Origin of the sequence: Dulcicalothrix desertica PCC 7102 (genome assembly GCF_003991905.1) — a bacterium.
Taxonomy (GTDB): domain Bacteria; phylum Cyanobacteriota; class Cyanobacteriia; order Cyanobacteriales; family Nostocaceae; genus Dulcicalothrix; species Dulcicalothrix desertica.
This window is the reverse complement of the sequence record NZ_RSCL01000002.1, coordinates 396,813-454,483: the sequence shown is the minus strand read 5'-3', so window position 1 is coordinate 454,483 and position 57,671 is coordinate 396,813. Positions and strand designations below refer to the sequence as shown.

The following is a 57,671-nucleotide window of genomic DNA, read 5'->3' as shown; positions in this document are numbered from 1 at the left end:
TCCACTTAACTCCACCGATAAGTGCATTACCTGGTGCAAACGCAAAACTATAGCCCCATAAAATCCAGGTAACTCCCACTATCGCCATGAGTACAAAACTCATCATCAGCGTATTTAGCACGTTGCGCGACCGCACGAAGCCACCGTAGAAGAAAGCCAACCCAGGTGTCATTAACAGCACCAACGCAGATGATAAAAGCATAAATGCTGTATCTCCTGCTGTTTGAGCAGCTGCGGCTGCATCTGCCACCTTTTTTAAATCTTCAGCGGTTACTGTCTGAGCAAAGGCATTGCCCGTCAGCGGCCCACCAAGGAGCAGTAGGGCAATCGCCCCTATCATTATTACTTTCTTCAACACTTTTTAAAGTTCCCAAGGTCGAACGAGTTGTGTCACTTGCATAATTATGAGTAATTTTTGATACTTGTATCTGTATGAAAAGTTACTCAAACAAAAGATTAACAGAAGATTAATAAAAAATATACGCCCTATTGCAGTTGCAGCTTGTTAAGAAAATGTGTAATTATATTTGATTTTGCGTAGATAAATAGATAACACCCGGCGCCTGCACATAACAACCGCTTAGGTGCTGATTCTGCGTACTTTAAATGATTAGACTCAACATTTTTTCTGAATTGACGAGCAGAATTTGCTACGGTAGATAGCTAAATCATCCGTAAAATCTATTGAAATCTATATTAAGTTCAGTGAATTATTGTCTACGTATTTGAATAATTTACTATTATATCTTTAGTAAAAATTAATACTCTTGATCAAGCCGAGTTCTAGGATTTTGCTATTGATTTCGGCGCTGGTTAGAAACTCGTTCATTTAAATCGAGCGTATAGTTGAGTCTTAGAACATTTACACCAGGTTCGCCAAAAATACCTAGAAATCGATTGTCAGTGGAGCGATTTATTAGTGGTATGACTTCTTCTGGTCGTATACCACGCGCTTTTGCGACTCGTTCGATTTGTGCCTGCGCTGCTCGTAAAGAAATATGAGGGTCTAAACCAGAACCTGAAGTGTAGATAAAGTCTCCTACTATGGGTGATACGTTTTCATCACGTAATTGATTTGCTGTATCGACGACACGCTTGAGTAAATCAGGATTGCTTGTAGCTAAGTTACTGGCGCCTGATACTCCTGTTGGTCTACCTTGTCTGCCTTGGCTATAGCGAACTGCGCTAGGACGAGTATAAAAGTAACGCTCGGATGTAAATACTTGACCAATTAAAGATGAACCATATGGTTTGTTCTCTAAATTGTAAACAATACTACCGTTCGCTTTTTCACGCAGCGCTGGTAATTGTCCAACGCCAAAAATTAGTAAGGGATATACAACTCCTGTTATTAGCCATAAAATTACGCTAATGCGAATGGCTTTAAGAATATTTTGTAACATAATTATTTAATATTTATCTAATATTCAATATCTATCGGGATGAAATACTACGTCAAATAAATAAATTACTAACCCAAGGGTAATAATGCCAAGTCCAGCAAGTGCATACGTATGACGTGGTTCTAACTTACCTGTTGCGGCATAAACTACAGGCATAATCACTATATTGAAGCACGTTATTAAAAAAAATATAATTGGTAATTTTTTTCGACTAAAGTAGCTCATGCTAATCCTATGATAGTAATAATAACGTCAAGAAACTTAATGACAATAAATGGTGCAATTACTCCTCCTAACCCATAAATCAATATATTTTGTTGTAATAATTGATTTGCTATTAATGGTTGAAATTTCACTCCTTTTAATGCTAAAGGGATTAATGCCGGAATAATTAACGCATTATAAATCAATGCTGATAGTACCGCCGAATTTGTACTGCTTAAACGCATTATATTTAAACTCTGTAAATTTGTACTAGCAAATAATACAGGTATAATTGCAAAATACTTGGCGATGTCATTCGCAATTGAAAAGGTTGTTAAGGCGCCACGTGTTATCAATAACTGTTTCCCAATTCCGACTATATCAATAAGCTTGGTAGGGTCTGAGTCTAAGTCAACCATATTAGCTGCTTCTTTAGCTGCTTGAGTCCCGGTATTCATCGCAACACCAACGTTTGCCTGTGCAAGTGCTGGTGCGTCATTTGTTCCGTCTCCTGTCATCGCAACAAGCTTACCTTGCGCTTGTTCTTGTTGAATAACTTCGATTTTGTCTTCGGGTGTTGCTTCCGCAATAAAATCATCAACTCCAGCTTCACGTGCAATTACAGAAGCAGTAATTCTGTTATCTCCAGTTAACATTACAGTACGCACACCCATACGTCGCAATTGTTCAAAACGCTCGCGAATACCTGGTTTAACAATATCTTTGAGATAAATTACTCCATATATTTCCCCATCAACAGCAACAGCAAGTGGAGTTCCACCTTGAGAAGAAACTCGCGTGTAAGCTGTGTCTAATTCCGGTGAGTCATAACCTCCACGAGAGCGCACAAATCCTTTTATTGCTCCTACTGCTCCTTTTCGTATTTGACTACCATCAGGTAAATTTGTACCGCTCATGCGAGTTTTGGCAGAAAATTCTACTCCTTGGGAATAACTACTGTCAAAATCAATGATGGCGCCTAAACGTTCGGCTAATCGAACTATTGATTTCCCTTCCGGCGTATCATCAAATATACTTGCCCATAATGCAACTTGGGCTATTTCTTGAATAGTATGATTGTTAATAGGGATAAATTCTTCTGCCAGTCGGTTGCCAAGTGTAATAGTACCTGTTTTATCTAATACTAATGTATTAACATCGCCACAAGCTTCGACTGCACGTCCAGAAGTAGCAATAACATTGAACTGAGCCACTCTATCCATACCAGCGATACCAATAGCACTGAGTAATCCACCAATGGTAGTAGGAATTAAAGCTACAAGTAAGGCTATCAATACAGGAACGCTAACAGGACTATTAACGTAGTAAGCGAGCGCAGGTAGTGTTACGATTACAAAAAGAAACACTAATGTTAGAACAGCAAGTAGTACTGTTAATGCAATTTCGTTGGGTGTTTTGCTACGCTCGGCGCCTTCTACTAAAGCAATCATTCTGTCTATAAAACCTTTACCAGGTTCGGCAGTAATACGAATAATTAACTCGTCAGAAATAATTCGCGTTCCTCCAGTTACAGAACTGGCAATATCAGAGCCAGATTCTTTTAAAACAGGCGCCGATTCACCAGTAATTGCCGACTCATCAACGCTCGCAACCCCCATCGTCACTTCTCCGTCAGCAGGAATGATATCACCTGCTGTGACATAAACGGTATCACCACGTTTCAAAGTTGTAGAAGAAACTTCTGTGATACTGCCATCAGGTGCAAGTTGTTTTGCAATTGTTTCAGATTTAGTAGAACGCAGCGCTGAAGCTTGTGCTTTACCACGTCCTTCTGCAAAAGCTTCGGCAAAGTTCGCAAATAACACCGTTAAAAATAGAATTACAGTAACTAGCCCATTGAAAAGCTCCACATTTTTTCCTGTGACTGGCCCGAATAAATTTGGGTCAATAGTTACAGCTAAAGTAATTAATGTTCCAATCCATACCAGAAACATTACTGGGTTACGGATAGCTACTTTAGGATTCAGCTTAACAAAAGCATCTTTAACCGCGCGCGCGTAAAGTCCTTTATCATTGACTTTCGATTGCTTACGCGGGTTTTTACGGTCACTCGAACGATTACGTTGACGCATCATAATTAAGTGCTGAGTTGAAAGTGCTGAGAAGAAGTGCTGAGAAGAATTGCTGAGTGCTGAGTATAGTTATGAGTTAGGAGTTACCACTTACTACTCAGCACTCAGCACTCATTTTGCAATTTTAAAGCCTTCGGCGATTGGACCTAGGGCGAGAACGGGGAAAAAGGTTAAAACTCCGAGTATGAGAATAACACCTGCGGTTACAGTTACAAACAGTGAAGTATCAGTTCGCAAGGTTCCTGGAGTTTCGGGAACGGGTTGTTTTTTGCCCATACTTTCGGCGAGTAATAAAATTGCAATAATTGGAATATACCGTCCAATTATCATGCTTACTGCTGCGCTTAAATTCCACCACAACGTATTATCGTTCAAGCCTTCCAGCCCTGAACCATTATTAGCACTTGCTGATGCGTATTCGTATACTACTTGTGAAATACCGTGAAATCCTGGGTTGCTAATTCCTGCCAATGTCTTGGGAAAAGCAAGGGTAATAGCACTGGGGATCAAGACGGCAATTGGATGAATCAATAGTATGAGACTTGCGAGTACAATTTCACGCTGTTCGATTTTACGTCCCAAAAATTCTGGAGTACGTCCTACCATCAACCCTGTAACGAATACCGTCAAAATTACAAATATAAATAAATATGCTGTTCCTGTACCTTGTCCACCCCAGACAATTTGTAGAAACATATTTAGTAAAGTTGAAAATCCACCTGCTGGCATAAGTGAGTCATGCATTCCATTTACGGCACCGCACATTGTGGCAGTCGTCAGCACCGCCCATAATGCCGTTTGTGCCCAACCAAAACGTATTTCTTTACCTTCTAAATTTGGCTGTTCTATTCCAACACTACTATTTATAAGTGGATTTCCTTGATATTCGCCAATTGCTGTTACTCCTACTAACACAACAAAGATGATAAGTACCATCCAGTACAGTAGCCAAGCTTGTTTTATATTATTGGCAAACACACCATAGGTATATATCAACGCACTGGGGATGCATACCATTGCGATGATTTCGATTAAGTTTGATATATTATTGGGATTTTCAAATGGATGTGCAGAGTTGGTGCCAAAAAAACCACCGCCGTTCTCACCTAATTGCTTTATCATCTCGAACGATGCGACTGGCCCCCTGGCAATATACTGTCTGGCGCCTTCAAGAGTTACTACTTCTTGAGTTGGTGCGAATGTTTGTGGTACACCTTGATTTAGCAGTACTATTGCTCCAACCAGCGAAAGTGGCAGTAATAACCGTGTAATTGCACGAGTTATATCTATATAAAAATTTCCCAACTTTTTTCCAGTTAAACCACGAATAAAAGCAATGCCAACAGCTAAACCTGTTGCAGCAGAAGTAAACATCAAAAATGTTAAAGCTGCTGTTTGACTGAAATAACTTAAAGTTGTTTCACCCGCATAATGCTGCTGGTCAGTATTGGTGAGAAATGAAATCGTTGTATGCAGTGCAGTATCCCACCGCATGGCGCCAAATTTATTTGGGTTTAGCGGTAGCGCCCGCTGACTCATTAATAATATATATACAAACCCACCCATAAATACATTGGTGTAAATCACAGCGCGTGCATACTGCCAACCTGTCATATCGTCACGACGCGCAATACCTCCTAGGACATATATAATTCGTTCTAACGAATTCATAATTGGGTCGAGAAGTGTTCGCTCACCCATAAACACCTTTGCTATGTATTTGCCAAGTAACGGGGTTATCGCAATAACAATACACAGCGTTAAAACAATTTGCAAAAATCCTTGTAACAGCATTATATGTATCTACAATTTAATAAGATTTTTCGCAAGCACTTATGCCCGTGCATCAAATAATAACGGCAATCGATTAATTTATATTGATATCATCTCAAAAATCTTCTTTTCTTGCTCTGTGTACTCTGTGTTTATGGGGTAAATATTTTTACCCCATAAACACAGAGACGTAGAGAGTAGAATTACATAATATTCAATGGGTCAACATCAATCGTTAGACTTACCGAGTCAGGACATATTTCACGCACTTCATCCCAGTTGGGTAACTGTGGCAAAGCATTAGGTGGAAATTTTACCATAATTTGCCAGCGATACCGATTTGCTACCCGCATAATACTAGCAGGCGCCGGACCAAGTATCTCATAACCTTCGCCACCACGTAAAAATGCCGCGATAATTTCGGAAGCATTCGCAACTTGTACCGCATCCACACTACTCAAACGTAACAAAATTAACCGTCCAAACGGAGGATAATTAAGTGCTTGCCGTTGCTCTAATTCAATGGCGGTAAAGGTTTTATAATCATGTCCACGTACTGCTTCAATTACCGGATGTTCTGGTGTATACGTTTGTAAAATTACACGCCCAGGTTCTTCACCCCGTCCTGCACGTCCTGCTACTTGTGTTAAAGTTTGAAACGCGCGTTCGCTAGCACGGTAATCAGATAAATGTAACAGTCCATCAGCAGCGACAACTCCTACTAAAGTTACCTGTGGCAAGTCTAGACCTTTAGTAAGCATTTGTGTGCCTAACAAAATATCTGCTTCACCATTTATAAATTGTGTCAACAAATTACGATGGGCGCCTTTATTACTTGTAGTATCACTATCAAACCGAATTACACGTAGCTCTGGAAACTCTCTTGCTAACTCCTGTGCGACTTTTTGTGTACCACTACCAAAAAATTTAAACTTCGGTGAATCACATTGTGGACAACTTCGCGCATGTGGGGTTACATAATTACAATAATGACACCTTAATAATTGCGGCGCCCCATACTCTGTTTGATGGTACGACAACGATACATCACAATGCGGACACTCCACTACATACCCACAACTACGACACGAAACAAAAGTACTATGCCCACGTCGATGGATGAATAAAATACCTTGTTGTTTTTTTTCTTGAAGTTGTATTAATGCGTCTCTGAGCGTTCTACTAAACATTGATTTATTGCCCTGCTGTAACTCAGAGCGCATATCAATAATTTCTACAGGTGGAAGTGGACGTGAGTTTACACGTTCGGGCAAAGATAAATAAAGAGTTTTTTGCTGTTGCGAAGCTATTAATGTTTCTAACGCAGGAGTTGCAGAACCTAGAACCAAAACACAATTTTCCAGTTCTGCACGCCAAGTCGCAACTGTACGCGCGTGATATGTAGGAATGGGAGAGTCTTGTTTAAATGATGAATCGTGTTCTTCATCAAGGATAATTAAACCCAAGTTAGATAATGGAGCAAATATAGCACTACGAGTACCAATTACTACTTGTGGTTCTTTGTTCAACATTTGGCGCCATGTATCGTAGCGTTCACCATCACTGAGTCCACTATGATAAACGCTAACTTTGCTACCAAAACGGGCGCGAAATCTATCAGTAAGTTGAGGTGTTAGTCCAATTTCGGGAACTAATACAAGAGCAGATTTTCCACTTTCTAATAAAGGTGCTATTGCTTGGAGGTAAACTTCAGTTTTTCCTGAACCTGTTACCCCATGTAGCAAAATAGTTCCTGTTTGGCTTTCTCTAATTTTTGACAGCGCTTGAGTTTGGTCGTATGTGAGGGTTTTTGCTGTGTCTGTTCCTGTTAAGCTGCCTGCATTTTCATCGCTTTCGCTTCGTAATAGTTCCCTTTCTTCAATAACTATATAGCCTTTATTAGATAAAGATTTTATGGTCGTTGCAGCAGCACCGGTTATTTGTAATAATTCAGCCAACCACATTTCACCACCACGTCGTCGTAATACTTCCAAAACTTCGCGCTGACGAGTGGTAATATCACCCGCAAAGGAGTAAGCAGTTAAAATGACAGCTTTTTGTAATTTAGGACGAACGCTTCTTGCTTGTTCTATATATTTTTCGACTAAACCTAACTTGGCAAGTTCGCGGACAGCACGAGTTGCTCCCTGAACTTGTCGTTGCAAGAAAACTAAGCTATAATCTCCTTCCGTTTGAAGAAGCAGAATTCTTAAAATTTTATTGAATGTGACATTATGTATTTGCTTCGTTGAGTTCCGGAATATCAATAAGCAAAAAATCGATATTAAATATTCACTGTCAATTAAGTTTTGTAAATAAAATAAGAGTAATACGATACAAGATTCTAAAGAAAAACCCTTTTTTTTAGCTTGACTAAATTTCTGAAATAGTGGTTGAGATTGTTCTTCGACGGAATTTGTTAAAGTTGAAACTGCGGCGCCTGCAACGGTTAAACGGACGCGACGCTGTGACTTCGCGAGCAGTTTAGGTGGCAGTGCAGCGCGAATCACCTGAATTAAGGGTGTGTAATAATATTGTGATACCCGCTCCATCAGCTTCCAATAACTTTCTTGGAAGAAATGCTTATGAACAACATCTTCAACTTGCTTGATTTTGTTCGTTTCTATACCTAATGGAGGGTTATTAATCAAACGTATTGCGATGCCACCTACAACAGAGGCGCCGAATGGAACGCTTAAAATATCACCGGGTTGAATATCCAACTCGGTTGGTATGAAATATGGGTAGAGTTTGTGTCCGTCCTTCGTTGCAAATTCAACCAACTCCGGTGGAATATCTACCAAAACTTCTACCAAACGTTGCGTAACGCTATGGTACCTTCCCCCGACTTCGGCAACCTTCAACTTGGTTGGACTAGCAATGCTTGTGGTGTACATATATATTATCTATTTATCAATGAATTATAATCCCAAATCTCATATCCTTCTAGATGATTCCCCTTTCCCCTTTCCCCCTTCCCCTTTTCCCGTTTTTGACCTGACCGTTAACCATTAACTAAATCATTAGAAATTGTAGTTATCAATACTTTCGCTTGTCATATTACTTGATAAGTTTCCTATACAAGTGAATTGCTTAAGCTTTCCGTTATTAATTGCATCGCCGCCATTACTTATTCATACTTATTTAGACGCAGATAAAATAACACGATAATGCTCGTAATTGCTTAGATTATTTTTTCTTCATATACTAAATAAGTAAGAGCATCTTTTCCCTCCATCGGTAGATATTCAACCTTATTACGATATGAGAAGCTTTTATCTAGTCACTCTGAATGCCAAAGTTTAAACTGTCACATGGCAGCAAGTTAAAGATCATCAGAGAAGCACAGAATACAATACTGTGTATCTTTGGAGCCACAAAGCATAAACTCATAGTTATTCAAATAATTATAGAAAAATTTAAGCATTGAGGAGTGGCAAAGGTATTTTTCTGTGAAGTGTATGCAATTTTGATTGAGGAGGATTTTACGTATTTGATGAATTTGAAGCAAAATTGAAAAAAAAACTACAAATTAATTTGGATTACAGTACAACGTTTACAACCTGCAAGCGTTGATTTAAAAAAAATTAACAGTTCGCGTTAAAATTACCCAAAGCGTAAGCTATCAATACAATTTGACCTCAGTCAAAACAACTTACGTAGTAAATTTTACTAGTTATAGTGTAAAATCTAGAACTAGTGCCTAAAAGGACGCTAATAATTAACTTTTAGCCAAAGCATCTGTTTGAGAAAATAAACCAGGCGCACTTACTACTAAGTTTTCGCGCGCGAGAAAGCGATACCTGGATACTCTAATCTACGTATTGCATAAATGCAGTAAAGCGCAAAAGTTATGTACCAATCGGAAGCAACCATTCCTCACATAAACCTATGAATATTGCAGAATTGGAAACAATCGAGATTATCGAAAGTGCTACTGATATTGAAGAACCATCGCTCGATATTTTAGAACAAGTAGCCGACGAAGCTTTGATTGCCGACAATGATGAACGTGACGGTGACCAGATGGGAGCAGCTCGTCCTTCTGGATATAACAAAACCGAACATGATGATGCAGTCGGAGCTTTCTTTAAAGAAATGGCACGTTACCCGCTACTTAAACCCGATGAAGAGGTTGAGTTAGCAAGACGAGTTAGATTTTTAGAAGAAGTTCGAGAAATACAAGCATCATTACAAGAGAAGTCAGAGCAACCTGTAACCAAGGCACAAGTTGCAGCGCAGTTAGATTTGACAGAAAGACAATTAGAAAGTCGGTTGTATCAAGGTCGAGTTGCTAAACGCAAAATGATTCGCTCGAATTTGCGTTTAGTAGTATCAATAGCAAAACGATATTTAAATCGTGGAGTTCCTTTTCTGGATTTGATACAGGAAGGAGCAATGGGTTTGAACCGCGCGACAGAAAAGTTTGACCCAGATAAAGGATATAAGTTTTCAACTTACGCATATTGGTGGATACGTCAAGCTATTACTCGTGCTATAGCAAATGACGCGCGCACAATTCGTTTGCCAATTCACATTGTCGAAAAGCTGAACAAGTTGAAAAAAGCGCAACGCGAACTCAAACAGCAGCTTGGACGTAACCCAAACGAAGTCGAGCTTGCTGCCATATTAGAAATACCTCCATCTCAACTGCGTCAGCTTCAACAATTACGTCGTCAAGCGCTTTCACTCAACCATCGTGTCGGTAAAGAAGAAGATACCGAATTGATGGATTTATTAGAAGATGAAGATAATCAGTCTCCTGAAGCAAAAATGAACGAAAGCATGATGCGTCAGGAAATATGGGAAGTTTTGGCTGATGTATTGACACCGCGTGAAAAAGATGTAATCTCATTGCGGTATGGTTTAACAACGAGTGAGCCATGTACTTTAGAAGAAGTTGGCAATATGTTCAATCTTTCTCGCGAACGTGTTCGTCAAATTCAAAGTAAAGCAATGCGAAAGCTCCGGCGCCCACATATCGCAAAACGCCTGAAAGGTTGGTTGATATAGAGGTATATAATATGTCATGCTGAACGGAGTGAAGCATCTGAAAAGCTTCTAAACAGAAATCTAAAAAGCAAGAATACAATTAAAGATTCTACCCTGCGGGAAAACTCTGTTTACGCTGCGCTCAGAATGACAAATTATACAATCTAAAATCCTATGTCCAGCAATGTAACTATACGTTCTGCACAACCAGAAGATTGCGATACCATTTTTTCTCTTATCCAAGCTTTAGCGGAGTACGAAAAACTAGCACACGCTGTAACTGGAGATGCTCTTGCACTAAAAGAGCATCTTTTTGGTATGCATAAATTTGCTGAAGCCATTTTAGCGGAATGTGATGGCAAAGCTGTCGGCTATGCTTTATTTTTTTATAACTATTCAACGTTTCTTACCAAACCCGGTATTTATCTCGAAGACCTTTTTGTTCTTCCCAAATATCGGCGCCAAGGTATTGGTAAATTACTTATAAGTAAACTCGCACAAATCGCTTTAGAACGTAATTATGGGCGCCTCGAATGGAGTGTTTTAGATTGGAACGAACCTGCAATTGAATTTTACCGTCGCATCGGCGCCGAAATTTTGGGAGAATGGCGAATTTGTCGAGTCACAGGCGCCGCTATTAACCACCTTGCCACCCTATCAAACGAAGGCGCCTCAACTCCTTAACCTATGTAATTTATTTTACACTTCTTAATCTTTCTTGTTGAATCTTTATTCTGCATGTCAAGATATTAACAAACAAAGTAATAAAATTTTACTCAAAATCAAGAATTGTAAAGGTTTTTGCGAAGTATGACAGCCTGTCGTTTGACTATAAAAGCCGTGAACAAGAAAATATTATGAGGATATAGCATTTACCCATCATTGTTACAGAGGGAACACTTAATGAAAAGAATTGTATCAGTATTGCTGTTAGGTGTAGCACTTTTCACCTTTGCTTTCAGTCGTCCTGCATTAGCTGATGGAGATGCTGTGGCTGGAGGAAAAATCTTCAGTGCGAACTGCGCTTCTTGTCACGCAGGTGGTAAAAACTTGGTTAACGCACAAAAAACTCTACAAAAAGATGCTTTAGAAAAGTACAATATGTACTCAGAAGAAGCAATTATTACCCAAGTTACAAAGGGTAAAAATGCTATGCCTGCCTTTGGTGGTCGCTTGAAACCAGAGCAAATTGCTAACGTCGCAAGTTATGTGTTGTCGCAAGCAGATAAAGGCTGGAAGTAGTTAATAGTGCTGAGTGTTGAGTGCTGAGTGCTGAGTGTTAACTACGAATATTAATACTTGCTTATAAATCAGGCTCGTAACGATTCAGTTCTAATAAAACATTAATAGGGGTACGGCAATGCTGTATCCCTATTGCAGTATTATAAACACTACATGATTAGTAAATTATTCCTTCTAACGGCTCTAACTATCAGCTTATTAATATGCCAAGTTGATAAAGTAGGTGCCATAACAAACGCCTCAGTTATATTTCGTTCAGGAGTAGAATTACTACGACAAGGAAACTATCAACAAGCAGTAGTCAAATTTACAGAAGCAATCAATATTAACAAAGATTATGCCGCAGCTTATAGTAATCGATGTTTGGCAAACCTTCAATTAGAAGATTACCAAAATGCTGTCAGCGATTGCAATCAAGCCATAAACAAGGCGCCAGAAAATATCGAAGCGTATATTAACAGAGGTATAGTTCATTATCGTCAAGGTAATTATACCGCAGCAATTGAAGACAATAATCAAGTTTTAAGCCGTCAACCTCAAGACTTTCGCGCGTATTATAATCGAGGTGTTGCAACTGCGGCATTACAAGATTATAGAAAAGCAATTATAGATTATCAACGCGCGCTATCACTCGTAAGCGAAACCCCTAGTTATTTACGTGCGGATATATATAATGATTTGGGTTTAGCAAAATTTCACCTTAATGATTACAAAGCTGCGACTCGAAACTTTACCTTAGCAATTAGCCTAAACCCCCAATCTGAACGCGCTTACTTTAACCGAGGCTGTACTTGTGGTAAAAGTGGTGACAATATAGGCGCCGTTAAAGATTTCAGTAATACAGTAAGACTTAATCCTAGTAACGCTCAAGCATATGCAAACCGTGGTATAGCTTATCACAATCTTGGTTATGAACAAGCCGCCATTTCTGACTTACAAACAGCAGCATTATACTTTGATAAAACAGGAGAACAAACTGCTTACCAAAAAACTTTAGGTTTAATTAAAATAGTCCAAAGACAAATCCCTATAATCGAAGAAACAGTCTAACTTCAAAGATTTTCATACACCTCATCATCGTTACGTTTCCCAACTCTGAAAATTTCAACTGAATCTTCTAATATTCTATACAAGATACGATATTCACCTTGGTCAACTCGGTATACACCAGGTTGCCCTTTAAGTTGTTTATAATCTTGAGGTCACACTATCAATTTCGTTGCTTTTTGTCAACTATGTTAACAAAAATGCCATTAGCATGAAGCTCTAGGTTCTTCAGCTATGAGTAGAATTTTGCCCATTACCTGCTTAAAAAATTTCGGTTGCAAATCAATAATTTCTTTCCGTGCTGACTTCGTAATGCGGAGAGCAAGTTGCTGAAATTCAGTCATTCAATATGCTTTGTCTTGTGAAATTTGTACCGTGAATTTTATTGTAATCAGCTATGACTTCTTCTACTGAATATGACTCATCATTAGTTTCAGCAAGCGCACGTTGAAAATCCTTGATGTCGTTTGCTTCTTCCAGTGCCTCTAACCGTTTCAAGTCAGCATAACTAATCACAGCCGCCACTAGTTTACCTTGCGATTCAATGACAATACGCTCTTGATTTGCGTCTACAAGCGCTAGAAGTTCTGGAAAGTTTTCTTGTGCTTGATTTACTTCCACTTTTGCCATTTTTGTACTGACCTGTTAAAAAAGCAGTAAAATATTTAATGATTATAGCACATAGCAAATTCATCATTTCAGAGTGGAATAGGCATCCTTGTGTGGAATGGGCATCCTTGCCCGTTTTCGCTATATCAATATATTAATGCACAGCCTTCCTAGGCTGTGCCACAAGACCTCAAATAAGGTTATTTCATTTCATTTTTAACGGTTGCAAAACCCCAGTCTAGCCAAGGAAGTAGTGCTTCTATATCACTAGTTTCAACAGTGGCGCCTCCCCAAATGCGTAAACCTGGAGGTGCCGAGCGGTATGCAGCGATATCGAAAGCAACGTTTTGTTTTTCGAGTAATTTTGCGAGTTTTTTCGCACATTCGGCTTGTTGTGCTGGAGTTAAGCCAGTAAACCATTCGTCTGTAATTTTGAGACAAATCGATGTGCAAGAACGAATTTCTGGTGTTTCTGCCAAAAATGCAGCCCAGTTACTTTGCTCAACCCATTTTGTAATTGCTGCAAGGTTTGCTTCGCTACGATTAATTAATCCTGAAAGACCACCAATACTTTCTGCCCACTTTAACCCGTCGAGTGCATCTTCTACGCACAACATCGATGGAGTATTAATAGTATCGCCTTTAAAAATACCTTCAATCAGCTTACCTTTTTCGGTCATGCGGAATAATTTTGGTAAAGGTCGAGGTGGTTGGTAAGTCTCTAAACGTTCAACAGCACGTGGAGATAGTACAATAACACCATGTTGTGCTTCTCCACCAAGTACCTTTTGCCACGAGTAAGTAACAACATCAAGTTTCGACCAGTCTACATCCATTGCGAATACTGCTGAGGTGGCATCGCAAATTGTTAAACCTTCGCGGTCGTCTGGTATCCAGTCGGCATTTGGTACGCGCGCTCCTGATGTGGTACCGTTCCATAAAAATACTACGTCGTGACTAAAATCTACTTGGCTAAAGTCGGGTAAGCTACCGTAAGGCGCCTTCATTAAGCGCACATCAGATAATTTCAACTCGTCGGTAACATCTTTTACCCATTCCTGACCAAAACTTTCCCATGCGAGAATATCAAGGGGTAACTTACCTAAAAGCGACCACATAGCCATTTCTACGGCGCCTGTATCAGAAGCTGGTACTATTCCTAGACGGTAATTTGCCGGGACACCAAGAATTTTTTTCGATAGTTCGATAACTTCAGCTAATTTAGCTTTACCATCTGCTGAACGGTGCGAACGTCCCACGCAAGCGCCAGCAAGATTTGAAACAGACCAGCCGGGACGCTTTGCACATGGGCCTGAAGAGAAATGAGGGACGCTAGGTTTAACGGTTGGAAGAGATAGCATTTCTAGCATTGGTCTGACTATGTAAGCGAAAAGAGTGCAGGATTACATCATAATCTGTATTCGGGTTATTTTTGCTATCGTCGAAAATACTGTCAAAAATTGCAACAACTTTTATAGGCACCACACTATAACAGTACATATCATTAAAGAAATAAGTAGAGAAGAAACTCGGCGCCGAATCATAGATAATCAAAACTTTGACTTTGGAGAATTTTTACCAGATGAACGTTTGCAGCAATCTAGTCAAGACACTGAAGTTTATAAACACTTGAATCAAGCATTGAAAGAGTTAGACTTTGAAGATAGAAAATTATTGATTTGGCGATATTATCAGCAAATGGAGATGAAGTTACTACAGAAGCGTTGCGAAAAAGAGGGTCGCGTGCGCTTGGTAAGCTGCGAAAGATTTTCAAAAATAAGTATTTACCAGGTTATGAGTGTTAATGCATTAAAATGCACAACTGACTTACCCCATACTTGAAGCAGAAGCTTGCATTTTAGGACTTTCGCTCAAACTCAAGCAGGTTATTAGCTACCTGTACCGTAATTGCTTGCGTAAATTTAGGGAAACAAGCTTTAATAGTACGTCGTCACATTGGTGAGTGAATACTTAGACGAATGTCAGGTATTACATCATACCCCCTTATTCAATGATAATCTTGCATAAGTAGGATGCATTTCCTTGAATTATGGGGATTTCAAGCAAAACGTACTGTAGCTTGTATCAACAATTTATGAATAATTGGCATAAAATATTACTATTGAGTTCTTTATCAATATCTACATCTACATATTTATTTGGATGCTCAACAAATTCCGGCGCCCCTGACTCGAATTTTGCTCAAAACCCGCAATCGCTTAAACCTGTGAGAGTAGAGCCACATGGTGGTTTTTTTGCTTGTAAGGTATACTCCAAAGATAAAAATGCAGCATCAAATACTTATTACTACTTTCCAGCTAGCACAGAGTCTAAGCTTACAGACCAAGATTACACTGAAATTATTAAGTCAAATAAAGATAAAACTAAAATTGACTACTTTTCTCTAGATAAAAATAATAACTACGAAAAAATCGCCGTCAAAGCATGTGAAGGTTTGCCTGCATCCTTAGAAAAGAATAGAACTGAGATTGTTTACGTAAAAGGCAATGAAGAGTATCAAGTTACAGGATGGACGATTCGGAAATCTGATAATACATGGACTTTTATTAGTCCGCTTCAGCAAATTTCCAATTAACTCTAGAAACCGGGTTTCTACCGAAGAAACCCGGTTTCTTTGTACAACCCTTATGCGGCAGCTACTTCATAAGTGATGCCGTATATTTGGGAAAGTTGCCCAGTGCTTTGCAGTACATCATGCACTTCTTTGTTTGAAACTTCATTTAATTCACGCTCTTGTGCTAATGCAATACCTGCGGCAATACCTATACCCTGCCCAACTCCACAGTTAAACTCAACAATTCGACCTGCAAAGCAAGCGTAACCTTCAAACCCTGAACACGGACTCACTACAGCTAAATTTGGCACCTGCTTAAGTAATGCGTGTTGAATGCCAATGTTAAATAAAGGAGTTGTTAACAAAGCCAAATTACCAAAACCTTTATTTACAGGGTGTTCGCCAAAACTACCAATACCACCACGAACATCAAAGTCATAGCCAAAAGTGCCTATAGCTTCGTGTGTTGGAACACCACCTGACAGCATTTCGGCGCCTGTAAGTGGTTGAATTACATCAGTAATATTACCTGCATGACGAATATAAACCTCTTTGGCTGGCTTGACTTCACTGGCGCCAAGCAATTGAAACCACCTGGTAATAAATAAAATTTCATCGAGCATTTTTCGCGTTGGTTGTGCTTTCGCGCGGGCAAGTTTTTCAACTTCGCTGGCAGATAAGCCGAACAGCAAAGCATTCCACGACATCCGTACACGTGACAACAAAGCAATATTGCCGTTGTCAAGAATTCCTGGACTCAGATTAATATCTAACTTAGTACCGCGAAACGCATGATAAGCAATAGAAAGCGCTTTGCTACGAATATCTATATAATCTTTACCTACAGCCATCGTCTTGAGATAGCCTTTTTTGTCAACCAAGTCTGCTCTCAACTGGTTCGCAAAATTCGCATCTCCTCCCGCAGCTTCCTTGATTAAATTTTGTGCTTCCTTATCTTGAAGGTTCGTAAAACGCTGTAAGTATTGATACTCAATATTTTGTAATCGTTCAACACTCAAACCTTGGGTTTCAAAGACAAGTGTTACAGCAAGCTCAGAATCTGGTAAACCAATAGTTTCAAATCCTTTGAATTTTCTCACACCAGCAGAAAGCGCTAGCTCCCCATTCACAGTGCTATCAATAAAATGTTTAGCAAAATAAGTTTCATCCTTAGTTAACTCAATACCAAGTATCTTTTGCCCTTCTTTAATAACCGATTTAATTTCAACACTACTCAAAATATCAGCGTGTATCTCCCGCAACATCTCGCGCAATACCCAATCTGTCTTACTTGGGTCGAGTGCTACTTGGTCTACCCCCGTGCGTTGTAAAAGTTCTTTGTAAATAGCACATGGGTCACCAAATATATCAAGCTTTCGCTCTTGCCGAATTGTATTAGGAACCGAAGAACGGTCTAGATATGCCAAACCTGAACGAACAACATGGCCACCAACTCCTAATTTAGAACTACCTTTAAATAACAACAAGCTACGGGGATACCTATTAGTGTGACGATAATATTCTCGTGCAGCACAAATAAGCGTCAATATCCCTGGAACTTCATCGCCAAAACAGATAATGTCATAATTACGATTCCCTGACGGTGCAGATGCCTCTACTCCATACATAGTGATTCCCTCATGAACTTATACCCTCTGTACACAATTAACAACGTGTTGTTAATTCTTCAGTACAAAATGGGTACCCTTCTAGGGTGATTTTTTACGGCGCCTTTATTCTGTACTTAGACAATTTTTTCCCCACGTATTAACCATTACTCAACACATAAATTCTATCTTCTTCGTACTGTACTGCTTGGCACCTTACTTTTTCAATTGAATTGCAATTAATCAGTGTAAAATATTACTTTAAATGCTCAAATCATTAATTTAACTCTTTACAAATCTTAACAATAAATGTTCTTGTAAGATTGTTCTTGTGGAATGGGCATCCTTGCCCGTTTCATATTCTAAATGCACGCGAGGACACCCGCCCCACAATGTTCAGTTGAAGAGTTAGAGATTAAAGCGAGCTTTAGCCCAACCTGCAAATAACATATCCCTTGTAGTATTAGGCGCCTCTCGTAAAATGATAATAATTACTACTATATATTTTCACTCTTTGACAAAAAGTTTACAGTTTTTAACGTGATATATGAACTTAGAATCTTCATAAAAAATTCAGAGAAAGTACGAATATCCATCGTTTGTGGCTATGGTTAACATTGTGAGCAACAAAGTTTAAAATACGGTATAAGAAAATGGCATTTACCAAGTTGTTAAGAATCGCTTTAGCTTTGCTCATTATTAATATCTGTTCATCTTTCTCTTCCACTGCACGCACCGAAGCTAAACAATCTGGAACTTGTTCGTTTATTACAGGCAATGATGTGATGATTCGTACTGGCCCTGGAAAAAGCTATAAAGTTGTTACTAAAATGAATCGTGGAGATGGGGTAATTGCTTCACATCGTAAAGGTAGTTGGGTAAAAATTTCTGCACGGGTTATTGGAGAGGATAACACTAAACCTCTAAATGGTTGGGTGAATAATGAGTTTATTAACGGTTGTTCTGAACCGGAGTTTGATATGTGGCGCCGATAGATAATTTTCGTGCCAATCTATATTTACCTTCTTACGACCCGCTCATGTGCCTTATCATAAGCAGTATTCTTGTTACCTAAAAAATGATTACAGGAACGGGCAAGGATGCCCATTCCACAATAACCAAATTAAGCAGCTAAAGCGTTTTCAAATTTATCTAAGCTGACAATATCTTGCTGTGCATCGGGTTGACCGTAGATTTTTGAAAGTTTGCCTGTGTTGGCTAGGATATCATGCACTTCTTTATTGGAAATTTGGTTGAGGTTACGATTACTTAACATTGCTATTGCTGCTGCGATACCAATACCTTGTCCAACTGCACAATTGAATTCTACAATTCTTCCGCAGGAAGATGCATAACCTTCAAATCCTGATGCTGGGCTAATAACAGCTATATTTGGTACGCTTTTTAATACTGCGTGTTGAATGCCTACATTAAATAGTGGTGGGTCTAATTTAACTTCACCTAAGCCTTTTTCAGATGCACGCGCTCCCAGACCTTCGATACCTCCACGGATATCAAAATGGTAACCAAATGTACCTAGTGCTTCAGATGCTGGCACACCTCCTTTGAGCATTTCGGCGCCTGTTAGCGGGTCAACTGCATCTTCAACGTTACCTGCATGGCGGATGTATAATTCTGGTGCTGGTGTAACCGTAGTGGCGCCGATACCCTTAAACCATTGAGTTAATAGCTGCATTTCTTTAAGCATTTCAGGTGTGGGTTTGGAATCACCACGAGCTAAAGCTTCAGCTTGGTCGGCAGTAACGTCAAATAGTAGCGCATTCCACGACATTCTACCGTCAGGGAATACGGCAATATTTCCTTTGTCTAATACGGCGCCGCTTTGGTCTAGTGATAATGCTGTACCTCGGAATGCGTGGTAAGCAATTGAAAGTGCAAAGCTACGAACATCTATATAATCGCTACCTGCATACAACGCAATTTTACTGAGGTCGTTTTTATTATTGATAAATGGAGCTTGTAATTCAGAAAAGCGTGTACGGTCTCCACCTGCTGCCGTATTAATCCATCTTTGTGCTTCAACATCATTAACATCAGCAAGACGCAGCATATACTGCATTTCAACATCCTTCAGTGCTTGCACACTCAAACCTTGAGTTTCAAAAGTCAGCGTTACTGAAAGCTCAGAATTTGGTAAACCAAAAGTTTCAAACCCTTTCAGCTTGCTTACACCAGCAGCAACAGCTAGTTCAGCGTTGACTGTAGAGTCAATAAAGATTTTCGCTATATAGGTTTCACCTTTAGTCAGGCGAATACCTGTGATAGCTTGCCCTTGTTTAATAACCGATGCAATATCAACACCGCTAAGAATATCCGCGTTAATTTCCTTTAACATTTCTCGCAGAACAGCATCACCTTTTTTAGGTTCAAGTGCCACCTGAACTACACTAGTGCGTTTTAAAAATTCTTTATATATATCCGACTCATCACCATATACTGCCAAACCAAATTGACTGCGAACACTAGCAGGTACAACCGAGCGGTCTAAATAAGACAAACCACCACGAACCAAATGACCACCGATACCTAATTGGGAATTACCTTTGAACAACAATAACGAACGTGGATATTTATTAGTGCGACGCAAATGCTCACGTGCGGCACATACCAAAGCTAAAATGCCTGGAACTTCATCACCGAAAGCAATTATGTCGTATGTGCGGGTTACTGTATTAGTGGTATTAGTACTTGGCATAAGAATTTTCTCAATAGTTTTTTTAATCCTCTAGAGAAATTCAACACAACAAATCAGTACAATTCCGGATGACTACTCAAACTGAAGGCTGGTAGCACAACCTACATACTTTTCTCTTTCAAGGAGTGGTGCCTGAAAAACTATCTCCCACGTCTCCATACTGTCAAGTGATATTTTAGTATTAATTTTGAGACTCAGCGATTAGGACAGCGGCTGTGATGACTGAATAAAGGCAGCATTGATTTATTATAATTACAAAAACTCAACTTGGCCAATCATCTCAGCAGGTGAAAAAACTTCGTAAATTAAACTTAATCCACTAATTATCTCACCGATGGAACGAGTTCCTTTTTGGCAGTAAGTAATGCCAGGGTGATTTTGGCTGTAACTAGCAATTCTTAAAAAATCAGTATCTTGGGTAAAAATTACACGCTGACTTTCACAAATAAATTTTAATTGTTCCTCATCGCTTTTATGGAGTAATCCAACTTCTTGTGTCGTAGTTACATCTATCCCATAACGACGCAATTCAGCAGCAATAGCTGGGTCAGCATTTTCATCCAAATGAAACTTTATTTTTTCACTCACCTCGTAGATTCCTTAATTTTTCTTGTAAACGAGAAGGGTGACTACGCTTAAAAGCTTCTACAAATGCTTCATCTTCTGTCAACGTAGAGTCAATAGTTTCTTGATTATCAAAATAATATGCCATTGCGGCATGAACACTAGCCATCAATAAGTTATACTTAGCAGCAATTTCTGATAATGATAATCCCATTTTCAAATGCATTACTACAATATCTTCTACTGCAATTCTAGTTCCTGCAATACGTGGCTTTCCACCACGTACTTCTGGTGTCACTTCAATGTGTTCCGTACTGACAGATAGCATAGACAAATTCTAGCTTGAGAAGTATTCAGTTTTTATTTTAAATGATTGAGTGCCGTTCTATCAATCATTAATAGGTTGTTTTCGATAAAAAGTTGTGAACCCAATAGCTAGCATTATCAAAGCTGCTATACAAACCGCCATTATCAAAACTGTATGCTTTTGTAAACGCGGTTGGTTAGTAGTGCGTAAGCCTTTTCTAGATGCTTTCACCAACATTTTCTCATTAAGACGGCGCCCTATATTAATATAGAGATGCCAAAATTGTATAGCATCTCTTATAATCAAAAGCTATTCTTCAACGCTGGTAACTAAATAGTCTCCTTGTATTGATTTGATATAGCAGAAGAAAACATGTTTTTCATACTCTATTTCTTGATTTTCTGTTTCGGATAAGTTTGAGTTACTGCCACTGCCAACCGTAATATCTGCTGCTACAGTCACTAAGTACTCTTGCTCAATGTCATTACGTTCTGAAACCTCTATATTGGTTATGTCGCACGATAGTGTTGTCGCCCAAGAATAAGTATCATTATCGAGTGTTGGTTCGCTAGCACTACTATTGGCGCCAACCGAGATGTTCCAGTTGTCCCAGTAGTAAATTCTATCGCCAACGCGCGCGTGTTCTTCTAAGATGTAGGTACGGGCGATGGTACAAAGTTGGTCGTTTGTCGGATGTTCTGCCGTCTCAATTATAGATGCAGCCTTCATAACTCAAAACCTCAGCGATTTTTTGTTATCTGTTACGTTACATTGCTGCTGGTCAGAAATAAAGCTGTTTTAATTTTAAATTTATAATTCGTCGTCAGAAAATATATTGTAAAACTTATCGAATGCATATTGCGCGTTGAAGTGAATGGTGCGTGAAAGCTACATAATCTTACGTTTTGGTTCAGATTTGTGTAGCCTTTCACGCACCCTACGTGACACACACCGGACTTTCTAGGTGCTTAACTTGTTTTTTGACCTGCCCAAGTTACCCATTTATGGGATAATCCTGTTTGCGATTTTTCAGCGCTCATTTCTGTTTCGCTAATAATGGCGCCCGTTAAATCCGCACCTGTAATTTCTGCCTCATATAAGTTTGTGGCTGTTAAATTTGCATGGAAGAGGTTGGCACCACTTAAGTCAGTACCACTTAATTCTGCTTCGCTCATGTTGGCACGCGCTAAGTTGACCAAAACTAAGCTAGCACTTCTCAAATCGGCGCGACTAAGATTTGTTGCTTCCATGTTCGCGTGAATTAAGTCGGCGCCTATCAAATTTGTTTCACTCAAGTTCGCACCACTTAAATTGGCATTATTTAGGTCTGCGTCTGTTAAATTTGCCCGACTTAAATCACAACCACTCAGATTTGTACGGTTGAGGTTGGTGCCACTTAAATCAGCACCACTTAAATTCGCACCACTTAAATCAATATCAGAAAGATTTAAGGAATGTAAACTAATTCCGTTGAAGTCGCGTTCCCCTGCCGCGTACCGATTCAGGAGCATACTTTTATCCATAATATTGCCTCATTCCGGTTTACAGGTTTGTTTTTAAAGAATAGCGAGTCACTTCCCCTCAAGCCACACTTTCAGCAACGATATTATTCGATTGCTTTTTGTAAACGTTTTAGCTAAAACTTGTATTTTTAATTGTGCAGGTGTTTTCTAATTTTATGAAAATTACTTAACATAAATATACGATTTGAAGCTTTAGTAATTTATATGTAGGTATTCAGGCTTAATTACAACTTAAATTATTAAAATAAATTAATTTATATTACAAAAACTTAGAAACCGGGTTTCTTTGAACATTAGCAGGTAAAAATCATCTATTTATAGCGAGATTAATGAAAAAAGTAGAAATTTTACTTGTGAGATAAATAAAAGAAATGTATATTATGATTCTCGCACTTTATAGTCAAAAATATTAATTATGAGCGTAGTTGCTGCAAAAAAGTATGCCGATAGACTTGTCTTTGCCGCAGATAGTATCCGTGTGAGTGGTTACTTAAGTGAGACTTCACGAGTATCAGGACACGAACAAGGAAAACTATTTGAGGTGAACGATATTGTAATAGGTAGTGTTGGCTGGATAATGGAATTAAGTTTCATGCAGTTATTTGCACGCAATCACAAACCATCTGCACCAACAGTAGAAGCAGTGTTAGAATATATTGTTGAATTTTATACATGGGCAAAAAAGAAAGATGACACTTTCGGTAAACGCAATAGTTATTTAATGGGTATGGAAGGAGAAATATTTCGTATTTCTGATGGATATTTGGTTGAGAAAATTAATGAATTTAGCGCTATCGGTGCTGGTAGAGAATTTGCATTAACCGCAATGTATCTAGATAAAACCCCACAAGAAGCTGTTGAAATTGCAAACGAATTGTGTATTTATTGTTCGGCGCCTGTAAATACCATTGTAAAACCTATCAAAACCACCGTATAACATAACCGCTAATATGATTGTAGGTTGGGTTCCGCAAAGGCTCCACCCAACCTACAATAAGCTTTTTTTTATGACCTCACTGACAAATTGATTGCCCTGTAAGTTTAGGTGAATGTGGTCGTGGTATAAACTTTCTGAGTTTTGGCGCCCATTAAACAAAGGCAGAAAATCAATATAATCAATTTGTCTTGCTTTGACAAACTCATCAAGTCTTGCACGTGCTTTTATTTCATAGTCGCGAGAACCTGGTTCCCCTAGTTCCCGTTTCAAGGGTGTCATCGCTAAAACAAATTTACTGTTGTTTTGTGTGGCAATATCTTGAATTTTGGCTATTGCTTCTAAATTAATACCTACTCTATCACCCCCTTCTTGTCGGACTTTCTCAAGTTCAGGTATGGGTTTAGATTTTTGAATATAACGCTGATATATTTCAACTAGTGCAAGCGGTGGTTTTTTGTCGGGATAGTTTTTCTCGCGTCCTACTGGTAATGATGTCGGCGCCGTGGCAAATAAATCATCTGTGTTAATTAGTAGTACAATTGTAGAGGCGTTGAATGTGCCAAATTTTTGTAGATATGCGAGTTCGTTACGCGGTCCCCAAGAGTTTGCTGATGCATTTAATACTTCTGCTGGCGAGTTTTTACTGCTAAGCGACTGCATTATCAAATTGGATATAGTATTTTTCTGGTCAGTCCACCATCCACCGTTTGCTATGGAGTCTCCTAGTAAAAATACTCGTTGTGTTGAAGGAGGGGGAGTTGTCTGTATCGGCGCCCCACGCATCGAATACTCGTTTATCTCTATATAATTACCGTTACGTCGAGTTTGTTGGTTGGGTGCAAGTAAATAACCAATTTCCTTTTCACCAATGTAAATTAGCGGGTTGCCAAATCCAAATAGTATCCGCAACCCGAGTTCAATCGCGATAAATAATCCTAAACATACAGCCAAAACTGCTACCAGCATAACTTTTACCTGCCTAGCCTCATCAATCATTAATTTATTGTGAAAAAATTACGGTCGAATGTTATATCTTATACAAATTTTTAGCAAAATATAAACGTAAACGCGACAGTTAAACTACTGATTATATTTATTTTTGGCATCGGTAATTATGGTGATGTCTTTTGTTGTAAAGTGAAGTCAAAATCGTTATAAAGGAATGCATCTTTTGCGTGTAAAAGGACTACAATCGAAGCGGGCAAATGCCCAATTCTGTCTATATAGGATAATAACGCTATGTCCGACTTAAACCGTGGCATCATGAAGTTCGATGGTGCTGACTCTCCTAAACTAGTGACAATTTCGACTGTGGTTCTGTTAGGCTCTATATTTGCTCTAATTCTTTGGGCATTGCAATCGGCTTATGCTGTCGGTTAGGTATTGACGCTCGCTCTTGTATAATTTTATTTTTATAAACCGTTTTCTGTCAGAGACGTTACGTGTGTGGAGACGTTACATGTAACGTCTCTACAATTTATCTCAAATACGCTTAAAAAATATCACTTAAGCATATATACTTATTCAAGCTAAAAATCAAGAAATGTTTTTGTTTTAAGATTCTAGCTTTTACATTAAAGACAGGTCTAAAATCCAAATCTAAGGATGCTTGAACTCTGGGGTTTACTGGTTATATTTGTTATCTGCCCGCTCTTAGGCGCCTTGCCATTAATTGCTTGGGTAACACAGATTGTATCGAAGAAGCAATTGGCACAACTCGGTACTGGTAACATTGGTGTCTCTGCTGCGTTTTACCACGGGGGAACGCCAGCAGGAATGTTGGCTGTGTTGTCGGAAGCATTTAAAGGAATTGCGGCAGTTTTACTCGCGCGCGCAGTGTTTCCTTCGGGTTCAGCATGGGAATTACTAGCGCTAATTACATTAGTATTAGGTAGGTACTGGATAGCAAAAGGCGCCGGAACAACGAATGTTGTTTGGGGTTTTATAGTTCATGACCCGTTGGCAGCACTTTTTGTGTTTTTGCTCGCAGGTGTTAGTTTTAGTATAATCCGTTCGCGACAAGCTGCTCAGTATGGAGTGTTACTTTTATTCCCAATTATTGTTACTGTGCTTCACGCCGAAGATGGTTTTAGAATAGTCGCAGCTATTGCACTTGCTGGTTTGCTTGGATGGATTTACAAGCAAATCAAAGATGATATGGACTTACCTGTAGCTCAAGCAAGTCCTGACTCGCAAGCTGCAATGAATTTTTTTCGTGGAAACAGCGAGTCTATTTTGACGTTGGATGATGAACTTGATGCTAATTTTGTTGGAAACAAAGCTGCGAGGTTAGCAGAAATTAAACGTTGGGGTTATTCAGTTCCCAAGGGATGGGTATTACTTCCCTACGAAGACCCAAAACCAATGATTGATTTTCTTCAACCCTCAGAATTATCACCTTTAGTAGTACGTTCTTCGGCAGTAGGTGAAGATACTGAAAATGCTTCTGCTGCTGGACAATATGAAAGTATTTTAAATGTAACTACTAAACAAGAATTACAAACTGCTATTGCGCGGACTCAATCATCGTACAACACTCCAGGAGCAGCACAGTATCGGCAAGATAGAAATGTTAAAGAATCTACAATGGCTGTTTTGATACAGCAGCAAATTCGTAGCGTTTATTCTGGTGTGGCATTTAGTCGTGACCCAGTAACCCAAGAAATGGATGCTATCGTTATCGAAGCATTACCGGGAAGTCCCACACAAGTAGTATCTGGTCGTGTCACTCCCGAACAATATCGTGCGTTTGTAATGGAAAGTGACAACGTTTCATTTATCCATCTCGAAGGACAAGGGAGAGTACCCCCAGTCATTATCAAGCAAGTCGCGTACTTAGTTCGTCATATTGAAGAACGTTATCACGGTATACCTCAAGATATTGAGTGGAGTTATGACGGTCAGACGTTATGGGTACTCCAAGCACGTCCTATTACGACATTACTGCCTATTTGGACACGTAAAATTGCTGCCGAAGTAATTCCTGGATTAATTCGTCCTTTAACTTGGTCGATTAATCGTCCTTTAACTTGTGGTGTTTGGGGAGGAATTTTTGCGGTAGTTTTGGGAGAGCGTTCGCTTGGTTTAGATTTTAATGATACTGCCACACTTCATTTTTCCCACGCTTACTTTAACGCTACGCTGTTAGGGCAAATTTTTCGCCGTATGGGTTTACCACCCGAAAGCTTAGAGTTTTTAACCCGAGGCGCCAAAATGTCGGCGCCAGCAATTGATACGACGTTACGAAATTTACCAGGCTTGTTACGGTTAGTTGGACGCGAATTGTCGTTAAAACAAGAGTTTCAACGTGATAATCGGCGCCGTTTTAGTATTGGGCTGTCACAATTATCACAAGAAATAGTTGATGACTTAGATGCAGCCAAATTAATCACGCGCATTGACTATATATTAGAGTTATTACAACGTGCCACCTACTACAGCATTATGGCGCCGTTGAGTGCCGCACTCAGACAAGCAATATTTAAAGTAAAAGATACAGATATTGATAATAGACTTACTCCCGAAGTCTCAGCAGTACGTGATTTACAACAGCTAGCGCAACAAGCAAAGCAAATACTGTCTGCAACACCACCAGAAAACCGTACAGGTGTCGCAGAATTTGACCCCGATAATGTATTTGAGGACTTAGCTGTTTCAACAGAAGGGCAAAAAATCTTAACAGCGTTTGAATTTCTTTTAAATAAATACGGTTACTTAAGCGAAGTTGGCACAGATATTGCTATCCCAACTTGGAAAGAAGAACCCGAAAAAATTAAAGGATTATTCGTGCAGTTCATGCTTTCTGAACAACCAAAGGTCAAAAAACGCAGAAAACGTCCTCTGTTTGTTCAGGGTCGCGTAGACATGAAAGGAAAAGTTACCGAAGTTTACTCACGTCTACTTGCTTATTTACGCTGGAGCTTTATCGCTTTAGAAGATAAATTCTTACATGCAGGCTTTTTGCTGCAAAAAGGAGATATTTTCTTTTTAGAGTTTCAAGAAGTGCGCGAACTCGTAGAAGCACCAACTCCCGAAAAGATAAGTCGCTTACAAGTATTAATTTATCGTAGACGTTCCCAACTCGAACGCGATGGACAACTTAACCCTCCTTTACTTGTTTACGGTACTGCTCCCCCAATTGTCCCTACTTTAATGCCTGCTTTGGCGCCCGACCAAGTTATGCACGGTATTGGTGCAAGTCCCGGACAAGCAGAAGGAAGGGTAAAAGTACTGCGTAACCTCCAAGAAGTTCCCGACATTGATGACGACACAATATTAGTTGTGCCTTATACAGACTCTGGATGGGCGCCTATTTTAATTAGAGCCAAAGGAATTATTGCTGATGCAGGTGGAAGACTTTCTCACGGCGCCATTATTGCTCGTGAATACGGAATTCCTGCAATAATGGATGTACGCAATGCTACATGGGTATTACAGGATGGTCAACGAGTGCGAATCGATGGTTCTAGGGGTATTGTGGAAATAGATAATGATTTAAGACCACGTTGAAATTTACCTTAATCCTTCGATTTATCTTTATCTTGATTCCAGCGGCCAGCTTTTTTTGCGGCTTCGCTAAGAAGATATTCAATTTGGGAGTTGACACTTCTCAAATCATCTGATGACCATTTTTCTAAAACTTCGTACAGCTTAGAATCTAAACGTAATAAAAAGCGTTTCTTCTGACTCATGTCAATTATAAAGAGTGCCAGTATTAATTACTGGTTGCGCAGTTTGCTCGGAAGTTAGTACGACTAACAAGTTATTAATCATAGACGCTTTGCGCTCGTCATCCAAATCAATCATTTGGTCAGCACTTAGACGGTTTAGGGCTTCTGATACCATACCCACGGCGCCTTCAACAATTTGCCTTCTTGCATCAATTAGTGCTTTGGCTTGTTGGCGCCGTAACATCATTTGGGCAATTTCTGGCGCATAAGCCAAATGTGAAATTCTTGCTTCTATAACTTCTACTCCTGTTACTTCCAAGCGCGCTTGTAATTCATACTTGAGTGAGTGAGCAATTTCATCGGGTATTCCTCGCAGTGAAGGAGTATCGTTTGGCGTATCGTATGGATAGCGAATTGCTAAAGCCCGAATTGCAGTTTCGCTTTGAATAGCAACAAACTCTTGATAGTCATCGACAGCAAATTTAGACTTTGCCGTATCCACAACTCGCCAAACAACGACGGCAGCTATTTCAATCGGACTTCCTTCAGCGTCATTAACTTTAATTATTTTGCTGTTAAAGTTACGAACTCGCAGCGAAATCTGGTATTTGCTCGCAAATGGATTTGTCCACCAAAAACCTGGTTCGCGAACTGTACCTATATATTTACCAAAAAATAACAGTACTACTGCTTTATTGGGTTCGACACTAAAAAATCCTGATATCGACGGAATCACAACTACTAATAACACTGCTGTCAACCACGCAATTCCCTCAGCTAGGGAGTCATCAATAAAATCAGCTATTTTGAGGCCTCTTTGTAATACATTTTCCAATCCGTGGATGCTGTTCCACAAATACCAGGCGCCCAACACAGAAATGGCGCCGACTATAACTAGCATTACAAACCCATTTAGCTTGAACGCAGGAGATTCCTTAATATTCTGTTCCATAGTCGCAATACCACTTTGTTATCATGATGATATCACTATAACATCAAAAAAATATCTTGTGGGATGGGCATCCTTGCCCGTCCTAAATATTTAGCCTCAACCAATTAGGCGCCGCTCAAACAACAAGCCTACTGAAAGTAATTATGGCAAGTCAGATAGTTATAAATACTGGATAAGATATCTCAAAAGCGAAATACTCTTTTCATTAGAAAAATATTTTGTTATTATTAGTAAAAGTAATACCTAGTGTAGATGACAAGCACCTAGGGGTAAAACCATACAGTTATCAAATTTACATTTAACATTTATAAATATTTCTTAATTTATCTTCATAAAGTCTCTCAAAAAGAGCAAAATTAATAGATGCATAGATGAATTCAAATTGTTTGCATAAAAGATTGAATATGCATTGAATAGGCAAGGGTAGTTTTGGCGTGATATATAAGTTTTTACTTATATGTCCAATCTAATATTTATTTAATAATTGCTGTTTCAAAATGACCAAAATCACAAGAAACACTGTAAGCTAAATGAAACAACGTTAATTAATGTTTCTAAGTGACACTGAAAATTAACGTGACTGAAATAACTGGTTGCTAATAAGTGTTCCTCAACTAGTTTCGTGTAGTTATTGGTTGAGTTCATGGCAACGATAGAAAAAATAGATTTAATTAAGAGCGCAAGAAACCAGTAGGTTTCGTTTGCTAGCTTTGCCATACCCAAAATTACATATCACCAACAGGAGATGTTATGTCGGAGTTTTTCAAGCAAGTTTCTCGTAGAAAATTCATCGTTACAGCAGGTGCATCTGCGAGTGCCATATTACTCAAAGGTTGTTTGGGAAATCCGCCAGAAGCAGGTGGTGGCAGTGCTTCGACTAGTTCGTCTGGTACTGGCGCCACAGCTGTGCCAGTTGCTAATATTAGCCCTGATCAGAAACCAGAAACAACGAAAGTCAAACTTGGATATATTCCAATTGTGGAAGCGGCGGCGTTAATTATCGCGAAAGAAAAAGGATTTTTTGCAAAGTATGGAATGCCAGATGTTGAGCTTTCCAAACAAGCTTCTTGGGGTTCCGCGCGTGACAACGTAGAAATTGGTTCTGCTGGTGGTGGTATTGATGGTGGACAATGGCAAATGCCAATGCCGCATCTGATTAGCGAAGGTTTAATTACCAAAGGTAATCAAAAAATTCCTATGTATCTACTGTGTCAGTTAATTACACAGGGTAATGGGATTGCGGTAGCTAGCAAGCACGCAGGTAAAGGTTTCGGCTTAGAGATGGCAAGTGCAAAAGGTTTAATAACCCAATTAAAGTCATCGACTCCATTTACAGCTGCACACACTTTTCCACAAGTCAACCAAGATTTTTGGATTCGTTATTGGATGGCAGCAGGTGGTATTGACCCAGATGCTGATATCAAACTGCTGACGGTACCTGCGGCACAAACTGTCGCGAATATGAAGACTGGAACAATGGATGCGTTCAGCACCGGCGACCCCTGGCCTTATCGCATTGTGAAAGATAAAATCGGCTTCTTGGCGATGTTAACAGGAGAAATGTGGAGAAATCACCCTGAAGAATACTTCGCAATGCGAGGAGATTGGGTTGACAAAAATCCTAAAGCGACTAAAGCTTTGCTGAAGGGAATTATGGAAGCACAACAGTGGTTAGATAATTTTGATAACCGCAAAGAAGCTGCACAAATATTAGGTGGACGTAATTATTTCAACCTTGCACCTGAAATTCTTGCAAATCCATTCCAAGGCGTTTATGATATGGGAGATGGGCGCAAAGTTGATGATAAAAAGTTAGCGGCATATTATTGGAAGGATGAAAAAGGAAGCGTTTCATACCCTTATAAGAGTCATGATTTATGGTTCATAACTGAGAGCGTGCGTTGGGGATTCTTACCAGCCGATTACATTGCTAACGGCGCCGCTAAAGCTAAGGAGTTGATTGATAGAGTCAACAAAGAAAATATTTGGAAAGAAGCTGCTAAAGAAATGAATATAGCAGCAGCAGATATTCCAACCGATACATCGCGCGGAGTAGAAGAGTTTTTCGATGGCGTAAAATTTGACCCAGCAAAACCAGAAGAGTACCTCAAGAGTCTCAAAATCAAAAAAGTAGCTATCTAGTTCATACTCAAAAACTAATAGCTAACGGCAACAGCGCAAATAGTAAATGGAAGACAATCTCAAAAATCATAGAGTGTTCTTCCATTCCCCTATAACCCCCCAAGGAGATAATTCAATGACGACTGCACAAAGACGACCGGCTGCAATGGACGGTAATGGTTTTGCCGCACGCATACAGAAACAAATTCCAGAATTGATTCCCCCAGCGATTGCGATTGGAGTATTTTTAGCTGTATGGCAACTATTTTCTTGGATACCAGGAGCAACATTGCCTGGACCAATACAAGTAATTCAAGACACTTGGATATTGATTTTATACCCCTTCTATGATAGAGGCGGTACTGATAAAGGTTTATTTTGGCAGATATTAGCTAGTTTGCAGCGAGTTGCAATTAGCTACACTTTAGCGGCAATTGTTGGTATTGGCTTAGGGATTTTGATTGGTGTAAACAAAACCATCAACAAAGCATTAGACCCTTTGTTCCAATTATTAAGAACCGTACCTCCTCTTGCTTGGGTACCTATTTCCTTAGCAGCACTGCGTCAAAATGAACCCGCTGCACTGTTCGTAATCTTCATCACTGCAATTTGGCCCATCTTAATTAACACCGCAGTAGGTGTAAAAGAAATTCCTGTCGATTACAACAACGTTGCAAAAGTACTCCAACTAAACAAAAAAGAATATTTCTTCAACATCTTGATTCCTGCTGCACTGCCTTATATTTTTACTGGTTTAAGAATCGCGATTGGTTTAGCTTGGTTGGCGATTATCGCGGCAGAAATCGTAATGTCAGGTATCGTTGGGATTGGGTTCTTTATCTGGGAAGCTTACCAAAACAATAACGTTAGTGAAGTTATTTTGGCACTAGTTTACATAGGTCTTGTCGGTTTGATACTTGACAAATTTATGGTATGGCTTCAAGGACGTATTCTTCCCCCTGAAAGGTAATTCAGTTACGAGTGCTGAGTGCTGAGTGTTGAGTTAATAGTTAGTAAGTTAAAACTCCTAACTTCTCATTCCTCACTCCTAATTCCCACTCAGCACTCAGCACTCAGCACTTTAAACTTTTATAAATTTACCCCCCAATTACAGCTATGTCTCTTTTTGTTGGTGTTGACCAAATCGATAAGGTCTTTGAATTAACCGGTGGTGGCAAGTACGTTGCACTTAAAGGTATCGACCTTCAAATTAGAAAAGGTGAGTTTGTATCTTTAATTGGTCACTCTGGTTGCGGTAAGTCAACTTTATTAAATATGATTGCTGGTTTGGATTTGCCAACCGAGGGTCTTGTAACTCTGGAAGGACAAAGAATTACTAAACCAGGCCCCGACCGGATGGTAGTTTTCCAAAACTATTCTTTATTACCTTGGCGCTCAGTACGCGAAAATATTGCCTTGGCTGTTGACTCAGTTATGCCGGGTGTGCCTGCTGGTGAGCGTCGAGCAATTGTTGAAAAACATATTGATATGGTGGGTTTGCGACCACACGCTGATAAATCCCCCACAATGCTTAGTGGTGGACAAAAGCAACGGGTTGCTATTGCTCGCGCACTCGCTATTAGACCCAAATTATTATTACTCGATGAACCTTTCGGCGCCTTGGATGCCTTGACACGGGGTAATTTACAAGAGCAGTTGATGCAGATATGTGAAGAGAATGAAGTAACTGCTGTAATGGTAACGCACGACGTTGACGAAGCAGTATTACTATCTGACCGTATTGTAATGCTTACCAACGGTCCCGAATCAAAAATTGGTGATATCCTCGAAGTCGATATTCCCCGTCCTCGCAAGCGTATGGATGTTGTTGAACACCCTAGCTACTACAGCTTGCGAAGTGAAATGATTTACTTCCTCAACCAACAAAAACGCATCAAGAAACTGCGCGCGCGTAAAACAGCAGCAATATCACGTCACGGTTTAGAAAAAGTTAACTTAGAAATAGGCTTTGTCCCTTTAACTGCCTGCGCTCCTCTTGCTATTGCAAAAGAAAAAGGCTTCTTCGCAAAACACGGTTTGGATGATGTTCAACTTGTACGTGAAACAAGCTGGCGCGGTATTGTCGATGGTATTGCTGCTGGGTACCTTGATGCTGCCCAAATGCCTTCTGGTTTACCAATGTGGATGACTTTAGGTGGACACCGCAACAAACCTATACCTGTAGTTACCGCTTTGACAATGACCCGTAATGGTAACGCCATTACTCTCAACAAGAACTTTTTGAAGCAAGGTGTTCAAGGGTTATCTGACTTTAAAGATTTTTTATTGCGAACTCGTAACAAACGTCATACAATGGGTGTAGTACATCCTGCTTCCATGCATAACTTGTTACTACGTTACTGGTTAGCAGCAGGTGGTATAGACCCCGACAAAGACGTACACATTCAAACAATTCCTCCTGCTCAAATGGTCGTCGATTTACAAAATGGTAGTATCGATGGTTACTGTGTAGGGGAACCTTGGAATATCCGTGCTGCTGAGGAAGGTGTTGGTTTTACTATCGCAACCGACCTCGAAGTGTGGTTAGGACATCCAGGAAAAGTTTTGGGTGTGCGTGAAGATTGGGCGGAAAGATATCCAAATACTCATATAGCTTTAACTAAAGCTTTGCTCGAAGCTTGCTATTACTGCTCGCTGCCTGAAAATAGCGAAGAAGTTCGTCATATATTGGCACGACCAGAATACGTCAGCACCGACATCGACTACATTCAACTCGGTGATTATGGCGATACGTGTGATTTAGAACATCAGGTAGAGTACGCTCACCACCAGTTCTACGCGGAGTCAGCAATTAACCGTCCAAGTCGAACCGAACAAATTTGGATTATGACACAACTCGCGCGCTGGGGTGACGTACCATTCCCACGCAACTGGGTAGAAGTTGTCGAACGGATATGTCGTGTTCGTGTATTTAGTACTGCCGCGCGTGAACTTGGTTTAGACATCAGCTACACTCGTCAACCTATCAAATTATTTGATGGCACACCATTTGACGCCGATAACCCTATCGACTACCTTAATAAGCTCAAAATAAAACAAGATTTCTCTATTGCTGAAGTCATTCTCGACTCACCCACACGTCAATTAGCAGCGTAAGAAGTAAAAAGTGCTGAGTGCGCTCGTGCTGAGTTAAAGATTAAGAGTTAAAACCAATAACTCATAACTTAACACTTCTTACTCTGTACTCTCACTCAGCACTCAGCACTCAGTACTTAACTTTCCCCCAATTATTAAAGTTATGCAAAACCGCACTTTTAAAGTTAACGATTCCGTCAGAGATAGGCTAGGGCAACCTCTTGTAAGCGGCGCCTCTGTTGCTAGTGGCAAAAAACCATATGTAGAAATTAAAGACGTTAGTAAAGTTTATCCAACCAAGAAAGGACCCTTTACAGTTCTTGATGGTGTAAATCTTAATGTATATGAAGGGGAATTTCTTTGTGTAATTGGTCACTCTGGTTGTGGTAAATCTACGTTGCTAAACATGGTGTCGGGTTTTAACCATCCCACAAGTGGTGAGGTATTACTCGAAGGTAAACCTATTACTAAACCAGGACCCGACCGAATGGTAGTGTTCCAAAACTATGCATTGTTACCTTGGAGAACAGCGTTTGAAAATATTTACTTAGCTGTTAATGCTGTTTATCCAGATAAACCCGAAGCTGAAAAAAGAGCTATCGTTCGCGATAACTTAGCAATGGTGGGACTTGCAGACGCAATGGAAAAGAAACCCATGCAAATGTCGGGTGGTATGCGTCAACGGGTTTCTATCGCACGTGCGCTTTCTATTCGTCCCAAAGTTTTAATTTTAGACGAACCTTTCGGCGCCTTGGATGCTATCACTAAGGAAGAATTGCAGGAAGAGTTGCTCAAAATTTGGAGTGACAACCGCGCAACTGTATTAATGATTACCCACGATATCGACGAAGCACTATTCCTCGCTGACAAGTTGGTGATGATGACCAACGGTCCACACGCGAAAATTGGCGAAGTTATGGAAATTCCTTTCGACCGTCCCAGAGACCGCGCACGCATTATGGACGACCCACGTTACTATAAACTGCGTAACTACGCTCTTGACTTCCTCTTCAACCGTTTCGCACATGATGATGTCGGTTAACTGATATCTTTCACCTCGATTAGAAACCGGGCTTCTTGAGAAAGATATTCCTAAAAACGTTAATCTTCCGTAGAGAAGCCCGGTTTCTTTGAGCTTGTTGACAATGCTGCAAGAACAGAATACAAATGAGGTAAACAAGGGTAAAATATAAAATTTCTCTCTTGTCTTCTACCAAAAGGAATATCATGCATCGCGATAGCCCAAGATAATTTAAATTTATCCTGCAAAGCATTTTTTAATAAAAACCAATGTATAGATTTAATACTATGCACTTGATTTAATAATTGTTTTATAATTATCATCTTTGCATTGACCACTGAGACAAGAAAAGCTGTAAGCTATACATATTGATTTGAGTTTGGTGTCCACTGATACTAGATTCAAATCTAAATGCGTTTGCATTTAATTCATTGAGCGGTTAAACTGGGTGAAATTTTGCTTAGTTTACTTGATGCTCGCTTAATACGTTACGTATTTAAGTACAAGGAGTAAATTATACCTCTTGTATAGCGTTGCTATATGCAAAAAAATACATCTTACCTTTCGGGATAATTTATGACCAATCTTCTTTAAATCAACGTTTTTAAAATTAGCTTATAAAAAGTCAGCTTTTAGTCATAAGCCCAATGCACTGGAAACTGCGTTCTTAAAAATAAGATAGAATTTTCTAATCTTATTTATTAAGATAATAAGTCAATTAGAAAACAAATGATGGTAAAATTAGCGTTCAAGCCATAATTCACTAATTACCACTAATAAACCCTTATTAACCTTATAGAGCTAATTAAGGTTCATACGTTATAGATTGTTTTTACTAAAGAATTGAGCTTCTTTAGTTAGAATAACACTTTTAAAATTGCGTGTGCATCACTTTTTCTTAGAGCTGCTATAGAGAATAAGGTAAAAAATTGCAACAAAAATAATAGTTGCCAAATACACAAGCACCAATCTTTCTCTATATGTGTATAAAAGATGGCTGTGTAATTAATTCTAGGACTTACGCTACATAAACCTGGTTTCTACGCAAAATGGTCGTTTTTATTATAAGTTTTCGGCTGCATAAACCAGGTTTCTAGGATTTTTGCGTAACTCATGTAATTTGTGTAACACAATTATCAAAGAGTTTTTATCTCACTGAGGAAAACACAAGTTAATAGCGAAATTAAGCTGTCAAATATTTAGCCCAGTATTCAGTTCTACCGATTTATCAGAAAGATGGGAATAACTAATCAAATCCATTTCAGAAACTTACGCGGTGACATCTTTGGTGGTGTTACAGCAGCAATTGTTTCTCTACCGCTTGCACTTGCCTTCGGTGTTGCAAGTGGCGCCGGTGCAGTCGCTGGTCTTTATGGTGCAGTTTGTGTTGGTTTCTTTGCTGCATTATTTGGCGGTACACCAACTTTAATTTCCGAACCGACTGGACCAATGACAGTAGTAATTACTACTATCATTGCTTCTTTAACCGCTGCTAACCCAGAAAACGGTTTAGCGATGGCTTTTACCGTCGTTATGTTGGCAGGGATATTTCAAATTCTGTTTGGTATTTTTAGATTGGGTAAATATATTACCTTAATGCCTTACAGTGTTATCTCTGGCTTCATGTCTGGTATCGGTGTAATTTTGATTATTCTTCAAATTGCTCCGTTTGTCGGACAACCTAACCCTAAAGGTGGTGTCTTGGGGATAGTGCAAAATCTACCGCAGTTGCTATCTAATATAAATCCTGCGGAAGCGACATTAGGAATTTTAACGCTGGCGATTATTTTCTTGATGCCAGCTAAAGTCAAGCGCATTGTACCACCTCAACTTGTCGCGTTAATTGTTGGTACCATAGTTTCATTAACAGTCTTCGGTAACGCTGATATCAAACGGATTGGTGAAATACCTGTTGGTTTGCCCACCATTCAAATGCCAACTTTCACACCCGGTCAAGTTACAGTCATGCTGGTTGACGGGGTGATGTTAGGTATTTTGGGATGTATTGATACATTATTAACAGCGGTAATTGCAGATAGCTTAACCCGTACCGAACATAAATCTGACAAAGAATTAATTGGTCAAGGTATTGGTAACTTAATTTCTGGTTTGTGTGGTGGTTTACCTGGTGCTGGCGCCACAATGGGTACCGTTGTAAACATTCAAACTGGCGCCAAGACAGCTGTATCAGGTTTGACTCGTGCATTAATCTTATTAGTCGTTGTTTTGGGAGCAGCTCGTTTAACTCAACCAATTCCAATGGCTGTATTAGCGGGTATTGCGTTAAAAGTTGGTATTGACATTCTTGACTGGAGTTTCTTGAAGCGCTCGCACAAAGTCTCTCTCAAAGGTTCAATCATCATGTATGGTGTATTGCTCCTGACAGTATTTGTAGACTTAATTGTGGCAGTTGGTATTGGGGTGTTTATTGCGAACATCTTGACAATTGAGCGTCTTTCCGAAATGCAAGGTGAAGAAGTCAAAACAATTACCGATGCAGATGATGCAATTGTTTTGAACGCAGAAGAGAAGCGCTTGTTCGATTTGGCAAATGGTCGCGTATTACTGTTCTACCTCAGCGGGCCGATGATTTTTGGGGTATCGAAAGCAATTGCGCGCGAACACTCTGCAATGGCAGACAGCGACGTTGTAATTATGGATTTAAGCGATGTCCCAATGTTGGGTGTGACTGCTTCGTTGGCACTTGAAAATGCAATTAAAGATGCGGTTGATAAAGGTCGTCAGGTATTTATTGTTGGCGCCGCTGGTAAAGTGAAAAAACGCTTAGAAAAGTTTGGAATTTTCCAAATTATTCCCCAACATAATTTATTTAGCGAACGCGCTGATGCTCTTAGACAAGCACTAGTAATTGTGAATCCAAGTTCCGCTAAGGTCTCTACTAGCAAAGAATATCCACAAGAAGGTTCATCCTACGATTACCCCATTCAACCTAAAAACGCTTAACTAGTACGGGCGGGTTAACAGATATCCTACAATTTAACTCGATACCTCACTAAACCCGCCCTCCACGATAACCCTAAATCCCAAAACCCAAAATCAAAAGATGATTTTAAATCCCAGTACCTGGCTATCTTCGTTTAGTTTCCCATCTCTACTACTGGGAACAGCCACTCCTTCTGAGTATAGTCCCATCGTCCTAACTGGTGTACTACTGAGCTTAATTGTAGTTTACATAGCTAGTAAACTCGGCGGAGAAATATCTAGAAAAATAAATTTACCGCCTGTTTTAGGTGAATTAGTTGCAGGTGTTATTGTCGGCGCCTCAGTTTTACATTTACTTGTATTTCCTGAAGGTGGTGCAGATGCAGGAGATTCGGTGCTTATGACTGTTTTACAGTTTATTGGGAACCTTACCCCCGATGCTGTAACCTCTATTTTTGAGGCGCAAAGCGAGGTTGTGTCAGTCTTAGCTGAAATCGGAGTAATTATCCTATTGTTTGAAATTGGCTTGGAGTCTGATTTAAAAGAATTAACCAAAGTCGGTTATCAGGCAACAATTGTAGCTTGTGTTGGGGTCGCTGTTCCTTTTGGTGCTGGAACCATAGGATTAATTTATCTTTTCAACTTCCCAGCTATTCCGGCAATTTTCGCGGGTGCAGCATTAACAGCAACCAGTATTGGCATTACCTCCAAAGTTCTTTCTGAAATTGGGCAACTCAAATCTCGCGAAGGTCAAATTATTGTTGGCGCCGCTGTTATCGATGATATTTTAGGCATTATTGTTCTAGCAGTTGTTGCCAGTCTTGCTAAAACAGGTGAGGTTGATATTGCCAACGTTATATATTTGATTGTCAGCGCAACTTCGTTTCTCATTGGCTCGATTCTACTTGGTAAATTCTTTAATAAATCATTTGTTGCAGCTGCTGATAGATTGCAAACGCGCGGAAATATTATTATCCCCGCTCTTGTATTTGCCTTCTTCATGGCATTTATTGGCAATGCGATTCATTTAGAAGCTATTTTAGGCGCCTTTGCAGCAGGTTTAGTGCTTGACGAAACCGACAAACGTAAAGAACTTGACGAACAAGTTAAACCAATAGCAGATATTTTAGTACCAATTTTCTTTATCACTGTTGGCGCCAAAGTTGACCTCAGTGTTCTCAATCCAAGCACCCCAGCAAATCGTGAAGGATTAATTATTGCAACGTTTTTGATTATAGTCGCGATAATTGGTAAAGTCGTCACTGGGTGGGCAGTTTTCGGTCAACCTGGAATCAACCGTGTAGCAATTGGTGTTGGCATGATTCCACGGGGTGAAGTTGGCTTAGTATTTGCAGGCATTGGTGCTGCTAGTGGAGTATTGGATAAACCTTTACAAGCAGCCATTATCGTAATGGTGATTTTAACAACCTTTATCGCTCCACCTTTGCTAAGGCTAGCATTTAAAGAATCATCTGACCCCCAGAAAGAATTAAATCAGCTTGATATAACCCGGTAACAATTTTTACTGTATGATATTTAGGTAGAGGCAAAAGTCTTAGTGTGACTTTTGTCTCTTTTGTTGTGCAGCTTTGCTCATTGGTCACAAATCTCCAGCTCTAGAAAGATGATATTTATGGTTAATGTTAGCAATACTGGTTTTTCGGGTAGTATGTAAAAGTCACATTTACAAGTAACTCCTGTATCTTTTTAGCCAAGCTAAATCTTCGCTTCTAGATACAAATAATATAGTACAAAGGAATTGTTTATGCAGTCACCCGATATGGAAAGCGAAACTAATCATAATTTTATCGATGCAGTCCAGCTAGGCTCGATTCATAATCATAGCAAACCTGGATTTAATAACCAAAATATCAATGAAGCCAATAGTTTAGACAAAGTTCGAGATATCTTATTTGGCAACCAAATGCGGGAAGTTGAAAAGAAGCTTGCCCGTTTGGAAGAACGTTTTTTAAAAGAGTGCGCTAGTTTACGCGAAGATTCTAGGAAGCGTTTGGATAGTATTGAAAATTATATCAAGCAAGAAGTAGAATCATTGTCGCAACGTATTGTTAACGAGCAAAGCACACGTGATGAAGGACTACGAGTACTGGTAGAGGATAACAAGAAGATTATTACAGCCTTAGAAAAAAAACTGACTCAACTCGACGACAATATTAATAATACTCAGCGTGACTTACGCGACCAGATACTCAACCAATCTAAAAATTTACAAAACGACATATTACAAAAATATGAAGAAATCTTAGCAGTTTTACAGCGTGAGTCGCAAGATTTACGGCAGGCAAAAACAGACCGTTCGACTTTAGCCAACTTATTAAGCGAAATGGCAATTCGATTGAATTCTCAGTAAGATTGAGCGGTAATATTAAAAATTACTGTCGAAGTAACCCATAATACTAGATTGGTGTGAGAAAATTCAGTTTCATCCTAACTTGCGAATGATTATCTTACACACTATGTATTCAAATAATTGGGGGAATTGAATTAATGAATGAGCATTCAACGAATGGTTCGAGTAAATTGCCGAATCAGCATGAAAATTATCAAAAAAGGGCTTCGGAGCTAGAGGAGCTAGAGGAGCTAGAGGAACTCCGCAGTTTACTGTTAGGAATTGAGACTTCTAAGCTTAATCATATATATGAACGTATAGACGAAATCGAAGTTAAAGCTGAAAATATTAGTCAAATTTTACCGCAGGCTATAATACTGCGAACAATGCAAGACAAGCAGCTAAGTGAAGCATTTGTTCCTACTATCGAGCAAGCGATTGAATCTTCTATAAGAAAAGACTTTAATATTCTTTCTAACACGATTTTCCCGATTATAGCACCTGCAACTCGTCGTGCGATTTCAAGCGCCCTTTCCGAGATGATTCAATCATTGAATCAAACCCTGGAACACAGTTTATCACCTCAAAGTTTTAAATGGCGCCTCGAAGCAAAGCAAACAGGTAAATCGTTTGCTGAAATCGTATTGCTGCGAACCTTAATTTATCGTGTCGAGCAGGTTTTTTTAATTCATAAAGAAACAGGATTATTATTACAGCATATTGTCGCACCCCAAGTAGCAATGCAAGACCCAGATTTGGTATCGGCAATGCTAACGGCAATTCAAGATTTTGTCAAAGACTCATTTCATGTTCAAAAAGATGAGATGCTGCAAACTTTACAGTTTGGAGAACTAACAATTTGGATTGAAGAGGGACCCTTCGCTGTATTAGCAGGTATTATACGAGGAAACGCACCTCAAGAATTAAGATTAAGTTTTAAAAATTCAGTCGAAAAAATCCATCTACGACTCGACCGTCAACTTAATTCCTTTACTGGGGAAACAGAACCATTTTCTGAAGCTGTTCCGTATCTAGAAGATTGTCTTGAAGCTCGTTACCAAATACCTGCTCAGAAAAATTATAGTTATGCATATGCTTTAGCTGGTTTAATAACTTTGGTTGTAGGTGCTTGGGGGTTTTTTACTATTCGTGACCAGTACAGATGGGATGCAGCCGTAGAAGATTTATCAGCGCAACCGGGAATTGCCATTACAAAAGCAGAACATCGTAACGGCAGCTATATTATTAATGGAATGCGTGACCCTTTAGCAGTTGACCCAAATAAAATTTTGCGAAAATATGATATTAACGGGAAATTGGTAAATAGTAAATGGATACCATTTGTGTCTTTGGAACCAGAATTTGTTGTTAAGCGCGCACAACAATTACTCAAACCTCCGAAAAGTGTATCATTAAGTTTTGACGACGGAACTTTAACAGCAACAGGTTCGGCACCAATAAAATGGATATCAGACACGCAGAGAACATGGCGTTTTATTCCAGGAGTAATTCAATACCAAGAAAATAATCTTGTTGATTCTAGCCTTGAAAAGCTTAACACTTATCGAAAACAACTAGAACAAAGAATATTGCTATTTAAAAACGGTTCAACAGATTTGCTTCCATCAGAGACAAGTGAGTTACCAAAAATAGCATCAGAAGTAAAGAGGCTATTAGAAATTGCAGATTCTTTTGGTAAAGATGTGAAAATTCAAATTATCGGACATACTAGTATAACTGGAGGTGAAGAACAAAATAAACAACTGAGTCAACAGCGCGCGTCGAAAGTACAAGATTTTTTAGTATCGCAAGGAATAAATAAAGCAAACCTAAAAATTATTGGTGTTGGTTCAACTCAATCGACAAATAAACAAGATATGACACGTGCGCGCAGAATTACCTTGAAAATATTCATAGAGAATTTGAAATAACAATTAACGGTAGGGAGAGGGTTTGTTACTTTTATATGCTTCAAAAAAAAGTTTGTATGGTCGGTTCGTTTGCAACAGGAAAGACGAGTTTAATCGCAAGATTTGTCCACAGCATTTTTTCTGAAAAATATCAAACTACCGTTGGCGTAAAGATTGATAAAAAAACAGTTAATTATAATGATAAAGAGTTAAATTTAATTTTATGGGATTTATATGGTGAAGATGAATTTCAAAAAGTACGTATGTCCTATTTACGTGGTTCATCAGCTTACTTGTTAGTAGTTGATGGCACTCGACGTAGTACCTTAGAAAAAGCCTTTAATCTACAAGTCAAAGTCGAAGAAACCATCGGAAAAGTTCCATTTATATTAGTTATGAATAAATCTGATTTAAGCGATGAATGGGAAATTGATATAGATGAAATAAATGACTTGACGCAAAGAGGATGGAATATAGTAAAAACCAGCGCAAAAACTGGTCGAGGAGTAGAAGAAGTTTTTCAAACTATCACTAAGAAAATGCTGGAGGGATAAATGTTAGAACTTCCTACTCCCGTAATAGCTTACTTGATTGCTCTTTTACTCGAAAATCGTTCACTTGCTTACCTACTAGTTCAAAAAGATGGTGCATTGTCAGCGTGGGGAGGTAAATTAGCAGCTTACGGAGTCGGTAATTTACAAAAAGGACGCAATATTGGACAGCAAATTTTTTTCTTAGAAGGTCTTTTACCGTTGGATGATGTGAGCTTATTTCTCCCTCGTTTAAAAACTGAAGAAGGTATTTGTGCTGATGTTCATATATTTCCTAGCGAAGAAGGTGACTGGGTATTACTTTTAGATGCAACAGTCGATGAAATGCAACTATCGCTGATTCAGCAACACGCGAATGAATTATCACTATCGCAAGAAAAAATCAGTCGAGTTCTCAATCAATAATTTATAAAAACACCATGTTATCACCATGAGTAACTCTCTTACCGCAGATTTGTTTGCTGTGTTAGACATTTTGGTTTTAGAGCGGATAGAACCCGGTTCATTTAGAATAATAGGAACCGTTCCCAATTGGATAAGCTTATTTTGCCGTAGTCATCTTGAATCGGGAATGGTATTATTAATACCAGAACAAGAATTTCCATTTTTAGAAAACTTTTTAATTGATGCCGAAGAATTTTGGCGTGAAGGAAATGCTACCAAGCTTGATTCGGGTGCATGGGCAGAATACGACAGAAGAGGTAGAGAACAATATTTTGAAGCTTCAGCAATTTGTGTTGGAGATAAAAAAGTTTTGTTGGTAGAATTACAAGATGGAGATTATCAAGAAAAACTGTTAATCATCCAAAAAGCGCGCGAAAATCAATTGACTTATGAACAATTAGTCAAAGAAAATCAAAAAAAAGAAATTTTAATTCATTGTATTATTCATGATATTGCTGGGCAATTAAGCGGTATCAATTGTTGTTTAGCTCTGTTAGAATTTGAAAATTTAACAACTAAAGGAAAAGAACGTTTAGAAATAGGTCGTAGACAATCAGTTAAGCAAGAAATGTTAATTAGAGAGGTTTTAGATGCATTTTCCGCTGATGTACAATCGCTTGAGTCTTTTAATGTCGATATCGAAAACGCCCCTAATATTTTGAGTGTTGCTCAAGAAGTTATACAATTTTTAACTCCTACTTATGCTTTAAACAGAATTAGGCTACTGTTAAACATTCAGGGAGGCGCCGATGTTAATATGACAGTTGATTGGAGAGTGGTGGGTGATAAATCACGTTTAGAAAGGGTAATATCAAATTTAGCAGAAAATGCATTCCGCCATAGCCCAAGAGAATCAACGGTAGTAATTAACTTAAGGCAAGATGGTGATTTTATTTTTGCCGCTGTAGATGATGAGGGAAGTGGTGTACGTCCGAATGCAGTAGCAAACTTATTTCAAAAATTCTCTCAAGGAAGTAAACCAGGAAGAATAGGGTTAGGACTTTACTTTTGTAGAATTACCATTGAACGCTGGGGTGGTGAGATAGCTTACTCTCCACGTCCTGAAGGTGGTTCGCGGTTTTGGTTTCGTCTACCTAAACCAAGACGCTGAGTTATTTAGAAACCAGGTTTCTACGCAAAATTGTTATTGTTATTACAATATCTCAGCAAGAAACCTGGTTTCTCGTATATTATGTCAAGTCTCATTGAACTATACGCAAAGTTACTCGGTTTAGCACTTATCGGTTTTATCCTAGGACGGACGCTTCCTGCAACGGTTCCTGTGCGTTTGGGTAAACTACTGTTTTGGGTAGGAGTACCCACAAGCATTATAGCTTTTTTGCGAAAAACCGATTTATCAGGACAAATCTGGATTGCACCTGCAATTGCATTTACCGCAATTTTTTTCGGCGCCTTACTTTGTTGGTTAGCTATACGTATCAAAAAGTCTTCACTACAAAAGCCAACTCAAGGAAGTTTGCTATTAGCTTCAATGGTTGGTAATACTGGATACCTAGGCTACCCGGTTATATTATCGCTAGTTGGTACACAATACTTTGCCTGGGCACTTTTTTATGATTTGCTTGGTACTACTATAGGCGCCTATGGTTTAGGTGTAGCATTAGCAGCACAATATGGGGGAAATGTAAACAACTACTGGAATGTCATAAAAGCAATTATTATCAACCCTGCTTTGTGGAGTTTTGCAGCAGGTTTGCTTATACGCCAAATTACATTACCAACACTAGTAGTATCATGCTTAGATGTTATAGCGTGGAGTTCGATAGCCGCTTCTTTGATACTAATAGGGATGCGACTAAGCAAACTCACCTCCTGGGGTAGCTTGAAATTGGCAAGTATCAGCCTGACAATAAAAATGATTATAGTTCCCCTGATATTGGGTATAAGCTTGTCTAGTTTTGGATTAACAGGAAAAACAGCTCAAGTCTTAGTATTACAAATGGCAATGCCTCCAGCCTTTGCGACTTTAGTACTCGCCGAAACTTTTAATTTAGATAGAGAGCTTGCAGTGACTACCTTAGCGGTTGGCTCCATGATATTACTGATAACCCTACCTTTATGGTTGTGGTTTTTTCGATAGCGAAAGTGATAATTAGCTGCTATGATTGTTAACTTGTGACAGTGTTAGAGCGTGCAGTCCTTAACCGCAAAGCTATAGGCGCCATCACAACAATTGACCTTGTAGTAATTTTATGTTTGTAGGAACATCGAAATGGAAGATTCGCGTTATGAAATTGGCGGCTGTACCGTGAACGAAGTCAAAGTTGACGGTCTTGATACCAACTTCACCAACGAGTTAGGTAATAGTAGTACACTCTCAACTGCCGAAACAATAAGCAGTTTAGAATCTCAAGCAGCACTCGCCGATTTTAGCAATTTTACTCCGCAAGACCCAGAAGTGCCCGTTGGAGTACACTGCATTTTAGAACTATATGGCTGCCCACCAAACTTACTCAACGATATTGAGTTCATCAGAAATACTTTAGAGGAAGCAGCTACAACTGCACGCTCAACCTTACTCGATAAAATAGCACACCAGTTCCATCCTCAAGGAGTAACTGCGCTAGCACTATTAGCCGAGTCTCATATTTCGATTCATACTTGGCCCGAGAATGGATATTTGGCGGCAGATGTATTTACATGTGGTGAACATGCAAAACCAGTAGAAGCTTGCGAGTATATTGCACAAGCATTTAAATCTGGTAAGCACATATTAATGAAACTTCCACGCGGAAGATTTTCACCAACTGTTCAACCACATATCGAAGTCGTCTAGCACTTCCTCGTACAACTGAATAAATGGCATTGCTGAATAGACGCATGAATTAAAATGTAGAGACGCGATTAATCGCGTCTCTACAAATATCAACGTCAAAAAAATATATCTCAGCCATCTTCACCACAAAAAGTTGTAATCTCTTACTTGCAATAAAGAAAAACAGCATATGTCAATAAAATTATAAATATATTAAGGTATAAAATTGATTCTTTATATTGTGGAATGGGCATCCTTGCCCGTTTCAAACATCAGGGCAGGCAAGGATGCCCACACCCCACAAGAAAATATTGAAAGCTCATACCCGCCTAGGACTAAAAGTCCCTAGCCTAATAGCAAAAGTTCATTAAAATGAACTGAGCAAACAGTAATATTAAGAACATGCTTGTTTAAAATTAAGAATTAATACGTAGAGGTGCATTCCGGTCAGCCTCTGACTGGCGCCGCAACGCTCCATTAAAATATGAAAAAGCGCACATTTTTTGAAACCCTTACTATATATAGGTTTTCGTAATGTGCAAGTTAGGAGCTACCACAAAATAATATTCGTTAACTAGCTGCTTGGCTATAAGATTGTTTAGAGCAAATGTGGAATAAGCAAATAGAAACTGACTCGGCGCCAACTGATGGAAGTTCTTGGATAGATAATGCTAATACGACAAAACTGGTACGAGGTGGTTCATGGTATGAACTGCCGCGAAACTGTAGGTCTGCATCTCGTTACGGAGAATTTCCTGGAAACTACACAAACGATGGCATCGGTTTCCGAGTCGTATGTGATGCAGTGAGAACAAAATAAATTATGTTGTTAAAAATACTTTGTAAGACGAAACAGGTTATTGCAATCTACTTACTCAAACATTTTAGCAATCGTTGTCATTGGTAAAAATAGTCTGTAAGGATAATCGGGAAAACGAATAAAATCAAAATGCTCGTAAAAAGAACGAGCTTTATCGTCCTTAGCGCTTACTACAACAGCCATTGTAGCTATTTCGTTTTTTAGACAACGGCTGAGTGCATCCATTAACAGCACTTCACCCAAACCCTTTTTACGAAAGTTTTGATCAACAGCTAAACGACCAAGAAGCGTTGCAGGAACATCTGGATATTTCGGCAGCTTTTTCACAATTTCAGTAGGTAATTCGTCAATATCAATACTAGTAGCACATAAAGTATAATAACCAGCAACAGTACCAGAATTTTTTTCAATTAAAACAAAAGGTGCAGCTACTCGTTTACGAGCATCTTGCCCAGCTTGTTGTTTAAAATAACGGTCTAAAGGTTCGACACCGCAACAAAAAGATATTCGGTCATGCTGCTTACCAAAGGCTTCTATAAAATAATCAAAGCTATCAGCGCTCATCTATACTCCAACGCGCGAACCCATTTTTTGTTTATATGATTGAGCGGCAGCTCGTAATCTCGCGCTAGGAGCAGGCGGATTGAGGAGCGCTTCTACAAAAACTTCTTGGTCGCGTCGGCTCAAAATCATGATTTCGTGTTCTTGAATAGCTTGTTTTGCAGCGGTTTGAAGGCTGCTAATTACAAAATCTGTTAGCGTTAGCCCTAATATATCTGCCGCACGCTGAAACAATTCTTTTTGCTCTTTGCTAAGACGAGCCTCCAAGCGTTCAGTTTTTGAACGCTCTGGTTTTTCATTAAAGCCTTTGACAACAGTCATGTGTAGCCTCTAAACATATAGGTTAATTTAATTATAATTCGATTTGTCCGGTTTTTTGCCGTACTATAAAAATAAAAAATATGTATTAAATTCTCTATTTCTCTTTGCTGTAATGTAAAACGAATCAACTATCCGTTACATCCGTTGCATCCGTTGCCAGTAATAATTGTTGCTGGTGACTTGCGGAAAATCATAGTATCTTCCGAAACACCTATAGTAGTTAGTGATTCTATATCTAATAGATAACTGTCCAAATAAATATAATTCTTGGGAAATGGGGAACTACTCTATGGAGCTGGATAAGCTGAGAGATTATAAAGATAAAGGCGAATTTTTACTCAAACAACTAGAGTTAGTACCCCCAAAGCTGCATATGCAAGGGGACTGGGTTCCTGGTAGTTTGGATGGGTGTATTGCGAAACTTCGTAAAGCTGCCCAGAAAACCGTTGACCTTGCTACATCACCTGTCAAAATTGGTGTCATGGGGGAATTTAGTAGTGGTAAAACTTTATTATTAGGTTGTTTGATTGGATACGCAGATTCTTTACCAGTCAGTGAAAACCCAACTACAGGTAACGTTACTGCTATTCATTTAATTCCCCAAGCAGGTTTTAAGACTACACAAGTTGATGACTATACAGTAAGTTATCTTACTGATGATGAGGTTAACGAGTGCCTGCAATTTATGTTGGCAGAAGCGGATAGACGTGCTAAAGCAGTAGGACTTACAAAGGCGCCACAAGCTTCGCTAAATTCAGATAATATTATACAGTGGTGCGAGGAGTCATGGAATAGCAGCAAAAATTTAGAGTTGCGTTATTTGCTGCGGGAGTTGGTAATATTTATTCGCGCTCATATTGCTTATGGTAAGGCAATGTGTGGTCGTAGCTATTTAATAGGCGCCGATACTGCTCGTGAAGGGTTAAAGTTACCTGAAATGCCAATGGCAATCCAAAATTTCAGTTTTCAGGAATTACCAAAAGCTCCCATCTCTTTACCTAATGCACCTCAGACGCTTCCTGCACGTTTGATGCAAAACACTTTCCCTCTAATTAAGCGAGTAGATATTCAAGTCAAAATTTCCAAAGATATCTGGGATATTTCCACAGACCAAGGTCTCAGCCAATTTATTTTACTTGATTTTCCTGGTTTAGGCACCGCTAATTCAGGGGTGCGCGATAGATATTTGTCTTTAAAGGAATTAAAAGATGTACAGACAGTTTTATTGCTGCTAAATGGTAAATCTACTGGAAGCGACCGTGCAAACGAAATCTTTACGATGATGCAGCAAGAGCGTCCAGGACAAGACCTCAAGGATTTAATATTAGTTGGGATAGGCAGATTTAATCAATTACCTTTAGAAAGTGAAGGAGGGGAAAGAGAACTTGATAAACTTGTTGATAATTCAGAATCCATATTAGAAACAGATGTTCTAGAAAAATTAAACGTTCTTAGAACAACCATTGACCAAGCATCAGCATTTACAACTCAAAAAGAGCGAATTATATTTTTAGACCAATTAATGGGTATAGCAGACCTAGCGAAGCGTTCGAGTAACGTAACGGTTGCTTCTCCAGATTTTTTGGCTAATTTAGATTATCCGGGATTTTTAGATTTATCCAAACGGATGCGTGATAAATGGGGAAAATTGAGCCAAAATTTACAAACTTCTGACCCACGCAGCACTCTTGGTAAACAGCTTGGTTATTTTGCTAGTGATGGTGGTATTGGTAGATTGCGGGAATTAATTCAAACTCACGCTTCTACTCACGGTCAAAGACAACTATACGAAGATACTACTAGAGCTTACGAAGCTTTGTGCAAACAACAGCAGGAACTCAAAGCTGAATTAGCGAAAATTGAAGAACAAGGGATACCGATAAAAGAAAGTCAAGCTTTAAATGATTTGCGTTCAACAATTCAAACCCTAGATAAAATCTATAGAAACTTCCAAAGAAATTTAGGCAAAGAACCACTTAAAAATCGTGCGGGTATATCTGTTGCAGAAGCAGTCAAAGAAGAGTTAATTTTTAAGGTTATTAATTGGAACGAATGGACTTTGCTGTTTAATAAAGCTAATAACGGCATTATTACAGTTACAGAATCTAAAGGTGTAGCAGGTAAGTTATTTGACCGGGGAAATAAAGCTACCAGTTCTATCCCCAATAAAAGTGAGGAATTTTATCCTATATTTGAAAAAACAATCCAGGAATTAGAAAGCTTTGCAGGAGAGCGCATTCGTCAGGCTGTTGTAGACTTGTTAAATCAATTATCTTATGAAGTAGCTCCACAACGCTCTGAACTTCAAGGAATTTTAAGTCTGGAACAAAAAGACGAATTAGAGCAAGATATCGAAGCAAAGTTTGGCGCCGAAGCAGCAGAATTATTTTATCGACTAACTATTGGATGCGACCCTAAGTTATGGCTGGAAGCGATTATTTCAGATATTGATAGCGTAGACCAACGTCTTGTGCCTAAAACTATATTCCCCCTCGCAAGTCCAGACGATAAACATAGTACTGGTACAATTTTTTACTGGTCACTCAAACCAAACCAAATTAAAAGCACCCCTGCTAACCAGCAAATGCTTGTACTACGATTGCGAGATGAAATTACAGCAGGCGCCAGTTTACACCTTGTTCAATATGTTAGCGAAGTTAATCAGCGAGTAAATAAAGAGTTAGCTGGTATTTTGGGCGAAATTATCCCAACTTTGCAAAATATTTCAAAAAAAGAAGCATTGCTGAGGTATTTAGCAGATAAGGAGTCTCCACAGGAAGCTGCTATTCCTAACTGGTTAAAAATTCTTTCGGAAATTGCTATTCCTAACTCCTGTACAGACGCGATTAATCGCGTCTCTACTCCTAACTTTTCATAAAAGGATAATTAAAATGCCTATTGAGATAGTACTTTCACCTCGGTTTCAACTGCATACCAGTGACAACGATAATTTGAACTTAGTTCTTCCTACAATTCAGCTTAATCCAGTTGATAATATACCTCACCTTAGCCGTATTAATTGTACTGTTACAGGAACACCTCAAGAATTAGCGTCACAAATTCAAGGCGCCTATAAAGAATTTATTACTGAGACACCAACTAAACTTTCAGCATTAGGGCAATTAAAACAAAACCCTTGTATACTCGATAAACCTTTAACACAACCAGCTAGTTGTACTTTACAGGTAGTTGTTGAATATTTTGATTCCGATGCAGGGGAAAATCCCTTAAAATCTGCACGTAAATATGTAGAAGCTTATTGTTATTTATGGTTTACTTTAGAACAGCAACCTACTCCTGTAACTACTATGTCTGACCGAGATAATGGTAATGACCAAAGATTTCCTGGATGGTTAGCTATTGATTTTGGTACTTCTAATTCTACCGTAACACTCTTTGACCCGCGCGAAGTGCCTATTTCAGATATTTTACCTCAAGAACAAGAAGTTCGGTTACGTAAACGTTTGTCAGAATGGCTTAGTTCAGAAGCTACTGTTGCTTTGCCAGATGTAAATGTTCTGGAATGGCAAAAATTTATTACTGAAATTAGTAAAAATTTAGAAGTGGAGCCAAGTCAATTAAGTTCTGTAATTAGCAGTAGTAAAAGCGAGCGATTTTTAGAAGCTATTAAGCAAATTGAACTTTGTTTGGGTATTAGCGAAAAGTTTCGCCGTGCTGTGAGTAAAAAACTTTATGAAATTTACCATGAAGTTTTCCGCGTACCCACTTTAGAGTCACAAAATCTTATCCCGGTTATTCTCGACTTTGATAGACGTGCAACAGAAATTTCTAGCGAATTAGAAATTGTTGGTTTGTCTCCTGCAAAAGTAATTATGGGAGAGGAGGCAAAACAAAATAGAAACAAAGCTATTGCCCAAGGAACAGCTAGCTCTGGAGCAGAAATTATTAGCAGGTTTCATCACTCACCCAAACGCTACTTTGGGCAAGAGCGTAATTTTAAGGTAATTTTAAATGGAACAGAGCAAACTATAACTGCCCAGCAAATGATGCAAGTCGCTTGGGCACATTTGAAAGAGTTGACGGAAAAAGACCGTAACCGAGGAAGACGTAAGTTCTCTGATGGCGAATTTCGCACCGCAGTTGTTACTTATCCTACCGTGGCGCCACCCATTGTCCGCAAAGAAGTTAAAGAACTGGTGCAACAATTAGGTATTGACGATGTGCAAATTGCTTACGATGAAGCTGTTTCTGTAGCAATATTCTTTTTGTGGCGAGAATTTGGTGGTAACTTATCTATTGGTATTGAGTCATTTAAAACTCGCTGTCGTTATAACGGTAATAAATGGTCGCAAAACGTCCTAATTTTAGATATTGGTGGTGGTACAACAGACCTAGCGTTGATTGAACTCACTTTAGAAGATAAAACCCCAGCATCTGATCACAAAGAAGAACGAGGACTGGGAGGACGTTACTATAAACTTACCCCGAAACTTTTAGGGTCTTCTGGTCATTTACAATTAGGTGGTGAGTACATTACGCTGCGAGTGTTCCGACTCCTTAAGGTTGCACTTGCTGACCGTTTGTTAACGGAATTAGTAACAGGTAATTTAGTAAGTGAACAGTTAGAAGATGTACTAAATACGTTAGATGAACGCTTTTTAGAACAAGGTCAATTTAAAAGTGGCTCTTTGTTAAAATGTTTAGACAAAGAAAACCCTGAAAGCAGTCCTGCGTATAAAGATGCTCTTGATACCGCAGAGAAAATTATACCCACTAATTGGTTACAATCTCCCCAACGCTTGCAAAGTTTTTATCTACTTTGGGAGCAGGCAGAAAGAGCGAAACTCAAATTAGGACAAAAGCCATTAACAGACACTTCTATTTTGACCTTTACTTTAGATGAACCGCAAATTTCCTCACTACTAGCTGTAAGTGGCATTAAATTACAAGTTCAAAATCCTAGTAACTTATACGTTACCTTGGATGGCGCCCAATTTGAACGAGCCGCAATTGTAGCTGTTAAAGAAGCTATTGGTATCGCTAAAGGATTAATCGAAAGTCGATTGGGAACACAAAATAATACCCTAACAGGAAAAGTTGACTGGCTAATTTTGTCTGGCAAAACTTGTAACCTTAACATCGTCCACCGAGAAATCTACCAAGAATTTAGTAAGTCCGATTACTTTGTCTGGAATCCAGAAAGGATTACCTTTGATTTAGAATTTACCAAGCTTGCTACTTCTGCTGGAGCTTGTTACGCAGAAAAGCTACAAAGACTCAGATTTAACCCAGAAGAGTCTAGAGAAATACTGAGTAAAGGTGGCTACCAGGTAGAAATTGACGTTAAGAACTTATTTTACTATTTGCCCTGTAACTTCAAACGCTTAAATCAAACCGAACAAAGTCTACCCATATTTACTGCTGGACAAGAATTATATCAACTTTCTGCAACAGATACAGTCGCCAAAGTTCGCACTGAGTGGCAAGGTATACAATTAAGTAATATTATTCACCGACAAGATTTTGAAAACGGTGAGTTTCGACTTTGGGGAAGCTACGATGGTAACAAGCTGCGGCAAAAACTAGAGATAAGCGAACACGAGTTTCTCGAACAAATTAAAGTCCAGTTTGAAATAGACCAGAATCTTCAGCTTAACCTTTTATTAGTTCGCGGCAAAGCACAACGCTTAATTCCATCTCACATAGAAAGCATTGATGTTGGTGCAGCTATTCATGCATCGGGTATACGAGAAACCCCAACGTTATTTACTGATGGTAAACTAAAATGGACTATTGCTGTCGGGCGCCCAGACCAAGAATTAAATAATGGCGATATTGCAGTTAATGTACTAGAGTCAGCAAGCGTAGACTTAGCAAATGGTTATTACTTAGTATTTCAAGCGACTACTCAAAATAGCAAAGCTCTAGAATTATTTCGTTACGAAACAGGTAACGTACCCCAACAAGGAACTGGTTTAATTAGTGACCCCTTACCCTCTTTTCCACGAAGTGAAAAACACAGCTTTTATATTTATCACGAAGATAGCGAAACTGGCGCCAAAAAATGGATTAGAGTTGGCGAATTAAAAAAACCGCAAGTCACAACAGACTATCCTTGTCAATATCGCGTCACCCTTGATGAAAAAGGTATTTTACGAATCCACACAGGAGAAGTTCCTTATTGGAAATCTAATAGTGAAGAATGTCTCAAGCAAGAAGGATGCGTTTTTCAGGCGCCATTAGAATTACAAAAAAACGAAGTCGATAAAGAACGTGACCCATTTTGCGGATTACATTAAAATTACCACGTCCGTCACAGTAGAGACGTGTAATCCGCAGGGATTAATCACGTCTCTACTGATTATTAAAGAGGAAAAATAAAATATGGAAAATCTTAGCAAGCTGTTGAAAATAGACAATTCTGAATTAGCTCGATTATTACAATTTAGTTTGTACGGTGTAGAAGCAGCTTTAAAACAAGCCTTGACAAAATATCCCAATGACCCGGCAGCAGATTTATGTCAAGGCGCCTTACAAGAACTTAACACGCTTATACATCCACCAACTGAGATTATAAATATAGACTCCAACTTGGCAGATGTTCTTCAAATCGCATCCCCTCCAATACTAACAAACGAATTAAAACTCAGGCGCCTCCAAAACGAGTTTAACTCTGACAAACAGTTAGCTTTATATTTAGGAAATACTCAACTTCAAAGTCAAACTGACTCCGATTTATGGAACGAGGTACAACGTAAGCTACTTAGGGTTCCAGAAGAGTTAGCGCTATCTTGGCACCAACGTGCTTTAATTATTGCAGCTTCCGTTGGCGCCCAATCTGATATATCTAATTGTCTGCCATTACCCTTTAATAAGCACGAAAATATTTACCCAGGATTGAAGGGAAGTATTACAACTCAAGGATTATCCTTTTCAAATGTGGCGCCAAATCATCCACAAATTGCTCAATTAAATTTACAAAATTACCAAGGCGATTTACAAGAGGATATATATTTTTTGGCTAATTTAGTATCTATTTGTATAAAATTTATTGATATTGACCCAGATTTACATCACGCTTTAAACAGCATTTTTAGCTTCGATATCATGAATTTGCACTCCAAGCCAGAACATCGTTGTCAATATATAGACGCATTAATAGAAACTTTTTGGCGAATGCTCAAAGCTGAAGAAAGTGCAGATTCATTATCAGCTTTGCGTCATTGGATTGATTTAGACGAAGCAATTCACTCTTTGGTTTTTGTACCACCTGCCGACCGCTTTTCTTGGTGGGGTAAAATGCAACAAGAAACAAGGCGCCTATTAAAAAAAGTTGTTCAAAGAGCATTATCAGAAGGTCATAACATCCGTATTCGTCAACTATCAGGTCTTTATGCTGATGTTTGTACGTTTTCTAAAGATGACCTACGACTAGAACAAGGAGGAAATTTAGGAGAAGTTTTAGCTTGTTTACGAGTTTACGCCAAAATCAACGAACAAGAATTCCCAGGACGAGTCTTATTCCGCTCATCACGGTAAAACTTATATTATATATACTACATATATTACACAGCAAACAAATAAAATTTTCACTTCTGTCATGCTGAGGTACGAAGCATCTTCTTTCTTCTGTCATGCTGAGGCACGAAGCATCTTCTTTCTTCTGTCATGCTGAGGTACGAAGCATCTTCTTTCCGTCATGCTGAGGTACGAAGCATCTTCTTTCCGTCATGCTGAGGTACGAAGCATCTTCTTTCTTCTGTCATGCTGAGGTACGAAGCATCTTCTTTCCGTCATGCTGAGGTACGAAGGGCGCAGTTTTCCCGTAGGGTAGCATCTTTGTAAGATACTATTTGCTTGCCCAATAGCTTTTGCTGCTTTATGGCGCCGGAGATGGTGGTATTTTTTCTAACGAAACCAAACCATTCTCCTCAAAATCTATTTCTAGATGATATCCTTTCATCATTGCAGTTCCCAGCAAAGGCTTATAACCAGAAGCTAAAACGAAGATTTCTTTTTCTACATTATCCCAAACAACAGTTGCCAAATGTATAGACGATAAAACCTGGCTACCATCAGCTAATATTGCAGGCATACTGCTATGTAAAGGAAGATTCATTGCGCTAACTGCTTGTGGCGGTAAGGTCAAATAGCCGTTAAATCCAGTATCAATCACAAAATCCACTGAAAAATCTGGTTGCCCAGGTAAACGAAAAATTACTGGAACTGTCGCCTTACCACCAATTAATCGTCCGTTAATCATTCAGCTATACGCTCCATAGCACCACCAAAGCCAAATGCTGCATTATAACCTATTCGCATCATAAATAATCTAGCGTTTGGATTTTTCTGCTTTAACCTTTTTCCTGGTTCTATGCCAATTTCGTCAATTCCATACTCGCTAGTCTCAGCATCAATCACAATCATCTTGCCAATATTGTCGCCATGCTCAACCTTTTGACGTATTCCATTTTCGTAAAAGTCTTTAGCTCTCTGGGCGACTTCTTCTTCAGTCCAAAAAATAGCCTGCATAATTACACCTGCTTCTTTACTTTTTAAATAATTATAGCTCTCTGCCGTAAGCTCCATAGAAGAACCACCAAAGCTGACTGCAGCATCATAACCTATTCGCATCATATATAATCTAGCGTTTGGGTTTTTCTGCTTTAACATCAATATTGATTCCACACCGCTTTCGTCAATTCCGTACTCGCCAGTTTCAGCATCAATGACAATCATCTTGCCAATATTATCGTCATGCTCAACTTCTTGACGAATTCCATTTTCATAAAAGTCTTTAGCTCTTTGGGCAACTTCTTCTACAGTCCAAAATAAAGCCTGCATAATTACATGTGCTTTTTGCTTTTGAAGTATTATAGCGTGAAGGAATCTTATACTTTCCCTGACGAGCCATAAGACATTCTTCGCTACGCTCAGAATGACATTTTTAAATTTTAAAAGCGGGTAACGCGATTCGAACGCGCGACATCAACCTTGGCAAGGTTGCGCTCTACCACTGAGCTATACCCGCGAAAAACTTCAACAATATTTAGTATGCCTGATTGCTTATAGTCTGTCAATAGTTTTGAAAAAGATTTTTTGAAACTGGGTTTAGATTTGGAACGGGCAAGGATGCCCATTCCACTCTTAGATAGACAAATTGAGTGAGTTTATTCGTTGCTGGATGGAGACAATTCACCAATGGTTGTGCTGATTCGACCAGGTAACGAGGGGGAATTGTTGTTCGATTGAGGTAGACCTGCGCGGATTTGACGCATTAAGCTGCCCATTTCTAGCGCGCTCATTGCGTATTCCCAACCTAAGTTACTTTTAATTCCTGCTCTTTCTAATGCTTGCTGCATTGTATCGGTTGTGAGAACACCAAATATTACAGGTACACCCGTTTGAAAACTCGCGGCAGCTATCCCTTTCGCAACTTCTGATGATACAAGATCAAAGTGAGGTGTTTGACCACGAATTACGGCGCCTAAACATATTACCGCGTCGTAACGATGCGACAGTGCCATTTGTCGAGCTACCACCGGAACCTCAAAACTACCTGGTACCCAAACATAATCAACC

52 protein-coding genes, 1 tRNA gene and 2 pseudogenes (2 of these 55 cut by a window edge) are annotated in these 57,671 nt (G+C 39.1%); 27 read left to right on the top strand and 28 right to left on the bottom strand.

Going from position 1 to position 57,671, the window contains the following annotated elements; translation table 11 throughout:
* The 6 genes from DSM106972_RS06180 to priA all read right to left on the bottom strand — a co-directional run.
* Positions 1 to 358, bottom strand: partial view of an ammonium transporter gene (locus tag DSM106972_RS06180; protein WP_127079804.1) — the 5' portion only. The gene continues 1,097 nt to the left of window position 1, outside the view; only the first 358 of its 1,455 coding nucleotides appear in the window; the start codon lies at positions 356 to 358; its stop codon lies beyond the left edge, outside the window.
* 436 nt (positions 359 to 794) lie between these two features.
* Entirely contained in the window at positions 795 to 1,409 is a 615-nt protein-coding gene (gene kdpC, locus DSM106972_RS06175) for a K(+)-transporting ATPase subunit C (protein WP_127079802.1), read from the bottom strand.
* A gap of 18 nt (positions 1,410 to 1,427) precedes the next feature.
* Complete coding sequence (locus DSM106972_RS06170) at positions 1,428 to 1,559, bottom strand: potassium-transporting ATPase subunit F (protein WP_233787156.1); 132 nt, start codon at positions 1,557 to 1,559, stop codon at positions 1,428 to 1,430.
* Positions 1,560 to 1,624: 65 nt separating this feature from the next.
* A complete protein-coding gene (gene kdpB / locus DSM106972_RS06165; RefSeq protein WP_127079972.1) occupies positions 1,625 to 3,700 on the bottom strand; it encodes a potassium-transporting ATPase subunit KdpB in 2,076 nt (691 codons plus the stop codon).
* Between the two features lie 111 nt (positions 3,701 to 3,811).
* Positions 3,812 to 5,491: a potassium-transporting ATPase subunit KdpA gene (gene kdpA / locus DSM106972_RS06160; RefSeq protein ID WP_127079971.1), complete on the bottom strand. Its 1,680-nt coding sequence runs from the start codon at positions 5,489 to 5,491 to the stop codon at positions 3,812 to 3,814.
* Positions 5,492 to 5,676: 185 nt separating this feature from the next.
* Entirely contained in the window at positions 5,677 to 8,370 is a 2,694-nt protein-coding gene (gene priA / locus DSM106972_RS06155) for a primosomal protein N' (RefSeq protein ID WP_233787157.1), read from the bottom strand.
* A 994-nt stretch (positions 8,371 to 9,364) separates the two neighbouring features.
* On the opposite strand from priA, the gene DSM106972_RS06150 reads away from it, so the two are divergent.
* The 4 genes from DSM106972_RS06150 (at position 9,365) to DSM106972_RS06135 (ending at position 12,757) form a co-directional block, all read left to right on the top strand.
* On the top strand, positions 9,365 to 10,486 hold the full coding sequence (locus DSM106972_RS06150; protein WP_127079798.1) for an RpoD/SigA family RNA polymerase sigma factor: 1,122 nt from the start codon (positions 9,365 to 9,367) through the stop codon (positions 10,484 to 10,486).
* Positions 10,487 to 10,639: 153 nt separating this feature from the next.
* Positions 10,640 to 11,149 carry a GNAT family N-acetyltransferase gene (locus DSM106972_RS06145; RefSeq protein ID WP_127079796.1) on the top strand — a complete coding sequence of 170 codons (510 nt, stop codon included), beginning with the start codon at positions 10,640 to 10,642 and terminating at the stop codon, positions 11,147 to 11,149.
* A gap of 219 nt (positions 11,150 to 11,368) precedes the next feature.
* A complete protein-coding gene (gene petJ, locus DSM106972_RS06140; protein ID WP_127079794.1) occupies positions 11,369 to 11,707 on the top strand; it encodes a cytochrome c6 PetJ in 339 nt (112 codons plus the stop codon).
* A gap of 153 nt (positions 11,708 to 11,860) precedes the next feature.
* A complete protein-coding gene (locus DSM106972_RS06135) occupies positions 11,861 to 12,757 on the top strand; it encodes a tetratricopeptide repeat protein (protein ID WP_127079792.1) in 897 nt (298 codons plus the stop codon).
* Positions 12,758 to 12,759: 2 nt separating this feature from the next.
* Here DSM106972_RS06135 and DSM106972_RS53155 read toward each other — a convergent pair.
* From DSM106972_RS53155 to DSM106972_RS06120, 4 genes and pseudogenes are all read right to left on the bottom strand, one after another.
* Positions 12,760 to 12,909 (bottom strand): annotated as a pseudogene (locus DSM106972_RS53155) (type II toxin-antitoxin system RelE family toxin); the annotation flags it as partial.
* A gap of 51 nt (positions 12,910 to 12,960) precedes the next feature.
* Positions 12,961 to 13,098: a type II toxin-antitoxin system RelE family toxin gene (locus tag DSM106972_RS53150; protein WP_233787158.1), complete on the bottom strand. Its 138-nt coding sequence runs from the start codon at positions 13,096 to 13,098 to the stop codon at positions 12,961 to 12,963.
* Positions 13,091 to 13,384: a type II toxin-antitoxin system Phd/YefM family antitoxin gene (locus DSM106972_RS06125; RefSeq protein WP_127079790.1), complete on the bottom strand. Its 294-nt coding sequence runs from the start codon at positions 13,382 to 13,384 to the stop codon at positions 13,091 to 13,093. Before DSM106972_RS06125 ends, DSM106972_RS53150 begins: the two co-directional genes overlap by 8 nt.
* A gap of 179 nt (positions 13,385 to 13,563) precedes the next feature.
* Positions 13,564 to 14,733, bottom strand: a complete 1,170-nt coding sequence (locus DSM106972_RS06120) for a phosphoserine transaminase (RefSeq protein WP_127079788.1) — start codon at positions 14,731 to 14,733, stop codon at positions 13,564 to 13,566.
* A gap of 25 nt (positions 14,734 to 14,758) precedes the next feature.
* Here DSM106972_RS06120 and DSM106972_RS06115 point away from each other — a divergent pair, with 25 nt between their 5' ends.
* Both DSM106972_RS06115 and DSM106972_RS06110 read left to right on the top strand, forming a co-directional pair.
* Positions 14,759 to 15,205 carry a hypothetical protein gene (locus tag DSM106972_RS06115; RefSeq protein WP_127079786.1) on the top strand — a complete coding sequence of 149 codons (447 nt, stop codon included), beginning with the start codon at positions 14,759 to 14,761 and terminating at the stop codon, positions 15,203 to 15,205.
* Positions 15,206 to 15,458: 253 nt separating this feature from the next.
* Positions 15,459 to 15,959, top strand: coding sequence for a hypothetical protein (locus DSM106972_RS06110; RefSeq protein ID WP_127079784.1), 501 nt, complete (start codon positions 15,459 to 15,461; stop codon positions 15,957 to 15,959).
* 50 nt (positions 15,960 to 16,009) lie between these two features.
* Here the strand turns inward: DSM106972_RS06110 and DSM106972_RS06105 are convergent, their stop codons facing one another.
* Positions 16,010 to 17,566, bottom strand: a complete 1,557-nt coding sequence (locus DSM106972_RS06105) for an FAD-dependent oxidoreductase (RefSeq protein ID WP_127079782.1) — start codon at positions 17,564 to 17,566, stop codon at positions 16,010 to 16,012.
* Between the two features lie 632 nt (positions 17,567 to 18,198).
* On the opposite strand from DSM106972_RS06105, the gene DSM106972_RS06100 reads away from it, so the two are divergent.
* On the top strand, positions 18,199 to 18,540 hold the full coding sequence (locus DSM106972_RS06100) for an SH3 domain-containing protein (protein WP_127079780.1): 342 nt from the start codon (positions 18,199 to 18,201) through the stop codon (positions 18,538 to 18,540).
* Positions 18,541 to 18,668: 128 nt separating this feature from the next.
* Here DSM106972_RS06100 and DSM106972_RS06095 read toward each other — a convergent pair whose 3' ends face one another.
* The 6 genes from DSM106972_RS06095 to DSM106972_RS06070 form a co-directional block, all read right to left on the bottom strand.
* Positions 18,669 to 20,261, bottom strand: coding sequence for an FAD-dependent oxidoreductase (locus tag DSM106972_RS06095; protein ID WP_127079778.1), 1,593 nt, complete (start codon positions 20,259 to 20,261; stop codon positions 18,669 to 18,671).
* Positions 20,262 to 20,513: 252 nt separating this feature from the next.
* Complete coding sequence (locus tag DSM106972_RS06090; RefSeq protein WP_127079776.1) at positions 20,514 to 20,849, bottom strand: DUF5615 family PIN-like protein; 336 nt, start codon at positions 20,847 to 20,849, stop codon at positions 20,514 to 20,516.
* Positions 20,842 to 21,153: a DUF433 domain-containing protein gene (locus DSM106972_RS06085; RefSeq protein WP_170213555.1), complete on the bottom strand. Its 312-nt coding sequence runs from the start codon at positions 21,151 to 21,153 to the stop codon at positions 20,842 to 20,844. Before DSM106972_RS06085 ends, DSM106972_RS06090 begins: the two co-directional genes overlap by 8 nt.
* 60 nt (positions 21,154 to 21,213) lie before the next feature.
* Entirely contained in the window at positions 21,214 to 21,438 is a 225-nt protein-coding gene (locus DSM106972_RS06080) for a hypothetical protein (RefSeq protein WP_127079773.1), read from the bottom strand.
* 3 nt (positions 21,439 to 21,441) lie between these two features.
* Positions 21,442 to 21,861, bottom strand: a complete 420-nt coding sequence (locus DSM106972_RS06075; protein ID WP_127079771.1) for a hypothetical protein — start codon at positions 21,859 to 21,861, stop codon at positions 21,442 to 21,444.
* Positions 21,862 to 22,100: 239 nt separating this feature from the next.
* Complete coding sequence (locus tag DSM106972_RS06070) at positions 22,101 to 22,655, bottom strand: pentapeptide repeat-containing protein (RefSeq protein WP_127079769.1); 555 nt, start codon at positions 22,653 to 22,655, stop codon at positions 22,101 to 22,103.
* Between the two features lie 415 nt (positions 22,656 to 23,070).
* Here DSM106972_RS06070 and DSM106972_RS06065 point away from each other — a divergent pair, with 415 nt between their 5' ends.
* The gene (locus tag DSM106972_RS06065; protein WP_127079767.1) at positions 23,071 to 23,592 is read left to right on the top strand and encodes an Ntn hydrolase family protein; all 522 of its coding nucleotides are present in this window, start codon (positions 23,071 to 23,073) and stop codon (positions 23,590 to 23,592) included.
* A gap of 51 nt (positions 23,593 to 23,643) precedes the next feature.
* On the opposite strand, the gene DSM106972_RS06060 is transcribed toward DSM106972_RS06065, so the two are convergent.
* A complete protein-coding gene (locus DSM106972_RS06060) occupies positions 23,644 to 24,558 on the bottom strand; it encodes an SGNH/GDSL hydrolase family protein (protein WP_127079765.1) in 915 nt (304 codons plus the stop codon).
* 273 nt (positions 24,559 to 24,831) lie between these two features.
* On the opposite strand from DSM106972_RS06060, the gene DSM106972_RS52125 reads away from it, so the two are divergent.
* The gene (locus tag DSM106972_RS52125) at positions 24,832 to 24,972 is read left to right on the top strand and encodes a hypothetical protein (protein WP_170213553.1); all 141 of its coding nucleotides are present in this window, start codon (positions 24,832 to 24,834) and stop codon (positions 24,970 to 24,972) included.
* A gap of 225 nt (positions 24,973 to 25,197) precedes the next feature.
* The gene (locus DSM106972_RS06055) at positions 25,198 to 28,101 is read left to right on the top strand and encodes a glycerol-3-phosphate acyltransferase (RefSeq protein WP_127079763.1); all 2,904 of its coding nucleotides are present in this window, start codon (positions 25,198 to 25,200) and stop codon (positions 28,099 to 28,101) included.
* An 8-nt stretch (positions 28,102 to 28,109) separates the two neighbouring features.
* On the opposite strand, the gene DSM106972_RS52120 is transcribed toward DSM106972_RS06055, so the two are convergent.
* Together DSM106972_RS52120 and DSM106972_RS06050 are read right to left on the bottom strand one after the other, a co-directional pair.
* Positions 28,110 to 28,283 (bottom strand): type II toxin-antitoxin system antitoxin, encoded by a 174-nt coding sequence (locus DSM106972_RS52120; RefSeq protein WP_170213552.1) that lies wholly within the window; start codon positions 28,281 to 28,283, stop codon positions 28,110 to 28,112.
* Position 28,284: 1 nt separating this feature from the next.
* Positions 28,285 to 29,214, bottom strand: coding sequence for an SPFH domain-containing protein (locus DSM106972_RS06050; protein WP_127079761.1), 930 nt, complete (start codon positions 29,212 to 29,214; stop codon positions 28,285 to 28,287).
* Between the two features lie 750 nt (positions 29,215 to 29,964).
* On the opposite strand from DSM106972_RS06050, the gene DSM106972_RS06045 reads away from it, so the two are divergent.
* The 4 genes from DSM106972_RS06045 to DSM106972_RS06030 all read left to right on the top strand — a co-directional run bounded on the left by DSM106972_RS06045 (position 29,965) and on the right by DSM106972_RS06030 (position 35,473).
* Positions 29,965 to 31,356: a CmpA/NrtA family ABC transporter substrate-binding protein gene (locus tag DSM106972_RS06045; protein WP_127079759.1), complete on the top strand. Its 1,392-nt coding sequence runs from the start codon at positions 29,965 to 29,967 to the stop codon at positions 31,354 to 31,356.
* Between the two features lie 115 nt (positions 31,357 to 31,471).
* The gene (gene ntrB, locus DSM106972_RS06040) at positions 31,472 to 32,305 is read left to right on the top strand and encodes a nitrate ABC transporter permease (protein WP_127079757.1); all 834 of its coding nucleotides are present in this window, start codon (positions 31,472 to 31,474) and stop codon (positions 32,303 to 32,305) included.
* Positions 32,306 to 32,451: 146 nt separating this feature from the next.
* A complete protein-coding gene (locus DSM106972_RS06035) occupies positions 32,452 to 34,452 on the top strand; it encodes an ABC transporter ATP-binding/substrate-binding protein (RefSeq protein ID WP_127079755.1) in 2,001 nt (666 codons plus the stop codon).
* Positions 34,453 to 34,594: 142 nt separating this feature from the next.
* On the top strand, positions 34,595 to 35,473 hold the full coding sequence (locus DSM106972_RS06030; protein ID WP_127079753.1) for a nitrate ABC transporter ATP-binding protein: 879 nt from the start codon (positions 34,595 to 34,597) through the stop codon (positions 35,471 to 35,473).
* 59 nt (positions 35,474 to 35,532) lie between these two features.
* Here the strand turns inward: DSM106972_RS06030 and DSM106972_RS53145 are convergent, their stop codons facing one another.
* Positions 35,533 to 35,775: a hypothetical protein gene (locus DSM106972_RS53145; RefSeq protein ID WP_127079751.1), complete on the bottom strand. Its 243-nt coding sequence runs from the start codon at positions 35,773 to 35,775 to the stop codon at positions 35,533 to 35,535.
* A gap of 913 nt (positions 35,776 to 36,688) precedes the next feature.
* Between DSM106972_RS53145 and bicA the strand changes: the two genes are divergently transcribed.
* The 10 genes from bicA to DSM106972_RS05975 all read left to right on the top strand — a co-directional run bounded on the left by bicA (position 36,689) and on the right by DSM106972_RS05975 (position 47,246).
* The gene (bicA, locus tag DSM106972_RS06020; RefSeq protein WP_127079749.1) at positions 36,689 to 38,416 is read left to right on the top strand and encodes a bicarbonate transporter BicA; all 1,728 of its coding nucleotides are present in this window, start codon (positions 36,689 to 36,691) and stop codon (positions 38,414 to 38,416) included.
* A gap of 100 nt (positions 38,417 to 38,516) precedes the next feature.
* Positions 38,517 to 39,911 (top strand): cation:proton antiporter, encoded by a 1,395-nt coding sequence (locus DSM106972_RS06015; protein ID WP_127079746.1) that lies wholly within the window; start codon positions 38,517 to 38,519, stop codon positions 39,909 to 39,911.
* Between the two features lie 249 nt (positions 39,912 to 40,160).
* On the top strand, positions 40,161 to 40,766 hold the full coding sequence (locus DSM106972_RS06010; protein ID WP_127079744.1) for a hypothetical protein: 606 nt from the start codon (positions 40,161 to 40,163) through the stop codon (positions 40,764 to 40,766).
* 137 nt (positions 40,767 to 40,903) lie between these two features.
* A complete protein-coding gene (locus tag DSM106972_RS06005) occupies positions 40,904 to 42,676 on the top strand; it encodes an OmpA family protein (protein ID WP_127079742.1) in 1,773 nt (590 codons plus the stop codon).
* A 35-nt stretch (positions 42,677 to 42,711) separates the two neighbouring features.
* Complete coding sequence (locus tag DSM106972_RS06000; protein ID WP_127079740.1) at positions 42,712 to 43,209, top strand: Rab family GTPase; 498 nt, start codon at positions 42,712 to 42,714, stop codon at positions 43,207 to 43,209.
* Complete coding sequence (locus DSM106972_RS05995; protein ID WP_127079738.1) at positions 43,210 to 43,611, top strand: hypothetical protein; 402 nt, start codon at positions 43,210 to 43,212, stop codon at positions 43,609 to 43,611.
* Between the two features lie 25 nt (positions 43,612 to 43,636).
* Positions 43,637 to 44,761 carry a sensor histidine kinase gene (locus DSM106972_RS05990; RefSeq protein ID WP_127079736.1) on the top strand — a complete coding sequence of 375 codons (1,125 nt, stop codon included), beginning with the start codon at positions 43,637 to 43,639 and terminating at the stop codon, positions 44,759 to 44,761.
* A gap of 81 nt (positions 44,762 to 44,842) precedes the next feature.
* Positions 44,843 to 45,751: an AEC family transporter gene (locus tag DSM106972_RS05985; RefSeq protein WP_127079734.1), complete on the top strand. Its 909-nt coding sequence runs from the start codon at positions 44,843 to 44,845 to the stop codon at positions 45,749 to 45,751.
* Between the two features lie 318 nt (positions 45,752 to 46,069).
* On the top strand, positions 46,070 to 46,447 hold the full coding sequence (gene speD, locus DSM106972_RS05980; protein ID WP_411675278.1) for an adenosylmethionine decarboxylase: 378 nt from the start codon (positions 46,070 to 46,072) through the stop codon (positions 46,445 to 46,447).
* A 586-nt stretch (positions 46,448 to 47,033) separates the two neighbouring features.
* Positions 47,034 to 47,246: an SUMF1/EgtB/PvdO family nonheme iron enzyme gene (locus DSM106972_RS05975; RefSeq protein ID WP_127079732.1), complete on the top strand. Its 213-nt coding sequence runs from the start codon at positions 47,034 to 47,036 to the stop codon at positions 47,244 to 47,246.
* Positions 47,247 to 47,297: 51 nt separating this feature from the next.
* On the opposite strand, the gene DSM106972_RS05970 is transcribed toward DSM106972_RS05975, so the two are convergent.
* Together DSM106972_RS05970 and DSM106972_RS05965 are read right to left on the bottom strand one after the other, a co-directional pair.
* A complete protein-coding gene (locus tag DSM106972_RS05970) occupies positions 47,298 to 47,810 on the bottom strand; it encodes a GNAT family N-acetyltransferase (RefSeq protein ID WP_127079730.1) in 513 nt (170 codons plus the stop codon).
* Entirely contained in the window at positions 47,811 to 48,128 is a 318-nt protein-coding gene (locus DSM106972_RS05965; protein WP_127079728.1) for a type II toxin-antitoxin system TacA family antitoxin, read from the bottom strand.
* 289 nt (positions 48,129 to 48,417) lie between these two features.
* Here DSM106972_RS05965 and DSM106972_RS05960 point away from each other — a divergent pair, with 289 nt between their 5' ends.
* The 3 genes from DSM106972_RS05960 to DSM106972_RS05950 all read left to right on the top strand — a co-directional run bounded on the left by DSM106972_RS05960 (position 48,418) and on the right by DSM106972_RS05950 (position 55,628).
* On the top strand, positions 48,418 to 51,006 hold the full coding sequence (locus DSM106972_RS05960) for a GTPase family protein (RefSeq protein ID WP_127079726.1): 2,589 nt from the start codon (positions 48,418 to 48,420) through the stop codon (positions 51,004 to 51,006).
* Between the two features lie 13 nt (positions 51,007 to 51,019).
* Positions 51,020 to 54,388 (top strand): acetate and sugar kinases/Hsc70/actin family protein, encoded by a 3,369-nt coding sequence (locus DSM106972_RS05955; RefSeq protein WP_127079724.1) that lies wholly within the window; start codon positions 51,020 to 51,022, stop codon positions 54,386 to 54,388.
* 85 nt (positions 54,389 to 54,473) lie between these two features.
* A complete protein-coding gene (locus tag DSM106972_RS05950) occupies positions 54,474 to 55,628 on the top strand; it encodes a hypothetical protein (RefSeq protein WP_127079722.1) in 1,155 nt (384 codons plus the stop codon).
* A gap of 340 nt (positions 55,629 to 55,968) precedes the next feature.
* Here the strand turns inward: DSM106972_RS05950 and DSM106972_RS05945 are convergent, their stop codons facing one another.
* The 5 genes and pseudogenes from DSM106972_RS05945 to ribH all read right to left on the bottom strand — a co-directional run.
* Positions 55,969 to 56,352: a clan AA aspartic protease gene (locus tag DSM106972_RS05945; RefSeq protein WP_127079720.1), complete on the bottom strand. Its 384-nt coding sequence runs from the start codon at positions 56,350 to 56,352 to the stop codon at positions 55,969 to 55,971.
* The gene (locus DSM106972_RS05940; protein WP_127079968.1) at positions 56,349 to 56,621 is read right to left on the bottom strand and encodes a hypothetical protein; all 273 of its coding nucleotides are present in this window, start codon (positions 56,619 to 56,621) and stop codon (positions 56,349 to 56,351) included. Before DSM106972_RS05940 ends, DSM106972_RS05945 begins: the two co-directional genes overlap by 4 nt.
* A 39-nt stretch (positions 56,622 to 56,660) precedes the next feature.
* A pseudogene (locus DSM106972_RS05935) lies at positions 56,661 to 56,933 on the bottom strand (hypothetical protein); the annotation flags it as partial.
* 115 nt (positions 56,934 to 57,048) lie between these two features.
* Positions 57,049 to 57,120, bottom strand: a tRNA-Gly gene (locus tag DSM106972_RS05930).
* Between the two features lie 139 nt (positions 57,121 to 57,259).
* On the bottom strand, positions 57,260 to 57,671 hold the 3' portion of the coding sequence (gene ribH / locus DSM106972_RS05925) for a 6,7-dimethyl-8-ribityllumazine synthase (RefSeq protein ID WP_019490700.1). 155 nt of this gene lie beyond the right edge of the window; only the last 412 of its 567 coding nucleotides appear in the window; its start codon lies off the right edge, out of view — the gene reads right to left on this strand; it ends in the stop codon at positions 57,260 to 57,262.

Excerpts from the sequence above, each read along its gene's own strand:
- DSM106972_RS06070 (WP_127079769.1), bottom strand. The coding sequence starts at position 22,655 with ATGGATAAAAGTATGCTCCTGAATCGGTACGCGGCAGGGGAACGCGAC.
- DSM106972_RS06035 (WP_127079755.1), top strand. The coding sequence starts at position 32,452 with ATGTCTCTTTTTGTTGGTGTTGACCAAATCGATAAGGTCTTTGAATTA.
- DSM106972_RS06075 (WP_127079771.1), bottom strand. The coding sequence starts at position 21,861 with ATGAAGGCTGCATCTATAATTGAGACGGCAGAACATCCGACAAACGAC.
- DSM106972_RS06100 (WP_127079780.1), top strand. The coding sequence starts at position 18,199 with ATGGCATTTACCAAGTTGTTAAGAATCGCTTTAGCTTTGCTCATTATT.
- petJ (WP_127079794.1), top strand. The coding sequence starts at position 11,369 with ATGAAAAGAATTGTATCAGTATTGCTGTTAGGTGTAGCACTTTTCACC.
- DSM106972_RS53150 (WP_233787158.1), bottom strand. The coding sequence starts at position 13,098 with ATGACTGAATTTCAGCAACTTGCTCTCCGCATTACGAAGTCAGCACGG.
- DSM106972_RS06150 (WP_127079798.1), top strand. The coding sequence starts at position 9,365 with ATGAATATTGCAGAATTGGAAACAATCGAGATTATCGAAAGTGCTACT.
- DSM106972_RS05970 (WP_127079730.1), bottom strand. The coding sequence starts at position 47,810 with ATGAGCGCTGATAGCTTTGATTATTTTATAGAAGCCTTTGGTAAGCAG.
- DSM106972_RS52125 (WP_170213553.1), top strand. The coding sequence starts at position 24,832 with ATGTCCGACTTAAACCGTGGCATCATGAAGTTCGATGGTGCTGACTCT.
- kdpB (WP_127079972.1), bottom strand. The coding sequence starts at position 3,700 with ATGCGTCAACGTAATCGTTCGAGTGACCGTAAAAACCCGCGTAAGCAA.
- DSM106972_RS06120 (WP_127079788.1), bottom strand. The coding sequence starts at position 14,733 with ATGCTAGAAATGCTATCTCTTCCAACCGTTAAACCTAGCGTCCCTCAT.
- DSM106972_RS06030 (WP_127079753.1), top strand. The coding sequence starts at position 34,595 with ATGCAAAACCGCACTTTTAAAGTTAACGATTCCGTCAGAGATAGGCTA.
- DSM106972_RS05940 (WP_127079968.1), bottom strand. The coding sequence starts at position 56,621 with ATGCAGGCTATTTTTTGGACTGAAGAAGAAGTCGCCCAGAGAGCTAAA.
- DSM106972_RS06060 (WP_127079765.1), bottom strand. The coding sequence starts at position 24,558 with ATGCTGGTAGCAGTTTTGGCTGTATGTTTAGGATTATTTATCGCGATT.
- DSM106972_RS05955 (WP_127079724.1), top strand. The coding sequence starts at position 51,020 with ATGCCTATTGAGATAGTACTTTCACCTCGGTTTCAACTGCATACCAGT.
- DSM106972_RS05990 (WP_127079736.1), top strand. The coding sequence starts at position 43,637 with ATGAGTAACTCTCTTACCGCAGATTTGTTTGCTGTGTTAGACATTTTG.
- DSM106972_RS52120 (WP_170213552.1), bottom strand. The coding sequence starts at position 28,283 with ATGAGTCAGAAGAAACGCTTTTTATTACGTTTAGATTCTAAGCTGTAC.
- DSM106972_RS06125 (WP_127079790.1), bottom strand. The coding sequence starts at position 13,384 with ATGGCAAAAGTGGAAGTAAATCAAGCACAAGAAAACTTTCCAGAACTT.
- DSM106972_RS05985 (WP_127079734.1), top strand. The coding sequence starts at position 44,843 with ATGTCAAGTCTCATTGAACTATACGCAAAGTTACTCGGTTTAGCACTT.
- bicA (WP_127079749.1), top strand. The coding sequence starts at position 36,689 with ATGGGAATAACTAATCAAATCCATTTCAGAAACTTACGCGGTGACATC.
- DSM106972_RS06010 (WP_127079744.1), top strand. The coding sequence starts at position 40,161 with ATGCAGTCACCCGATATGGAAAGCGAAACTAATCATAATTTTATCGAT.
- DSM106972_RS06000 (WP_127079740.1), top strand. The coding sequence starts at position 42,712 with ATGCTTCAAAAAAAAGTTTGTATGGTCGGTTCGTTTGCAACAGGAAAG.
- DSM106972_RS06170 (WP_233787156.1), bottom strand. The coding sequence starts at position 1,559 with ATGCCTGTAGTTTATGCCGCAACAGGTAAGTTAGAACCACGTCATACG.
- DSM106972_RS06065 (WP_127079767.1), top strand. The coding sequence starts at position 23,071 with ATGAGCGTAGTTGCTGCAAAAAAGTATGCCGATAGACTTGTCTTTGCC.
- DSM106972_RS05950 (WP_127079722.1), top strand. The coding sequence starts at position 54,474 with ATGGAAAATCTTAGCAAGCTGTTGAAAATAGACAATTCTGAATTAGCT.
- DSM106972_RS06105 (WP_127079782.1), bottom strand. The coding sequence starts at position 17,566 with ATGTATGGAGTAGAGGCATCTGCACCGTCAGGGAATCGTAATTATGAC.
- DSM106972_RS05975 (WP_127079732.1), top strand. The coding sequence starts at position 47,034 with ATGTGGAATAAGCAAATAGAAACTGACTCGGCGCCAACTGATGGAAGT.
- priA (WP_233787157.1), bottom strand. The coding sequence starts at position 8,370 with ATGTACACCACAAGCATTGCTAGTCCAACCAAGTTGAAGGTTGCCGAA.
- DSM106972_RS06095 (WP_127079778.1), bottom strand. The coding sequence starts at position 20,261 with ATGCCAAGTACTAATACCACTAATACAGTAACCCGCACATACGACATA.
- DSM106972_RS06005 (WP_127079742.1), top strand. The coding sequence starts at position 40,904 with ATGAATGAGCATTCAACGAATGGTTCGAGTAAATTGCCGAATCAGCAT.
- DSM106972_RS06050 (WP_127079761.1), bottom strand. The coding sequence starts at position 29,214 with ATGGAACAGAATATTAAGGAATCTCCTGCGTTCAAGCTAAATGGGTTT.
- DSM106972_RS06085 (WP_170213555.1), bottom strand. The coding sequence starts at position 21,153 with ATGCTATCTGTCAGTACGGAACACATTGAAGTGACACCAGAAGTACGT.
- DSM106972_RS06055 (WP_127079763.1), top strand. The coding sequence starts at position 25,198 with ATGCTTGAACTCTGGGGTTTACTGGTTATATTTGTTATCTGCCCGCTC.
- DSM106972_RS53145 (WP_127079751.1), bottom strand. The coding sequence starts at position 35,775 with ATGATAATTATAAAACAATTATTAAATCAAGTGCATAGTATTAAATCT.
- DSM106972_RS06045 (WP_127079759.1), top strand. The coding sequence starts at position 29,965 with ATGTCGGAGTTTTTCAAGCAAGTTTCTCGTAGAAAATTCATCGTTACA.
- DSM106972_RS06145 (WP_127079796.1), top strand. The coding sequence starts at position 10,640 with ATGTCCAGCAATGTAACTATACGTTCTGCACAACCAGAAGATTGCGAT.
- DSM106972_RS05960 (WP_127079726.1), top strand. The coding sequence starts at position 48,418 with ATGGAGCTGGATAAGCTGAGAGATTATAAAGATAAAGGCGAATTTTTA.
- DSM106972_RS06110 (WP_127079784.1), top strand. The coding sequence starts at position 15,459 with ATGAATAATTGGCATAAAATATTACTATTGAGTTCTTTATCAATATCT.
- DSM106972_RS05945 (WP_127079720.1), bottom strand. The coding sequence starts at position 56,352 with ATGATTAACGGACGATTAATTGGTGGTAAGGCGACAGTTCCAGTAATT.
- DSM106972_RS06135 (WP_127079792.1), top strand. The coding sequence starts at position 11,861 with ATGATTAGTAAATTATTCCTTCTAACGGCTCTAACTATCAGCTTATTA.
- ntrB (WP_127079757.1), top strand. The coding sequence starts at position 31,472 with ATGACGACTGCACAAAGACGACCGGCTGCAATGGACGGTAATGGTTTT.
- DSM106972_RS05965 (WP_127079728.1), bottom strand. The coding sequence starts at position 48,128 with ATGACTGTTGTCAAAGGCTTTAATGAAAAACCAGAGCGTTCAAAAACT.
- DSM106972_RS05995 (WP_127079738.1), top strand. The coding sequence starts at position 43,210 with ATGTTAGAACTTCCTACTCCCGTAATAGCTTACTTGATTGCTCTTTTA.
- DSM106972_RS06015 (WP_127079746.1), top strand. The coding sequence starts at position 38,517 with ATGATTTTAAATCCCAGTACCTGGCTATCTTCGTTTAGTTTCCCATCT.